This window comes from Falsiroseomonas sp. CW058, from assembly GCF_050563535.1.
GTDB lineage: Bacteria > Pseudomonadota > Alphaproteobacteria > Acetobacterales > Acetobacteraceae > Falsiroseomonas.
The window spans coordinates 110,401-166,489 of sequence record NZ_JBNXUO010000006.1; the positions used below are offsets into that span (position 1 = coordinate 110,401).

The window sequence follows — 56,089 nt, forward strand, 5'->3', positions numbered from 1 at the left end:
CAGCAGGCCGAGCGCGGCGAGGGCCAGCGCCGCGCGGCCCAGCGGGACGGCACCCAAGGCCTGCTACCGCGCGCCGGCGCGGACCTCGCGTTCCCAGCGCGTGATGATGCGCGTCCGCTCCTCCGCGCTGCCCCAGCGGGCGAAGTCGTAGTCGATCATGCGGATGTTCTCGAAGCGCGGGGCCTGGGGCGGGATCGGCGCGTTGCGGTTCGACGGCAGCTGATAGGCGGTGGCCTGCGCGCCGATCGCCTGCGCCTCGGCCCCCAGCGCCCAGTCGTAGAAGCGACGGGCGTTGTCGAGGTTGCGCGCGCCGCGGATGATCGACATGGAGCCGATCTCGTAGCCCGTGCCCTCGCAGGGGCCGACGATCTCGACCGGCGCGCCGGCCACCTTCTGCGCCACCGCGTCGTGCAGGAAGGTGATGCCCACCAGCGTCTCGCCCGTGGCGGCGGCGCGGGCCGGCGCGGCGCCGGAGCGGGTGTACTGGTTCACGTTGCGATGCAGCGCGCGGAGATAGGTGAAGGCCGGCTCCTCCCCCATCACCTGCACCAGCGTGGCCAGCATGGTGTAGGCGGTGCCGGAGGTGTTGGGATCCGCCACCTGCACCTCGCCCCGGAAGGCGGGTTGCGCCAGGTCGGCCCAGCAGCGCGGGGCGGCGATGCGGCGGCGGTTCAGCTCCGTCGCGTTGTAGGAGAAGCCGAGCGCGCCGGCATAGATGCCGACGGTGCGGAAGCCGGTCTGCTGCGCCTGGCGCACCGCCCAGTCATGCAGCTGGTCCAGCATGGGCGAGCGGTACTCGACCGTCAGATTCTCCTGCGCCGCCTGCATGTGCGGGTCGCCCGTGCCACCCCACCAGATGTCGCCGCGCGGGTTGGAGGATTCGGCGCGGATCTGCGTCATCGTCTCGCCGGAGGAGCGGCGGGTCATCGCCACGCGGATGCCGGTGGCGCGTTCGAAGGCCTGCATCATCGGCCGGCACCACTCCTCCTGCACGGAGCAGTAGACGGTCAGGTTGCCCTGGGCGCGCGCGGCCCCCGGCAGCAGCGCGGCGAGGGCCCCGGCGAACAGGGCGCCGAACAGGCGGCGGGTCTTCATTCTCGTGATCCTCCCAGGTCGATCCGCGGCAGTGAAGCCCGGTTGCGCGGCCGGGCTCAAGCCTCCATCAGCGCGGCGAGCCGCGGGCCGAGCGCGGGCGCCGCGAAGCAGATCGGGTTGCCCTCGGTCAGCCAGGCGCCGCCGTCGAAGTCGCTGGTCCAGCACCCGGCCTCCCGCGCGATGGCGAGCGCGGCCGCCGCGTCCCAGGCATTGATGTGCAGCTCGACATAGGCGTCGAGCCGGCCCATCGCCGTCTCCACCAGGCCGAGCGTGCCGGAGCCGGAGGAACGCACGCCCGCGCCCGCCTCCATCACGCGCCCGACCAGCGCGACGAATTCGGCCGCCGGCCGGCGGAGCGACCAGCCCACCTCGACGATCGCGCGGGTGAAGTCCGGGGTCGGCGCGGCGCGGATCGGGATGCCGTTCAGCGTGGCGCCGAGCCCGCGCGCGGCGGCGACAAGCTCCCCCGGCGCATGGCGCGCCACGGCGCCGACCGCCGCCCTGCCGTCCAGCGCCATGCCGATGGAGACGCACCAGCGGATGCCGCCGCGGGCGAAGTTCGCCGTGCCGTCGATCGGGTCCAGGATCCAGAGCGGGCCGGATTCGGGCAGCACGCCGCTGCCCTCCTCCTCGCCCAGGACCGGCTCGCCGGGGAAGGCCGCCTCCAGCCTCTCGCGGATGAAGCGTTCGGTCGCGCCGTCGGCTTCCGTCAGGAAGTCCTGCGCGCCCTTCATCTTCGTCTCCGACATGCCGCGCGCGCGCATCCCGGCGGCCAGCGCGGCCGCGTCCTGCGCGATCCCCGCCGCGATGTCGCGGCGGCGGGTGAGTTCGGCGGCGTTCATGCGTAGGCGCCCATCACGTTCTGGTCGAAGTCGATCAGCGACCCGGTCATCATTTCCGCCGCGTCCGACAGCAGGTAGACCGCAAGGCCCGCCACGTCGGACGGGCGCAGGATGCGGCCGAAGGGCTGCGCCGGCGCGGCGCGGTCGAGCCAGTCGGCCGGGTTGCCGTCCCGCTGCTGGATCGCGTGTTCGCCCGGCGTGTCGGCCCAGCCCATGTTGATGCCGTTGACGCGGATGCGCAGCGGCCGGAGGCCGAGCGCGGTGTTCTTCGTGAGCGTCGCGAGCGCGCCCTTGGAGGAGGAATACGCCGTCAGGAAGGGCTGCCCGCCATGGCTCGACATGGTGATGACGTTGACGATGGCGCCGGGCCGCCCGAGCGCCTGGAGCCGCCGCGCCATCGCCTGGGTCAGCAGGAAGGGCGCGCGCGCATTGACCGCGAACAGCCGGTCCCAGAGCGCGGCCGGCGTGTCGAGCACGGTGCCGCGGTCGGTCAGCCCCGCCGCGTTCACCAGGCCGTCCACCGGGCCGAGCGCGGCTTCGGCCTGCGCGACGACGCCCATGGTCGCCTCCGCATCGGCGAGGTCGGCCGCGACGAAGTGGGCCCGCGCGCCAAGCGCGCGCAGCTTCGCGGCCACCGCCGCCCCGCGCGCGGCGTCGCGCCCGGTGATGCAGACCGCCGCCGCCCCGGCCTCGGCCGCAGCCAGCGCGCAGCCCTCGCCGATGCCCTGCGTGCCGCCGGTGACCAGCACGACGCGGCCGGCGAGGGAGACCTTCGGCAGGCTGCTCATGCGGCGATCTTCACCGGCCGGCCTTCCCGCAGCGAAACCAGCGCCGCATCCGCCAGCACCAGCGCCTGCCGCCCGTCCGCCGCGCCGACGGGCATCGGCGCGCCGGACGCCACGGCATCGAGGAAGGCCCCCAGCTCGATCCGGTACGCCTTGGCGTAGCGTTCCAGGAAGAAGTGCAGCGGCTTGTCGGCCGAGACGGCGTTCGCATCCGCAAGCTCCACCGTGGTCGGGCTGCGGTTGCCGGCGATCAGCCGCCCGCCGCTGCCGAACACCTCGACCCGCTGGTCGTAGCCGTAGCTGGCGCGGCGGCTGTTGTTGATGTGCGCCATGCGGCCGGACGCCGTCTTCAGCAGCACCATCGCGCTGTCGATGTCGCCCGCCTCCCCGATCGCGGGATCGACCAGGGTCGCGCCATGGGCGAAGACCTCCACCGGCTCCTCCCCCAGCATCCAGCGCGCCATGTCGAAGTCGTGGATGGTCATGTCGCGGAACAGCCCGCCCGAGACCTTGATGTAGGAGACGGGCGGCGGGCCGGGGTCGCGGCTGGTGATGACCACCTGCTCCACCCGACCGATCGCGCCGGCGCCGATGCGGCGGTGCAGCTCGGCGAAGCTGGGGTCGAAGCGGCGGTTGAAGCCGACCAGCATCGGCACGCCGGCCTTCGCCACCTCCGCCAGGCATTCGTCGACGCGGGACAGCGACAGGTCGATCGGCTTCTCGCAGAAGATGGCCTTGCCCGCGCGCGCCGCGGCGATGACCAGGTCCGCATGCGTGTCGGTGGAGGAGGCGATGATGACGGCGCCGACCTCGGGGTCCGCCAGCGCGGCCTCCGTCGTGCTCACCGTCGCGCCATGCATCGCGGCCAGCGCCTGCGCGGCGGGCGGATGCACGTCGACGACGTGCTTCAGCCGGGCGCGGCCGCTGGCCGCCAGGTTGGCGGCATGGATGGCGCCGATGCGGCCGGCGCCGAATTGTGCGAAGTGGAGCATGGCATTTCCCGAGGGCGACCGCTTGCGGGCGCTGTCATCAAAACGTAACACAAGACCCGCCCCGGACAATCCCGGGCGCGACGGAAAGGACGGCGAGGCAGCATGGCCAGTCTACGCCTGACCGCGGCGGAAGCCACGGTGCGCTTCCTGGCGGCGCAGCAGACCGAGATCGAGGGCCGCGCCGTGCCCATCTTCGGCGGCGTCTGGGCGATCCTCGGCCATGGCAACGTCGCAGGGCTCGGCCCGGCGCTGCACGCATCCCGCAGGGCGCTGCCCACCTTCAGGGCGCACAACGAACAGGCCATGGCGCATGCCGCCATCGCCTATGCCAAGACCCATGCGCGCCGGCGCATGATGGCCTGCACCACCTCGGTCGGCCCGGGAGCCACCAACATGGTGACGGCCGCCGCGGTGGCGCATGTGAACCGCCTGCCGGTGCTGTTCCTGCCCGGCGACGTCTTCGCCAGCCGCCGCCCCGACCCCGTGCTCCAGCAGGTCGAGAGCTTCGCCGACGCCACCGTCTCGGCCAATGACTGCTTCCGCCCCGTCAGCCGCTTCTTCGACCGGATCATGCGGCCCGAGCAGCTTCTCGCCGCGCTGCCCGCCGCGATGCGCGTGCTGACCGACCCCGCCGAATGCGGCCCCGTCACGCTCGCCTTCCCGCAGGACGTCCAGACCGAGGCGATGGACTGGCCCTCCGACTTCTTCCGCAAGCGGGTCTGGCGCCCGCGCGCGCCGGAGCCCGATGCGCGCGAACTGCGGGAAGCCGCGGCCCTGCTGCGGGAGGCGAAGCGCCCGCTGGCAATCGCCGGCGGCGGCGTGAAGTATGCCGGGGCGGAAGCCGCGCTGGCGGAATTCGCGCGCCGCCACGGCATCCCGGTGGCCGAGACGCAGGCGGGCAAGGGCAGCCTCGCCTGGAACGACCCCGGCAATCTCGGCGCCATCGGCGTCACCGGCAGCGCGGCGGCGAATGCGCTGGCGGAACAGGCGGATGTGGTGCTGGCGGTCGGCACGCGGCTGCAGGACTTCACCACCGGGTCGCGTGCGCTGTTCGGCAAGGCGCGGCTGCTGGCGTTGAACGTCGCGGCTTTCGATGCCCACAAGCACGCGGCGCAGCCGCTGGTGGCCGATGCGGCGCGCGGGCTCGCGGCCCTCACCGCCGCGCTCGGCCGCTGGTCCGCGCCGCGTGTCTGGCAGGAGAAGGCGGTGACCGCCACCGCCCGCTGGCATCGCGCGGTGGACCGCGTGACCGCGCCGCCGAAGCCGAGATCCACCGCCCTGCCCACCGATGCGCAGGTGGTCGGCGCCGTGAACCGCGCCATGCCGGAACGCGGCATCGTGGTCTGCGCCGCCGGCGGCCTGCCGGGGGAGCTGCACAAGCTGTGGCGCGCCACGGATGCCGCCGGCTACCACCTGGAATACGGCTATTCCTGCATGGGCTACGAGATCGCCGGCGGGCTCGGCGCCAGGCTGGCCGCGCCCGACCGCGAGGTGGTGGTGATGGTCGGCGACGGCAGCTACCTGATGATGAACAGCGAGATCGCGACCTCCGTCGCGATGGGCGCGAAGCTGACCATCGTGGTGCTCGACAACCGCGGCTTCGGCTGCATCAGCCGCCTCCAGCGCGGCACGGGGGGCGAGCCCTTCAACAACCTGCTGCCCGCCGCCGCGCCGAGGGTGGACTTCGCCGCCCATGCCGCCTCCCTCGGCGCCGAGGCGCGCAAGGTGGACGGCATCGCCGCGCTGGAAGCCGCGCTTCCGGACGCGTTCCGCGCGAAGCGCACGCAGGTGCTGGTGATCGACACCGACCCCGGGACCGGCACCGCCGAGGGCGGCGCCTGGTGGGAGGTGCCGGTCCCCGCCGTCCCCCGCACGCCCGCCCAGGCCGAGGCCCGCGAGGCCTACGAGACCAACCGCCAGCGCCAGACCTCCGGAGCCTGACATGCCCATCCGCCTCGGCATCAACCCGCTGACCTGGACCAATGACGACATGCCGGAGCTGGGCGCGGAGACGCCGCTCGAGACCTGCCTTGCGGAAGCGAGGCAGGCCGGCTTCGCGGGGGTCGAGCTCGGCAACAAGTTCCCCCGCGTGGCATCGGAACTGAAGCCGGTCCTGGACCGCCACGGGCTCGCGCTCGCCTCCGGCTGGTACGGCTCGCGCCTGCTGGAGCGCGACGTGGATGCCGAGATGGCGGAAGCCGAGCCGCATGTCGCGCTGCTCGCGGCACTCGGCTGCACGGTGATGGTCCATGCCGAGGTGTCCCGCGCCATCCACGGCGAGCGCACCACGCCTCTGTCGCGCCGCCCGGTGCTGTCGGATGCGGACTGGGCGGTGCTTTCGCCGCGGCTGGCCGAGATGGGGCGCCGCCTGAAGGCGCGCGGCCTGCACCTCGCCTACCACCACCACATGGGCACGGTGATCGAGACCGAGGCGGAGGTGGACCGGCTGATGGCGACGACGGGGCCGGAGGTCGGGCTGCTGCTGGACACCGGCCACCTGACCTTCGCGGGCGGCGATCCGGCGGCGGCGGCGAAGCGCCACGCCGCGCGCGTGGTCCATGTGCACTGCAAGGACGTCCGGCGCGAGGTGATGCAGGACGCGAAGCGCCGCGACCTGCCCTTCCTGGAAGCCGTGCTGGCCGGCGTCTTCACCGTGCCGGGCGATGGCTGCGTGGACTACGCCGCCGTGCTGCCGCATGTCGCCGCCGCGGGCTATGCCGGCTGGCTGGTGGTGGAGGCCGAGCAGGACCCCGCCAAGGCGCATCCGCTGACCTATGCCCGGATGGGGCACGACAACCTGGCCCGGCTGGCGGCGGCCGCCTTCGGCGGCTAGCCTTCACGGCATGGACGCATCGCCGCACGGCGCGACGCGCGTCGTCCTCGCGCTCGGCACGGCGCAGACGCTGTCCTGGGCGTCGAGCTACTACCTGCCGGCGATCCTCGCCGCGCCGATGGCGCGCGAATTCGGGCTTTCGACGAGCTGGGTGTTCGGCGCCTTCTCGGCGGCGCTGGTCCTCTCGGCCCTGCTCGGCCCGGCGGTGGGGCGCGCGATCGACCGCCGCGGCGGGCGGGGCGTGCTGGCGCTGTCGAACCTGGTGCTGGCGGCGGGGCTCGGCCTGCTGGCGGCGGCGCCGGGGCCGCTGGTGCTGGGGCTGGGCTGGGCGGTGCTCGGCATCGGCATGGCGATGGGGCTGTACGACGCGGCCTTCGCCACGCTCGCGGGGCTCTATGGCCGGGCGGCGCGGGGGCCGATCACCGGCATCACGCTGATCGCGGGCTTCGCCAGCACGGTCGGCTGGCCGGCCTCCGCGCTGATGGAGGAGGCGGTGGGCTGGCGCGGCGCCTGCCTGGCCTGGGCGTCGCTGCAACTGCTGCTCGCCCTGCCGCTCAACCGCCTGCTGGTCCCGCCCGCGCCGCCGCCGGAGAGGAACCAGGCCGCGACGGAGGACGGGCCGCCGCCACCCCGCTTCGCCATGCCGCTGCTGGCCTTCGTCTTCGCCGCGACCTGGTTCGTCACCGGCGCGATGGCGGCGCACCTCCCGGCGATGCTGCAGCAGGCGGGCGCGACGCCGGCGCTGGCCATCGCGGCGGCGGCGCTGGTCGGCCCCGCGCAGGTGGCAGCGCGGCTGGCGGAATTCGGCCTGCTGCGGCGGTTCCACCCGTTGGTGGCCGCGCGGCTCGCGACGCTCGGCCATCCGCTCGGCGTCGCGGCGATGGCGGCCTTCGGCGCGCCGGCGGCGATGGCCTTCGCGGTGCTGCACGGCATGGGCAACGGGATGCTGACCATCGCCAAGGGCACGCTGCCGCTGGCCGTCTTCGGGCCGGCCGGCTACGGCGCGCGCCAGGGCTGGATCGGCGCGCCGGCGCGGCTGCTGCAATCCTTCGCGCCCTTCCTGTTCGGCCTGCTGCTGGAAGGCGCGGGCGTCGGCGCCGCGCTGGCGCTGACCACCGGCTGCACGCTGGCCGCCTTCGTGGCGCTGATGCTGCTGCGGCCCGCGCGGCGCGCCTCAGGCTGAACCCTTCCCCGCCGGCGCCACCCCCGCGATCTCCTGCCGCAGCCAGGCGGCGAAGGCCTGCACGGTGGACCGGCGCGACGCGCTGTCGGTCATCACCAGGTGGTATCCGGTCCCGTCCTCCAGCACCGGCGCGAAGGGGCGCAGCAGCCGCCCTTCGGCGATCGCATCGGCCACCAGCACGCCCCAGGCGATGGCGATGCCCTGTCCGGCCTCCGCCGCGGCCAGGGCCAGCGCCGTCTCCCCGAAGCGCGGCCCGGCGGCGGCGAGCGCGGGGTCGAGCCCCGCGACGGCCAGCCAGGCCTGCCAATGCGGCCGCTCGGCGTAGTGCAGCAGCAGGCTGCGGGAGAGCAGCTCGCCCGGCGGCGCCTCCCGCCCCCCGCCGTCGAGCAGGGCGGGCGCGCAGACCGGGAACATCACCTCCCGCGTCAGCGTCTGCACCACATGGCCGGGCCATTCGCCGTTGCCCGTGCGGATCGCGACGTCCACATCCGCGCCGTGCAGCTGCGCGAAGTAGCGATGCGTCTCCAGCCGCAGCTCGATCCAGGGGTGGGCGCGCACGAATCCCGCGATGCGCGGCGCCAGCACCCGCATGGCGAAGGTGCGCGCGGCGTTGACCACCAGCGTGGTGCGCGTGCGCGGCTGGCCGATGCGCAGCAGCCCCGCCTCCAGCTGGTCGATGCCGCGCCGGACATAGTCCGCCAGCAGGTCCCCCGCTTCCGTCAGGCGCAACCCGCGCGGCCCGCGGGTGAACAGCGGCTCGCGCAGGCGTTCCTCCAGCGCCTTGATCTGGCGGCTGATGGCGCCCTGGGTGACGCCCAACTCCTCCGCCGCGCGGCCCATGTTCAGGTGGCGCGCCGCCGCATCGAAGGCGCGCAGCGCCTGCAGGGGCAGCCCTGCGGTGCCTTGAGCTGAACTCATGGCTCGGCACACTAGAGCGTCGCTACCGGCGCGACCAGCCCGCCCCGATACTGCCCCGACCGCATGAGGCAGGACGCATGAAGCCGGGCAGGCGTTTCGACCCCGTCACCCTCCAGATCCTCTGGAGCCGCCTGATCTCCATCGCGGACGAGGCGGCGGCGGCGCTGCTGCGCACCTCCTTCTCCACCATCGTCCGCGAATCCAACGACTACGCGACGGTGCTGATGGACGCCAACGGCGACAGCCTGGCCGAGAATTCGACCGGCATCCCGAGCTTCGTCGGCCTGCTGCCGCGCACGCTGCGCCACATGCTGGCGGAGGTGCCGGTGGAGGACCTGCGGCCGGGCGACGTGCTCATCACCAACGACCCCTGGATGGGCACGGGCCACCTGCTGGACATCACCATGGCGTCGCCGATCTTCCGCGGCGGCCGCATCGTCGCCTTCGCGGGCGCCACCTCCCACATGCCCGACATCGGCGGCACGCTGTGGTCCGCCGACTGCACGGAGATGTACGAGGAAGGCATCCGCATCCACCCCACCCGCTTCCTGGTCGGCGGGCGGGAGAACCGGGACGTGGCGAACTTCATCCGCGGCAATGTCCGCGTCGCCGACCAGGTGATGGGCGACATCCAGGCGCAGATCACCGCGCAGGCGGTCTGCGCGCGCCGCGTGATGGAATTCCTCGACGACACCGGCCTCGACGACCTGACGGAGCTGTCCGCCGAATTGCAGGACCGCGCCGACCGCGCCATGCGCAAGGCCATCTCCGCCCTGCCGGACGGCACCTGGCGCGGCGTGGTCCATGCCGATGGCTACGAGGAGCAGGAGACGCGGATCGAATGCGCCGTCACGGTCGAGGGCGACCGCCTCACCGTCGACTACGCCGGCACCTCCCCGCAGATCGCGCGCGGGCTCAACAGCGTGATGAACTACACCTACGCCTACACGGTCTACCCGCTGAAATGCGCGCTGGACCCGCTGACCCCGCGGAACGAGGGCAGCTACCGCGCGGTGACGGTGACGGCGCCGGAAGGCAGCATCCTCAACCCGACGCCGCCCGCGCCGGTCAATGCGCGGCACCTCACCGGCCTGTTCCTCTCCGGCGCGGTCTATCAGTGCCTCGCGCAGGTCGTGCCGGGCAAGGTGGTGGCGGACAGCGCATCCCCCAGCCCGCGGCCTGTCTACACCGGCCGCGCGCCTGGGGGCGACCGCTTCAGCCAGGTGCTGTTCGGCAGCGGCGGCATGGGGGCCAGCGCCCATGCGGATGGCCTCAACACCACCGCCTTCCCGACCAATTCCGGCAGCGGCAGCATCGAGGCCTTCGAATCCTCCGCGCCCATCGTGGTGTGGAAGAAGGACCTGCTGCCCGACAGCGGCGGCCCCGGCCGCTTCCGCGGCGGCCTCGGGCAGGAGGTGGAGCTGGAGGTGATGACGGAGGAGCCGGTGCGCCTCTCCCTCATCTCCGACCGCATGAAGCACCCGCCGCTCGGCCTCGACGGCGGCGGGGCGGGCGCGCCGGCGCTGGTGCGGCTGCAGGACGGGCGGACGCCGCATCCGAAGTCCCGGTCCCAGCTGCGGCCGGGCGACCGCCTGCTGATGCATTACGGCGGCGGCGGCGGCTATGGTGACCCGCGCGAGAGGGACCCGGCCGCGATCGAGCGCGACCTCGAGGACGGCTACGTCACGCCCGAAGGCGCAATACGGGATTACGGGAGGAAGGGATGAGCCTGCGCCCTACGCGCCGCGGCCTTGCCGCCGCCGCCGCGCTGCTGCTGCCTGCCGCCGCCCGCGCGCAGCCGCGCTGGCCGGACCGCCCGCTCCGCATGGTGGTGCCCTGGGCGGCCGGCGGCGGGTCCGACACGCTGGCGCGCCTGCTGGCGGTGCCGATGGGCCAGGGCCTCGGCCAGCCGGTGGTGGTGGAGAACCGCGCCGGCGCCGGCGCGGTCATCGGCTCGGAAGCCGTGATGCGCGCCGCGCCGGACGGCACCACCCTGCTGCTGGGCGACACGCCGCTGGCCACCGTCCCCGCCGTGCAGGCCGCTGCCGGCCGCCCCGTTCCCTTCGAGGCCGCGCGGGACTTCACCGCCATCTGCGCCCTGGCCGAGGCGCCGGGCCTGCTGACCGTGCAGGGCGCGTCCCCCTTCCGCGGCATGGCCGACCTGCTGGCGGCCGCGCGCGCCAACCCCAGCGCCATCAACTTCGCCTCCGCCGGCACCGCGAGCAGCACGCACCTGATGCTGGAACTGCTGCAGATGCGCAGCGGCGTGCGGATGACGCATGTGCCCTATCGCGGCGCCGCGCCGGCGGTGCAGGACGTGCTGAACGGCACGGTGCAGGCCACCTTCATGGCGCTCGCCACCGCCGCGCCGCTCGTCGCCTCCGGCCAGGTGCGCGTGCTCGGCGTGGCCGGGGAGGCGCGGATGCCGGCGCTGCCGGACGTGCCGACGATGCGCGAACAGGGCATCGACCTGGTCGCCGGCTTCTGGTGGGGCCTGCTCGGCCCGGCCGGCATCCCGGAGCCGGTGGTCGCGCGGCTCGGCGCCGCCGCGAACGAGGCGATGGACGCCGAGGCGGTGGCGGCGCGGCTGCCCGCGCTCGGCCTGCAGCGCCTGCGCCTCGGCCCCGCCGCGTTCCGTGACCTGCTGGCGCGCGAGACGACGCGCTGGCGCGAGGTGGTGCAGGCGGCGGGGATCGTGCCGGAATGAAGGATGGAACCTTGCGGATCGGCGTCGATGTCGGCGGCACCTTCACCGACTTCGTTCTGGTGGACGAGGCGCGCGGCCGCATCCTGACCGGCAAGCGCCTGACCACGCCCGACGATCCGGGCCGCGCCATCCTCGATGGCCTGGAGCGCCTGCTGCGGGAGGCGGGGGCGGATATCGGGGCGGTGCGGCAGATCGTGCACGGCACGACGCTGGTCACCAACACGGTGATCGAGCGCAAGGGCGCGCGCATCGGCCTGATCACCACGCGCGGCTTCCGCGACAGCCTCGAGATGGGGCGGGAGATGCGCTACGACCTCTACGACCTGTTCCTCGAGAAGCCGGAGCCGCTGGTGCCGCGGCCGCGCCGCCATGCGGTGACCGAACGACTGGACGCGCGCGGCCGCGTGCTGCTGCCGCTCGCCGAGGCGGAGGTGCGCGACGCCGCGCGCGCGCTGGCCGCGCAGGGGGTGGAGGCGGTGGCCGTCTGCCTGCTGCACAGCTACCTCGACCCCGCGCATGAGCGCCGCGTGCGGGAGATCCTGGCCGAGGAACTGCCGGGCCTGCGCGTCACGCTGTCATCGGATGTCGCGCCGGAGATCCGGGAATACGAACGCGCCAACACCGCCTGCGTGAACGCCTATGTCCAGCCGCTGATGGACCGCTACCTGGCGGCGCTGGAGGCGGAGCTGGGCCGGCGCGGCCTGCGCGGCCCGCTGCACCTGATGCTGTCCGCCGGCGGCATCGCCACCGTGCGCCACGCCCGCGCCAACCCCGTCCAGCTGATCGAGAGCGGGCCCGCCGCCGGCGCGCTGGCGGCGATGCATTTCGGCCGGCTCTGCGGGGTCGAGGACATGATCTCCTTCGACATGGGCGGCACCACCGCGAAGATGTGCCTGATCGAGGGCGGCGAGGCCGAGCACGCCTCCACCTTCGAGGCCGCGCGCGTGCGGCGCTTCAGGAAGGGCTCCGGCCTGCCGCTGAAGGTGCCGGTGATCGACCTGATCGAGATCGGCGCCGGCGGCGGCTCCATCGCGCAGGCGAGCGAGATGGGGCTGCTGACGGTCGGGCCCGAAAGCGCCGGCAGCGTGCCCGGCCCGGTCTGCTACGCCCGCGGCGGCACGCGGCCGACGGTGACGGATGCGGACCTGCTGCTCGGCTACCTCTCGCCCGAATACTTCCTGGGCGGGGAGATGGCGCTCGACCGCGCGGCGGTGGAACGCGCGGTGGAGGAGAGGCTGGCGAAGCCGCTCGGCATGACGGTGCTGGAGGCGGCGGCCGGCATCCACGCCGTGGTGAACGAGAACATGGCCGCCGCGACGCGGATGTACGTTGCGGAGAAGGGCAGGGACCCGCGCCGCTACGCGCTGCTCGCCTTCGGCGGCGCGGGGCCGGTGCATGCCTACGGGCTCGCGAAGCTGCTGAAGCTGTCGCGCGTGATCGTGCCGGCGGGGGCGGGGGTCGCCTCCGCGCTCGGCTTCCTCGTCGCGGCGCCGGCGATCGACCTGGTGCGGAGCGGCGTGCAGCGCCTGTCCGCCGTGGACTGGGACGCGGTCGGCGCGAAATTCGCCGGGATGGAGGCCGAGGCGCGCGCCATGATCGAGGAGGCCGGCGCGGCGCCCGGCGACGTCGCCTTCGCCCGCAGCGCGGATATGCGCTTCCTCGGCCAGGGCTTCGACATCAATGTGCGGCTGCCTGCGACGGTGACCGGGGAGACGGTGCGGGAGGCCTTCCTCGACACCTACCAGCGCCTGTTCGACCGCCGCATCGAGGGGGTCGCGATCGAGGTGCTGAGCTGGCGCCTGCATGCCGGCGCCACCCGCCCGCGCGTGCCGGAGACGGTGGGCGAGGCCGCCCCCGCCGGCGCCGCGCGCAAGGGCACGCGCCCGGTCTGGTTCGCGGAGACGGGGATGGCGCCCTGCGCGGTCTATGACCGCTACCGCCTGCCGCCCGGCCAGCGCATCCCGGGCCCGGCGGTGGTGGAGGAGCGCGAATCGACCGTCGTCGTCGGCCCCGATGCCAGCATCACCGCCGATGCCCGCGGCAACCTGCTGATCGAGATCGCGGCCGAACCGGCCGCCATGCCTGCCGACGCCGCCGAGTAGAAGGAACGCCCGCATGCCGAAGATGACGGCCGACTGGGTCTGGATGGATGGCCGGCTGGTGCCCTGGAAGGACGCCACGCTGCATGTCGCCACCGAATGCGTGCTCCGCGGCGAGAACGTGTTCGAGGGCGAGCGCGCCTACTGGAGCGAGGAGGAGGGGGAGCTGTTCATGTTCCGCCACGCCGACCACATCCGGCGTCTGCGGGAAGGCGCGCGCATCATGCGCATGTCCATCCCCTATTCGGATGCCGAGATCGAGGCGGCCTGCATCTCCCTCATCCGCGCCTGCAACTACCGCAGCGGCATCCATTTCCGCCCCGTCGTCTATTTCGCCGACGGCGAGCTGACGCAGTACCGCCCGGACGAGATCCGCACGGGGATGTTCATCCTCGCGCTCTCCATGCCGTCGAAGGACACGCTGAGGACCGGGGTGAAGTCCTGCGTCAGCACCTGGCGGCGCAACGGCGACCTCAGCTCCCCCTCGCGCGTGAAGTCGGGGGCGAACTACCACAATTCCCGCCTCGCCTACATCGAGGCGCGGCTGAACGGCTTCGGCCCGCCGATCATGCTGAACAACGCGGGCAAGGTGGCGGAAGGCCCGGGCGCCTGCATCATGATGATGCGCCAGGGCCGGCTGGTGACGCCGCCGGTCACTGCCGACATCCTGGAAAGCATCACGCGCGAGACGCTGATGGAACTCGCCCGCGCGGAACTCGGGATCGAGGTGGTTGAGCGCGACATCGACCGGTCGGAACTGTATGTCTGCGACGAGGCCTTCTTCTGCGGCAGCGGCGCGGAGGTCCTGCCCATCTCCTCGATCGACCACTACGACCTCGGCGACGGCACGCCGGGGCAGGTCACGCGCGCGCTGCAGGACCTGTATTTCCGGGCGGCGCGCGGCGCGATCCCGAAATACCGGCACTGGCTGACGCCGGTCTGGGGCGGCGCGGCGCGCGCCGCGGCCGAATAGCAACGACAACACCGACAAGGAGGCGAGAATGACCACCCCGATCGCGCGGCGCGCCCTGCTCGCCGCCCTGCCGGCCGCGCTGGCCGCGCCGGCGCTGCCGCGCGCGCAGCAGCTGACCCGCGACGTGCGCTGGATCGTCGGCTTCGCCGCGGGCGGCAGCGTGGACGCCATGGCGCGCATCGTCGCCGCCGCGATCGGGCCGCAGATCGGCCGCAACGTGGTGGTGGAGAACCGCACCGGCGCGGGCGGCTTCATCGGATTGCAGGCGGTGGCGAATTCCCCGCCCGACGGCCATGTGCTGGCCATCGCCTCCGGCTTCAACCTCTCCGTCTCGCCTGTGCTGCCGGGGATGACGATGCCGATCGACCCGGATGCGGAGCTGGTGCCGATCGGCGGCATGGGCCGCGGCGCGATGGTGCTGGTCGCCCGCCCCGACGCGCCCTTCCGGACCATGGCGGACTTCATCGCGCATGCGAAGCGGCCGGGGGCGCGCATCACCTGCGGGCATGGCGGCGCCGGCTCCTCCCCGCACCTGATGGCCGCGCGGATGGCGCAACTCGCGGGGATCGAGCTGGACTTCATCGCCTATCGCGGCGGCGCGCCGGCACTGGTGGACCTGATGGCCGGCCGCATCGACGTCTATTTCGCCCTGCTGCCGGAGGCGCTGCAACATGTCCGCGGCGGCGCGATGCGGGGGCTGGCCGTCGCCACCGCCGCCCCGCACCCGACGCTGCCCGACGTGCCGGTGATGCAGGCGACGCTGCCCGGCATGGTGGGCGGCAGCTGGTGGGGCGTCGCGGGGCCGAAGGGCCTGTCGCCCGAATGGGTCGCCTGGTGGTCGAACCAGATCGGCCAGTGCGTGCGCCGGCCCGAGGTGCGGGCGCGCCTGACCGAAAGCCTGATCGACGAGTCCGACACCTCGACCGCCGCCTTCCGAGAGGAGATCGCGCGGGAGCGGCGGATCTGGGCCGAGGTGATCCGCACGGCCGGCATCCGTGTCAGCGAATAGGCCGGTCGGGCGCCTCGTCGCGGAGAGCCTGGTCGCGCATGGCGCGGACCTGGTGTTCTGCGTCCCGGGCGAGAGCTTCCTCGGCCTGACCGACGCCATCACCGACCTGCCGCGGCTGAAGCTGGTGGTCTGCCGGCACGAGGGCGGGGCGTCCTACATGGCCGTCGCCGATGGCCGGATGCGCGGCGGGCGCGCGGGGCTCTGCCTCGTCTCGCGCGGGCCGGGCGTGGCGAATGCCATGATCGGCCTGCACACCGCCTTCCACGACGCCGTGCCGATGATCCTGCTGATCGGGCAGGTGGACCGGCGCGAACGCGGCCGCGGCGCCTTGCAGGAACAGAACTACGCGAAGCTGCTGGCCGACACGACCAAGGCGGTGATCGAGGTGGACCTCGCGCTGCATGCTTCGGAAGCCATCGCGCGCGCCTACCACGTCGCCGAAAGCGGCACGCCCGGCCCCGTCGCGGTGGTGCTGCCCGAGGACCTGCTGGACGACGAGGCGGACGGCCTGCCGCTGGCCACGCCGCGCCCGCGCACCGTGCCGGGGCCTTCCGCCGCGCAGGTCGATGACCTGGCCGCCCGCCTCGCCCGCGCCGAACGCCCGCTCGTCCTGGCCGGCAGCCAGGTGGACGGAAATCCGCAGCAGCTCGCCGCGCTGACGCGGTTGGCCGAGGCCTGGTCGCTGCCCGTCGCGCCGACGCATCGCTGGCCGCACCTGTTCGACAGCCGCCATCCGAACTGCGCGGGCTATGTCGGCAACCGCGTGCAGCCGAGGCTGATGGGGGCGATGCGGGAAGCGGACCTTCTCGTCGCGCTCGGTGAGCGGATGGGCGACGTGGTCAGCCAGTCCTACAGCTTCCCCTCGCTGCCGGATGGCCAGGTGCCGCTGGTGCATGTCTGGCCGGACCCGGTGGAGATCAACCGCGTCTTCCGCGCGGAACTGCCGATCGCCGCCGATCCGCACCAGGTGGTGGCCGCGCTTCTCGCCCGCGCTGCGCCGCCCCCGCCGCCGGGGCGCGCGGCCTGGATCGCGCGGCTGCACGGCATCCATCGCGAACTGACGGCCCCGGTCGCGGAGCCGGCGCCGGATGGCGTGAACTTCGCCGCCGTCTGCATCGCCCTGGCCACGCGCATGGCCGGGGATGCGGTGCTGACGACGGATGCCGGCAACTTCACCAGCTTCGTCCACCGCCATGTGCCCTTCGGCCAGGGCAACGTCTTCCTCGGCTCCGCCGTCGGCGGCATGGGCGCGGGCGTGCCGATGGCGGTCGCCGCCGCCATCCGCCATCCGGGGCGGCAGGCGATCGCGGTGGTGGGGGACGGCGGCGCGCTGATGACGGGGAACGAGATCGCAACCGCCATGCGCCACGGTGCCGCGCCGGTCATCCTGGTGGCGGACAACCGCACCTACGGCTCGATCGGGATGCATCACGGCAACCGCTATCCCGGCCGTCCCGTGGCCGCGGCGGCGGACCTGGTGAACCCGGACTTCGCCGCCTGGGCCCGCGCCTTCGGCGCCGAGGGCTACACCATCCGCGACGAGGCCGGGATCGCCCCCGCGCTGGACGCCGCGCTCGCTCCCCGCCGGGTGCCGGCGGTGGTGCATGTGCATGCCTCGGCGCTGCAGGTCACGGCCTGGCGGCGCGCTACCACCTGACGCCGGCCTCCGACAGGTCGAAGCGGCTCACCTGGTCAAGCCGCGTGCCGAACCAGGCCTCGATGGCGATGTCGCGGGCCGCCTGCGGCACCGGTCGCCCCGACCCGTCCAGCACCAGGGGCAGGTCGTGGCCCGGCAGCAGCACCGTGCCGGACACCTCCCTCCACGCGGCGTCGAGCCGCGCGATGGACCGCGCATGCACCGCCGCATCCATCGTCATGTCCGCCTTGCCGGTCGCAAGCTCGCTGCGGTTCTTCGCGACATCGGCCGAGAAGATCACGCGCGGCGCGCCTTCCAGCACGAAGACGAGGTGGTGCGGCGAATGTCCAGGCGCCTCGAAGCAGGAGATCCCGGGAAGGCCGGTCGGCCCCTCCGCCAGTCGGTGCAGGCGTGGGTCCGCGGCCAGCGCCCGCAGCGAATGCTCGGGCCAGAGCGGCGTGCCGATTGGCTGCGCCAGCGCATAGTCGATTTCAGCCCCCGGCACATGCAGCGTGGCATTCGGGAAGCAGGGCCAGTTCTCGACATGGTCGTAGTGCAGATGCGTCACCAGCAGGTCCGTCACCTGCGCGGGCGCGACGCCCGCCTCGGCCAGCTTCGCGAGCAGGAGGCCCCGCGCGCCCATCCGGCCGGTGTCGAGCACCGCGATCCGCCCCGCCGGCCCGCGCGCGAGCGCGACCGTGCTCCAGCCCAGCCCGCCCTGCTGGCGCGACTTGCCCGGATACCCCTGGATGAGGGTGGTGACCTGCCAGGACATGCGGCGTTCCTTCCGTGACGGCGCGTCAGTTCACCTCGATCCGCGCGTCGCGCACCACGTCGCGCCAGCGGGCGAGGTCGGCGGCGATCAGGCGGGCGAGGTCGGCGCGCGGCGTCGCATCCACCGCGAAGCCGACCCGCGCCAGGCGTTCCGTCACCTCCGGGGTGCGGAGCGTGGCGACCATCACCTCGTTCAGCCGGTCCAGGATGGCGGCGGGGGTGGAGGCGGGCGCGACCACCGCGGTCCAGCTGCCGCTGACGATCTCCGGCAGGCCCTGCTCGGCCATGGTCGGCACATCCGGCGTCGCGGAATGGCGGCGCGGCCCCGCCACCGCGATGCCGCGGATCGCGCCGGACTGGATGTGGGGCGAGACGGTGGCGGCGTTCAGCACCGCGACGGGCACCGTGTTCTGGATCACCGCCTGCATCGCCGCGGGCCCGCCCGCGAAGGGCACCGCCGTCGCCTCGGTCCCCGTCCGCAGGCGGAACAGCTCCATCCCCAGCTGTTCCGAGGAGCCGACGCCGGAGGAGGCATAGTTCACCCCGCCCGGCCGCCCCTTCATCCAGGCCACCACCTCCGCCACCGTCGTCGCCGGCACCGAGGGATGCACCACCAGCATGTTCGGCGCCGTCATCACCAGCGTGACCGGCGCGAAGTCGCGCTCCACGTCGTAGCCGGGGCTGCGCATGACCACCGGGTTGATGGTCAGCGTCCCGCTGGCCGCCACCAGCAGCGTGTGCCCGTCCCCCGCCGACTGCGCGACGAGGCGCGAGCCGATGGCCCCCGTCGCGCCCGGCCGGTTGTCGATCACCACGGGCTGGCCGAGCGCCGCCTGCATCCCGCCCTGCATCACCCGCGCGGCCAGGTCCGTCGGACCGCCGGGGGGGAAGGGCACCACCAGCGTCACCGGACGGACCGGCATCCAGGCGGCCTGCGCCGCGCCTGCCCGCGGCAGCAGCAGCGGCGCGGCGAGCAGCGGCAGGAGGTCTCTGCGGCGCATCTTCGGTCTCTCCCCGTTCGGCATCCGTTGCGGCAGTGAAGCACAGCCGGGGTGACACCGCATCCACCCGCGGGCAGCATCCCGGCATGACAGAGACCCCGACGCCCGAGCAGGTGCGCGCACGCATCGAGGCGATCCGCGCCGCCCGCGGCTTCGTCCTGCCCCACCACGGCGCCATGGCCGCCGCCCTGCCCGAGCTGCACGACGCCTACGAGGCGATGTACCGCGCCCTCACGCTCGACCGCCGCCACCTGACCCCGTTCGAGAGGGAGGCCGTCTGGCTCGCGATCCTCGCCGCCTGCGAGGAGCCGGTGGGCACGCACCACCTCGCGAAGTTCAGCGCCGCGGGCGGCACGGCGGCGCAGGCGGCGGCGATATTCCGGCTTGCCGCCTGGGCAGCCGGGGCGGCGCGCTACGCCATGATCGCCGAGGCCTGGCAGGCGCACGTCCCCGCCATCCCCGCCGCGCGCGAATACCTGGACGGCGCCGAGGCCCTGCTGCGCGGCGCGCCCATCCCGCTGCCGCTGGCGCGGCTCTGCCTCGTCGGCGTGCAGACCGCGGCCGACCAGCCCTTCGGCCTCGGCGCCGAGATCGAGGCCGCCTATGCGGCAGGCGTGCCCGAGCCCTGCATCGCGGAGGCGATGAGCCTGGCGATCTGGCCGCGCGGCGTGAACCGCTTCGTCCGCGCCACCGCGCTCTGGCTCGCGTTGATCCGGGCCGGCCGCGTCACGCCGAGCGCCCCTTTCCGCGCCTGGGCCGAAACCGAGGGGCAGGGCGCCTTCGTCCTGCCCCCGGCGCCGGCGGGCTGATTTCTCAACCTGGGCGGGAATGCGCTACGCTGCCCCCGCCGGGCGGGCGCAGGCCGGCGCGGGGGGCACCATGTCGACCAATCTGCAATCCTTCTCGCTGCGCGACCTGGAATACCTGGTGGCGGTGGGGGAGCACCTGAATTTCGGCCGCGCGGCCCAGGCCTGCGCGGTCAGCCAGCCCACGCTCTCCGCCCAGGTCCGCAAGATCGAGGAGGCGATCGGCACCGAGGTGTTCGAGCGCAGCCCGCGCGGCGCCCTCGTCACCCCGCGCGGAGCCGAGGTGCTGGCCCAGGCGCGCATCGTGCTGGCCGAGGCGCGGCGCCTGTTCGAGGTGGCGGCGGCGGGCGGCGAGCCGCTGGCCGGCACCTTCCGCCTCGGCGTCGTCTCCACCCTCGGCCCCTATCTCGTGCCCTTCCTGATGAAGCCGCTGCGCGCGCGCTTCCCGCGGCTGCGCCTGCTGATCAGCGAGGGCCACACCCGCGCCCTGGCGCACCAGCTGGAGGAGGGGGAACTGGATGCCATGCTTGCCGCCGCGCCTCTGCCGGGCGCCGACCTCACCGCGCTGAAGCTGTTCCGGGAGGAGTTCGTGCTGGTCGTCCCGCGCGACCACCCGCTGGCGCGGGTCGAGCGCGTGACGCGGGCCGACATCCCGCCCGCCGACCTGATCCTGCTGAGCGAGGGCCACTGCATGCGCGACCAGGCGCTGGCCTTCTGCCCCGGGCGCCTGCGGGAGGACCGGCCGGAGATGCAGGCGGCAAGCCTGGAATCGCTGCGCCAGATGGTCGCGGCCGGCGTCGGCATCTCGTTCATGCCGCAACTGGCCGTGCAGAACGGCACGCTGCTCGACGACCTCGTCGCCTATCGCCGCATCGGGAAGGGCGACCTGGCGCGGGAGATCGCGCTGTTCCACCGCCCGGGCTTCGTCCGCATCCGCGAGGCGCGGCTGCTGCGCGGCGCCGTGCGGGAGATCCTGGCCGGGTCGAGCGGCGTGAAGGTGCTGGGCGGGGTGTAGGTCCCCGCGCTGCTTGACGCGCCCCCCCACGCCGCCCTTCATGCCGCCATGGCCGAGACCCTGCAGGTCCCAGATCACCTGACCGTCGCCAATGCCGATTTCAGCCGCGCCCTCGCCTGGATCGACGGCGGGGTCGTGCCGCTGGCCGAGGCGCGGATCCCGGTCCGCGACCTCGGCCTGATGTATGCCGACATGACCTATGACGTGGTGCACAGCTGGCGCGGCGGCTTCTTCCGGCTGGACGACCACCTCGACCGTTTCCTCGCTTCCTGCGCGGGCCTGCGGCTCGACCCAGGGATGACGCGGGACGCGCTGCGCCGGCGCCTGGCGGAGCTGCTGCGCCGCAGCGGCCTGCCGGACGCGCTGGTCTACTTCGCCTGCACGCGCGGGCTGGCTGTGCCGGGCACGCGCGACCCCGCGCGCAGCCGCAACGCCTTCTTCGCCACCGTCACCCCGCTGGTCCTGCGCGGCCAGCCGGAGGAGATGCGCCGCGGCCTGCATGCCACGCTGCCGCGCGATGTCGCACGCATCCCGGCGGAGTCGGTCAACCCGGTCTGGAAGAACAGCCACTGGGGCGACTTCATCCGCGCCACCTTCGCCGCCAAGGACAGCGGCCACGACGTGCCGGTCCTGCTGGCCGCCGACGGGGCGGTGGCGGAAGCGCCGGGCTTCAACGTCGTCGCGCTGGTCGATGGCGCGCTGGTCTCGCCCGACCGGGGCGTGCTGGAAGGAATCTCCTGCCGCACCATGTTCGAGATCGCGCGCGACCTCGGCATCCCCGCCCGCTACGGGCGGCTGATGCCGGAGGAGCTGGCGCGGGCGGAGGAGGCGTTCCTCACCGCCACATCCTGCGGGCTGTTCCCGGTGACGCGCATCGATGGGCGGCCGGTGGGTGCCGGCGTGCCCGGCCCGGTGACGACGCGCTTGCTCAACACCTACTACGCCAGGAAGAATGCCGGCTGGCACATCACCCCGGCCACCAGCATCCCGCCGCCCGAGGAGACACCATGATGAGGCGACCCCTGCTTCTCGCCGCCGCCGCGCTGGCGGCCGGGCTCGGCGCCGCGCCCGCGCTGGCGCAGCGGGACCTGACGGTGGTGGCGGGCGGCGGCGCGCTGCAGGACCACATGCGCCGCACGCTGTTCGAGAGCTTCACCCGCGCCACCGGCACCCGCGTGGCGGACACCGCCTATGACTACAATGTCGGCCCGATCCGCGCGATGGTGCAGGCGCGCAACGTCACCTGGGACGTGGTGCTGGTGGAGGCGCCGGACCTCATCCGCGGCTGCGAGGACGGCGTCTTCGAACGCATCGACTGGTCGGTGGTGCGCCGCGACAGGTTCCTGCCCGGCGGCACCACCACCTGCGGCGCGGGCGCCATCGGCTGGGGGGTCGCCGTCTTCTGGGACGGCGCGCGCCACGCCGCCGGCCCGCGCGACTTCCGCGAATTCTGGGACACGCAGCGCTTCCCCGGCCGCCGCACGCTGCGCCGCGGCGCGCGCATGACGCTCGAGATCGCGCTGATGGCCGATGGCGTGCCGGCGGCCGAGGTGTACCGCGTGCTCGCCACCCCCGCCGGCCAGCAGCGCGCCTTCGCGGCGCTGGACCGCATCCGGCCCAGCCTGCATTTCTGGACCGGCGGGCAGCAGCCGATCGAGCTGGTGAATGCTGGGGAGGTCGCCTACGCCGTCGGCTTCGTCGGCCGCACCGCCAACGCCATCCGCGGCGGCGCGCGCTACGACCTCGTCTGGGACACGCTGCTCTATTCCTTCGACTACTGGGCGGTGGTGCGCGGGTCGCCCAATGCCGCGGCCGGGATGCGCCTGATCGACCACATGACCAGCCCCGCGCCGCTGCTGGACCTCACGCGGGTCTGGCCCATCAACCCCGTCACCGCCGCCGTCGCCAACGATCCCGATGTGCGCGCCCGCAACCCGCTGATGATGAGCAACCACCAGGACCGGGGCCTGCAGATCGACACCGAGTTCTGGCTGGAATACGGCCCGGACCTGGAGCAGCGCTTCGCCTCCTGGCTGAACCGCTGAGGCCGCGCTGCGCCGCCGGAACCTCCTTGCCGCCGCGCTGGTCGCGCCGCTGCTGCTGCTGATCGCGGCATGCTTCCTGCTGCCCGTCGGCCTGACGCTGCTGACCGCCGTCACCGACCGGGAGGTGGCGGAGGCGCTGCCCCGCACGCGCGCCGAACTCTCCCGCTGGGACGGGCAGGGGCTGCCGCCGGAGCCCGCCTTCGCCGCCATCGCCGCCGAACTCGCCGCCGCGCTGGAGGAGCAGCGCATCGGCGAGGTGGCGCAGCGGCTGAACTTCGAACGCGTGGGCATGCGCGGCCTGCTGCTGCGCACGGCCCGCGCCGGCCCGCGCCTGTCCGCCCCCTTCGCCGAGAGCCTGCCGCGCCTCGACCCCCGCTGGGGGGAGGCCGGGACCTGGCTGATGCTGCGCCGCGCCGGCGGGCCGGCCACCACGCTCTACCTCCTGCGCGCGGTCGACATGACGCGCCTTCCGGGGGGCGAGGTGGTGGCGGTCGCGCCGGAGGAGGCGGTGTTCCGCACGCTGTTCTGGCGCACGCTGTCGGTCAGCCTGGTCGTCACGCTGGCCTGCGTCCTGCTGGGCTATCCGGTGGCGGCCGCCATCGCGCGCCTGCGGGCACCCTGGCGCGGCGTCGCGCTGGCCCTCGTGCTGATCCCCTTCTGGTCGTCGGTGCTGGTCCGCAGCGCCGCCTGGTTCGTGCTGCTGAGCAGGGAGGGGCCGGTGAATGCCGCGCTGCTCGCGCTCGGCCTCGTGGAGGCGCCGGTGCAGCTGGTGGGCACGCGCTTCGCCGTGCTGCTGGCCACCGTGCATGTCCTGCTGCCGGTCGCGATCCTGCCGATGCTGAGCGTGATGTCGCGGCTCGACCGGCGCTACCTGCACGCCGCCGCCTCGCTCGGCGCCGGGGGATGGGCGAGCTTCACGCGGGTCTGGCTGCCGCTGACCATGCCCGGCGTGCTGGCGGGCGCGGCGATGGTGTTCCTGCTGGCCGTCGGCTTCTACATCACGCCCGCGCTGGTGGGGGGGGAACGGGACCAGCTGGTCGCCTGGTTCATCGCGTCCTTCCTGAACCGCGACGTCAACTGGGGCATGGCGGCGGCGCTGTCGGTCTATCTGCTGGCGATGGCGGGCGCGGTGCTGGGCCTGGCGCGGCTGCTGACGGGCGGCGCCGGCCTGCCGGGGCTGCGGCCGTGAGGGTGGGGCGCGCCGCGCTGGCGGCGACGGCCGGGCTGGTGCTGCTGTTCCTGGTGGCGCCGATGCTCGCGGCCATGATCCTGAGCCTGTCTCCGACCGAGCTGATGGCCTTCCCCCCGCGCGGCCTGTCGCTGCGCTGGTACGAGGACTTCCTGACCAGCAGCCGCTGGGTGCTGGCCACGCGCAACAGCCTGGTGGTTGCGGCGGCGACCACGGTGGTGGCGACCCTGCTCGGCACCATGGCGGCGGTCGGGCTGCATCTCGGCCGCTTTCCGGGACGCGGCGCGATCGTGGCGCTGCTGACGCTGCCGATGGTGACGCCCTTCATCGTCACCGCCGCGTCGATGTTCTTCGCCTTCTCCGCCATTGGCATCGCCGGCACGCTGGCGGGGCTGGTGCTGGGGCACGCGGTCATCGCGGTGCCCTTCGTGGTGATCTCCGTCCTCGCCACGCTGCGCACCTTCGATGCCGGCCTGCTGCGCGCCGCCGCCTCGCTCGGCGCGTCGCCGATGCAGGGGTTCCTTCGCGTGCTGGTGCCGCTGGCCTGGCCGGGCATCGCGGCGGGCGCGATCTTCGCCTTCGCCACCTCGCTCGACGAATTCGTCATCACGCTGTTCCTGGCGGGGCCCGGCCAGTTCACCCTGCCGCGGCAGATGTACGCCAATGTCCGCGAATACACGACGCCCACCATCCTGGCGGCCGCGACGCTTCTGTTCCTCGCCTCCACCCTGTTCCTGCTGGCGACCGAGCTGCTGCGGGGACGGCGGCGGTGAACGCGCCGCTGGTCCGCTTCCGCGGCGTGTCGAAGACCTTCGACGGCCGCGTCTCCGCCGTCGCCTCGCTCGACCTCGACATCATGCGGGGCGAGTTCCTGACGCTTCTCGGCCCCTCGGGGTCGGGCAAGACGACCACGCTGATGATGCTGGCCGGCTTCGAGGACCCGAGTGCGGGCGCGATCGAGCTGGACGGGCGGCGCATCGAGAGCCTGCCGCCGCACCGGCGCGGCATCGGCGTGGTGTTCCAGAACTACGCGCTGTTCCCGCACATGACGGTGGCGCGGAACCTGGCCTTCCCGCTGTCCGTGCGCGGCGTGCCGCGGCGCGAGGTCGCGGAGCGCGTTGACGCCGCGCTCGCGCTCGTGCGCCTGCCCGGCTTCGGGGAACGGCGCCCGGCGGAGCTGTCTGGCGGGCAGCAGCAGCGCGTGGCGCTGGCGCGCGCGCTGATCTTCCGCCCCGAGCTGGTGCTGATGGACGAGCCGCTCGGCGCGCTCGACAAGCAGCTGCGGGAGGAGCTGCAGATGGAGATCCGGCATCTCCACCGCCAGCTCGGCGTCACGGTGGTCTATGTCACGCACGACCAGTCCGAGGCGCTGACCATGTCCGACCGCATCGCGGTGTTCGATGCCGGGCGCATCCGCCAGCTCGGCACCCCGGCCGAGGTGTACGAGGCGCCGGCGGACGCCTTCGTCGCCGGCTTCGTGGGGGAGAACAACCGCCTCCACGGCGTGGTGGAGGAGCCCGGCGCGGAGACGTCGCGGGTCCGCCTGCCGGACGGGACGCGCCTGCTGGCCGCGCCTTGCGGGCTGCCGGCGGGCCGCCCGGTGGTGCTCTCCCTCCGCCCCGAACGCATCGCCATCGGCCCGGCGGCGGCGGGGCTGGCCAACCAGGCGGAGGCGCGGCTGGAGGAGGTGGTCTATCTCGGCGACCACAGCCGCTTGCGCCTGGCCTTCGCCGGCCGCGACGACCTCCTCGCGAAGCTTCCGCGGCAGGAAGGGGCCCTGGTGCCGCAGCCGGGGCAGGCGCTGCGCATCGGCTTCCCCGCGGCGGCGCTGCGCGCCTTCCCGGACTGACCGCCGACCTGCGGAAATCGCATGGCAGCCCCTTGCGGGCGGGGCTTCCGCCCGTGAGAGTATCGCGTCGCCCGCGACCGGCGCGGCCACGACAACTCCGCAGGGGGAGCTTCACGCATGCGTCTTGCCAAACTCGGCGCCGCGCTCGGCGCGCTGATACTGGGCGCGGGCCTCGCCGCGCCGGCCCTGGCGCAGCCGACCGCCGACACCGTCGCGGCGATCCGCGCGCGTGGGCAGCTGGTCTGCACCACCGCGCCCTCCACCGTCGGCTTCTCGCTGCCCGACAGCCAGGGCGTCTGGCGCGGGATCGACGTGGACTACTGCCGCGCGGTGGCCACCGCCATCCTCGGCGATCCCAACCGCATCCGCATCGTCCCCTCCTCCACCGCGCAGCGCTTCACCATGCTGCAGTCGGGCGAGGTGGACATGATCGTCCGCTCCACCACCTGGACGCTCGCGCGCGAAGCCTCGCTCGGCCTCGTCTTCGCCGGCGTCAGTGTCTATGACGGGCAGGGCTTCATGGTGCACCGCGACAGCGGCGTCACCTCCGCCACGCAGCTCGACGGCGCGACGGTCTGCGTGCAGCCCGGCACCACGACCGAGCTGAACATGGCCGACTTCTTCCGCACGCATCGCCTGCGCTACACGCCGGTGGTCATCGAGAACATCGAGGAGATCCGCAGCTCCTTCATCAGCCGCCGCTGCGACGCCTACACCAACGACGCCTCCTCGCTCGCCTCCTTCGCCGCCGGGCAGGGCGCGAACGCCAACCGCTACCTGCTGCTGCCCGAGATCATCTCGAAGGAGCCGCTCGGCCCGGCCGTGCGCAAGGGCGACTGGCGCTTCTTCGACATCGTGCGCTGGGTCCACTTCGCGCTGGTGACGGCGGAGGAGCTCGGCATCAACTCGACCAACATCGAGAGCTTCGCGAACAGCACCAACCCCGACGTGCAGCGTTTTCTGGGCCGCAGCGGCGACCTCGGCCGGATGCTCGGGCTCGAGAACGACTGGGCGGTGCGGGTGGTGCGCGCGGTCGGCAACTACGGCGAGCTGTGGGAGCGCAACATGACGCCGATCGGCTTCCCGCGCGGGCCGAACAACCTGTGGAACCGCGGCGGGCTGCAATACGCGCCGCCGATGCGCTGACAGCACGCGCGGGCGGTGTAGTGTCGGGGGGTGGCGGGCGACCGCCACCCCCTTCGCATATCGAGGACCACCCATGAAAAGGATCATCGCCGCCGCCCTCGGCCTGCTCGGCCTGGCCGCGCCGGCCATGGCGCAGCCGCAGCCGCCAGCCGACACGGTGTCGGCCATCCGCGCCCGCGGCGCGGTCAATTGCGGTGTCACCCCCAACACCATCGGCTTCGCGACGCCCGACAGCCGCGGTGTCTGGCGCGGGCTCGATGCCGATTACTGCCGCGCCGTCGCCGCCGCACTGTTCGGCGACCCCGACCGCGTGCGCTTCGTGCCCACCACCACCCAGGCGCGTTTCACCGCCCTGCAATCGGGCGAGGTGGACCTGCTGGTCCGCGCCACGACCTGGACCCTCTCGCGCGAGGCGCAACTCGGCCTCGTCTTCGCCGGGGTCAACTACTACGACGGCAACGGCTTCATGGTGCACCGGCGGCTGAACCTCGCTTCCGCCCGGCAGCTCGACGGCGCCTCGGTCTGCCTCCAGCCGGGCTCGACGACGGAGCTGAACGTGGCGGACTACTTCCGCAGCAACTCCATGCGCCTCAACCCCGTGCTGTTCGAGAACATCGAGGAACTGCGCAGCGCCTTCGCCGCCGGCCGCTGCGACGCCTACGCCTCCGACACCTCGACGCTCGCCGCCTTCCGCGCCGGCATGGGCGACCGCGCGGCGGATTTCGTCCTGCTGCCCGAGATCTTCAGCAAGGAGCCTCTCGGCCCGCTGGTCCGCAAGGGCGACTGGCGCTGGTTCGACATCGTGCGCTGGACGCATTTCGCCCTGCTGACGGCGGAGGAACTGGGCATCGGCTCGACCAACATCGACAGCTTCGCGGGCAGCACCAACCCCGACGTGCTGCGCTTCCTGGGCCGGACCGGCGATCTCGGCCGCATGATGGGGCTGGAGAACGACTGGGCCGTGCGCGTCGTCCGCGCCGTCGGCAACTTCGCGGAGGTCTGGGACCGCAACGTCACGCCGCTCGGCACCCAGCGCGGCATCAACAACCTCTGGACCCGCGGCGGGCTGCAATACGCGCCCCCGATGCGCTGAATGCGCGCCGGCGGGCCACCCGCCCGCCGGTCAATCCGCCCGCGCGCCGCTGGCCCGCACCAGCGGCACCCACAGGTCTATCTCGCTCCGCAGGAAGTCGGCGAAGCGCTGCGGTGTCCATCCGCGCATCGCGGGCGTTCCCATCTCGTCGAAGCGGGCGCCGATGGCGGGGTCCGCCAGCGCCTGCTCGATCGCGGCCGCCATGCGGTTCACCACCGGCGCGGGCGTGCCGCTCGGCGCGTAGATCCCGTACCAGGAATAGGCCTTGAAGTCGCCGAGCCCGACTTCCCGCGCGGTGGGTACATCCGGCGCATGCGGGCTGCGCTCCTCGGTCGCCACGAACATCATCCGGGCGGTGCCTTCGCGGTGGAAGGGCGCGAGCAGGCTCGGGATGTCCGTGGTGAAGGCGATCTCGCCCTGCTGGAGCGCGAGGAAGGTCTGGCCCGGGTTGCGATAGGTCACATGCTCCGCCGTGGCGCCGATGCGCGACAGGAAGGTGGCCGAGCAGATATGGCCCGAGGTGCCCGCCCCCGCGCTGCCGTAGCTGAACCGGCCGGGGCTGGCGCGCAGCAGGGCGATGAACTCCTCCGCGTTGCGGGCGCCGAGCCTGGCGGAGGCGGCAATGGCGAGGGGGACGAAGACGGTCGGCGCCACGCTCGCCAGGTCCCGCAGCGGGTCGTAGGGCAGGCGCTGGTAGAGGCCGAGCGCGAGCGCGGTGTTGGAGACGGTGGCGAGCAGGAAGGTCTCGCCGTTCGGCGGCTGCTTCGCCACGTAGTCCGCCCCCACCGTGCCGCCCGCGCCCACCCGGTTCTCCACCACCACGGGCTGGCCGAGGATCTCGGACAGCTTCGGCGCCAGGAGGCGGGTGGTGATGTCGGTGCCGCCGCCGGTGCCGAAGGCGACCACGATGCGGATCGGCCGCGTCGGCCAGGCCTGGCCGAGCGCAGGGCGGGCGAGCGTGGCGGCCGGCAGGACCAGCGCGGCGCGGCGTGGAAGTCTGATCATCGGGGAAGCCCTCCACCCTGCATCAAAGCGCGGAAGCCGGCCCCGCGCCACTCCGCGGGCGGGCTTCGCGCGGCCCGCGCCTATTCGCGGATGTTCAGGCTGCGCACCAGCGGCACCCAGGTCGCGTTCTCCTCGCGCACGAAGGCGGCGAAGCGGTCCGGCGTCCAGCCGCGCATGGCGGGGGTGCCCATCTCCTCGAAGCGGCGGGCGATCGTGGCATCGGACAGCACCGTCTCCAGCGCCTGCGCCATGCGGTCCACGATCGGGCGGGCCATGCCGGCGGGGCCGAAGATGCCGTACCAGGAATAGGACTTGAAGTCGGGGATCCCGGCTTCCCGCGCCGTCGGGATGTCGGGGATGATGGAGGAGCGTTCGTCGGTCGCGGTGAACAGGATCCGCGCCGTCCCGCCATCGTGGAACGGCTTGAGGAGGGAGGGGATGTCCATGCAGTAGTGGATCTCCCCCGATTGCAGCGCCGCGAAGACCTGCCCGCCGCCGCGATAGGGAACGTGCACGGCTTCCGCCCCCACCTTGATGGCGAAGGTCGCGGCCGAGATGTGGCCCGAGGCGCCGACGCCGGAGGAGCCGTACTGGTAGAAGCCCGGGCGCGCCCGCATCAGCCGCACGAAGTCCTGCGCCGTGCGCGCATCCACGCCGCGCGTGGTGATGGCCATGCAGATCGGCACGAAGACGGTCGGCGCCACCGGCGTCAGGTCGCGGATCGGGTCGAAGGGCATCGGGGCCGGCAGCCCGGGCGCGAGCCCGATGGGCGACAGCGTCGCCAGCACGAAGACATCGCCGTTCGGCGGCTGCTTGGCCACGTAGTCCGTGCCCACCACGCCGCCCGCGCCGCCGCGGTTCTCGATCACCACCGGCTGGCCCAGCACCTCCTGCAGGCGGGGGGCGATGATGCGCGTCGTCACGTCGGACCCGCCGCCCGCGCCGAAGGGCACCACGATCCGCACCGGGCGCGTCGGCCAGGCGCCCTGGCCGAGGGCGGGCGCCGCCAGCATCGCGCCGGTGCCGGCGAGCAGGGCGCGGCGGCGCAGGGGGGTGGTCAGGATCTGGTCGGTCATCGAGGCTCTCCCGTCGGTCACGCGATGATGCGGCGCGGGGCCGTCGCTGCGAAGGGGCTTCGGGGCCTGTGGATCACGGGGACATCGGGGATGGACGGAAATCACCCCTTCCGGGCCGGCGGCACGGCGTGGTCCAAGGGTTGCGGGGCGGCCGTTCTTCATCATCTTCAACGAACGAAACGGCAACATTCCGCCCTGGAGCGGCCTCGAAAAAAAACGCAAGTGGCGAACCGGAGCGTGCATGTGGTGTTTCGAAGACTGTGGCAACACTACATCTTGTTGCCGGCCAGGGCTGGGGGCATCCTCCGCGCCACGGGGGAGTCGCTCCTGCAGGGAGCAGCATGAGGGGGTTGGTCGTGTTTGATGCCGTACAGCTTGAAGGCCATGGCCAGGTCCGCATCGATCGCGGCCGCGATGCCCTGCTGACCGATTTCGGCAAGGCGACGCTGGACGACAGGTACCTGCTGCCGGGCGAGTCCTACCAGGACCTGTTCGCGCGCGTCGCCTCTGCCTATGGCGACGATGCGGCGCATGCGCAGCGCATCTACGACTACATCTCGAAGCTGTGGTTCATGCCGGCCACCCCCGTGCTGTCCAACGGCGGCACCACGCGCGGCCTGCCCATCTCCTGCTTCCTGAACGAGGCGTCGGACAGCCTTGACGGCATCGTCGGGCTCTGGAACGAGAATGTGTGGCTTGCCGCCAAGGGGGGCGGCATCGGCAGCTACTGGGGCAACCTGCGCGGCATCGGCGAGAAGGTCGGCCGCAACGGCAAGACCTCGGGCGTGATCCCCTTCATCCGCGTGATGGACAGCCTGACGCTGGCGATCAGCCAGGGTTCGCTCCGCCGTGGGTCCGCCGCCTGCTACCTGCCGGTGAACCACCCGGAGATCGAGGAATTCCTCGAGATGCGGCGCCCGACGGGCGGCGACCCGAACCGCAAGGCGCTGAACCTGCACCACGGTGTGCTGATCCCCGATGCCTTCATGCGCGCGGTGGAGGCCGACGAGGAATGGGCGCTGGTGTCGCCGAAGGACGGGGCGCTGATGCGCAAGGTCTCGGCGCGCAGCATCTGGATCCGAATCCTGACGGCGCGGATCGAGACGGGCGAGCCCTACATCATCTATTCCGACCACGTGAACCGGAACCGGCCGGAGCACCACAAGCTGGCCGGGCTGGAGGTCAAGACCTCCAACCTCTGCTCCGAGATCACGCTGCCGACCGGCCTCGACCAGCACGGCAACGAGCGGACGGCGGTGTGCTGCCTGTCCTCGCTGAACTGCGAGACCTGGTTCGAGTGGTCGAAGGAACCGCGCTTCATCCCCGATGTGATGCGCTTCCTCGACAACGTGCTGCAGAGCTTCATCGACACCGCGCCCGATTCGATGGCCCGCGCCCGCTACAGCGCGATGCGCGAGCGCAGCGTCGGGCTCGGCGTGATGGGGTTCCACAGCTTCCTCCAGGCGCTGAACGTCCCGTTCGAGAGCGCGATCGCGAAGGTGTGGAACCGCAGGATGTTCCGCCACATCCGCGAAGGCGCCGACCTTGCCAGCCGGCAGCTGGCCGAGGAACGCGGCGCCTGCCCGGATGCGGCCGAATACGGCTTCATGGAGCGCTTCTCGAACAAGATCGCGATCGCGCCGACGGCGTCCATCTCGATCATCTGCGGCGGCGCGAGCCCGGGGATCGAGCCGATCGCGGCCAATGTCTACAACCACAAGACGCTGTCGGGCAGCTACATCGTCCGCAACCCGCACCTGAAGAAGGTGCTGGCGAAGCACGGGCGCGACGACGACGAGACCTGGACCTCGATCACCGTCACCAAGGGCAGCGTCCAGCACCTCGACTTCCTGACCCAGCAGGAAAGGGACACCTTCAAGACCGCCTTCGAGCTGGACCAGCGCTGGGTCGTGGAACATGCGGCCGACCGCACGCCGTATATCTGCCAGTCGCAGTCGGTGAACCTTTTCCTGCCCGCCAACGTCCACAAGCGCGACCTGCACCAGATCCACATGATGGCGTGGAAGAAGGGGGTGAAGTCGCTCTACTACTGCCGCAGCCTGTCCATCCAGCGCGCCGACACGATCAGCGCGAAGGTGGTCGGGCAGGGCGACGTGATGGCCGCCCACAACGACGGCACGGGGCGGGACGACCAGCAGCCCACCCTGCCGCTGGTGGCCGCGGCGCAGCCACGCGCCAACGGCAACGACTACGAAGAATGCCTCGCCTGCCAATGAGCACGGGCCGCCTGACGCCGGAGGTCGCGCCCATCGCGGCCCGTCGCGCCCAGGTGGCGCGGCAACTCGACCTCATGCTGGAGGACCGCGCCCCGGTGGAGCAGGTCCGCCGGCTGCTGAGCGACCTCGACCGCATCTCGCTCGACCTCGCGCGCACGCTCGACGGCGTGCGCGCGCCCGACCAGACCGCAAGCCGCTAGTCCCCACACAGATCGCACGAGAAGACCCATGCCGGACGACGCGATTCCGAACGCCCCGCGCCCCGCGCAGGACGAGCTGCCCATCCGCTTCGACCTGCTGACCGCCAACCCGGTCTACAAGCCCTTCCGCTATCCCTGGGCCTACGAGGCCTGGCTGCAGCAGCAGCGCATCCACTGGCTGCCGGAGGAAGTGCCGCTGGCCGACGACGTGAAGGACTGGCAGAAGAACCTGACGCCAGCCGAGCGCAACCTCCTCACCCAGATCTTCCGCTTCTTCACCCAGGCGGATGTCGAGGTGAACAACTGCTACATGAAGCAGTACAGCCAGGTCTTCAAACCGACCGAAGTGCTGATGATGATGTCGGCCTTCTCCAACACGGAGACGATCCACATCGCCGCCTACAGCCATCTCCTCGACACCATCGGGATGCCGGAGATCGAGTACACGGCCTTCCTGAAATACAAGGAGATGAAGGACAAGTACGACTACATGCAGGCCTTCACGGTCGATTCGAAGACCGAGATCGCCAAGACGCTCGCCGCCTTCGGCGCCTTCACCGAAGGCCTGCAGCTCTTCGCCTCCTTCGCCATCCTCATGAACTTCCCGCGCTTCAACAAGATGAAAGGCATGGGCCAGATCGTGAGCTGGTCGGTGCGCGACGAGACGCTGCACTGCCTGTCCGTCATCCGCCTGTTCCGCACCTTCGTGCAGGAGAACCCGGAGATCTGGACCGAGGAGCTGAAGCGCGACCTCTACCTCATCTGCTCGACCATCGTGGACCATGAGGACGCCTTCATCGACCTCGCCTTCGAACTCGGCGGCGTGCAGGGCCTCGATGCCGCGCAGACCAAGCAGTACATCCGCTTCATCGCCGACCGCCGCCTCCAGCAGCTCGGCCTCGAACCGCTCTACCGGATCGAGAAGAACCCGCTTCCCTGGCTCGACGAGATGCTGAACGCGGTGGAGCACACCAACTTCTTCGAGAACCGCGCGACCGAGTATTCCAAGGCCTCCACCACCGGCTCGTGGGAGGACGCCTTCGCCGACACCACCTTCACCACCGCCCAGCCCGAGGGCGAGATCGCGCTCGGCCGCCACTGACGCCGCGTCCCTCCCCCGTGCCGCGGCGGGGGAGGGACGGGATGGCGGCGGCGCATGGACGTCCGCCGCCGGCGGGCCTATCTCCGGCCCATCATGCTCAATGCCGTCCGGATCCTCGCCCTCCTCCTGATCCTCGCCCTCGGTGGCCTCTGGGCCTCCGCCTGGTTCGGCCGCGCGCCGGGGGAGGGGGTGGCGGAGTCCTTCGCCCGCCGCTTCGCCGGGCTGACGGGGGGCGAGATGCCCGCCCCCTCCGCCGGCGGCGTGCAGCTGCCGCAGGGCATGGCGCTCGGCGGGCCGTTCCGCATGACCGACCACACCGGCCGCGCGGTGACGGAGGCCGATTTCGCGGGCCGCTTCCTGCTGGTCTATTTCGGCTTCACCTTCTGCCCCGATGTCTGCCCGACCGAACTCGGCACCATCGCCGCCGCGCTCGACACCCTGGGTGAGGCGGGGGGGCGCGTGACGCCGGTGCTGGTCACCATCGACCCGGAGCGCGACACGCCGGAGGCGCTGGCCGACTACGTGTCGCGCTTCCACCCCCGGATGGTCGGGCTGACCGGCACGCCGGACCAGGTCTCGGCCATCGCGCGGGCCTATCGCGTCTTCTACGCCAGGGTGCAGCGGCCGGAGATGACGCAGTACGTGATGGACCATTCGTCCTTCATCTACCTGGTCGGCCCCGATGCGCGGGTCAGGACGCTGTTCCGCCCGGAAACCACGCCCGAGCAGATCGCCCAGGCGGTGCGCGGGCAGATGCGGGGCGGCTGAGAGACCGCGCGGGCGCGGGGAAGCGGGCGCCCGGGGCGGGCCCGCCCGCTCTCATATCCGTGCATCGAAGGGTTTCGGCATTGCCGAAGCCCCGCTATGTTGTTGGGGAGACGGCCGGTCCGTATCCCGGTGCCGGCATGAGGGAGTTGTGGTCTAGATGGCCGAAGAGGAACGCGATCAGTCCGGGCGCGACGCGGCCCGTTCGCCGTCGAGCCCCCCGCGCCACACCCGCCGGCTGTCCGACAAGATCCTCATTGCCTTCCACCACGCCTGCGACCAGGGCGACTACGAGGTGGCGGAGGAACTGCTCCGCATCCTCGAGATGATGCTGACGCGCCGCCCCGTCGCGCCCGACGTGAACCGGCGGAAGAACATGGAAAGCCTGGTCGCGGCGCATGAGCGCCTTTGGCTGCTGCGGCACCCGGACGCGAACGACTCGTAAGGTTGGCAGCCGGCGCGGGGCCGCTCACACCGGCAGCGGCGCGGCGTCGCGCAGAATGGCGGTGGCGGCGGGCGAGGCGCCGGGCCCTTCATGCAGCGCAAGACCCGGCAGCACCCGCCCGGGCCCGCGCCCGCCCCGCCGCGCACCGAGCAGCACGCGCTTCGCCGCCACGCCCGCCCGCGGCCAGAGCGGCAGCAGCGCCGGGCTGCCGAACCCCGCCGCACCCAGCGCCGCCAGGCCATCCGCGAAGCGCGCCGCCGGCAGCACCAGCGTGGCGCCGCCCCGGTGCCCGACCGCCGCGGCCAGCGTCGCCGCCCAGTCGCCGAGCGTCGCCCCCGCCTCATGCGTCGCCGCGCGGCGCAGCGCAGCGGGCGGCGCGCTGCCGCCTTCCCAGTAGGGCGGGTTGGCGAAACCCTGGGCGCAGCGCGGCAGGGCGCGGCGCAGGGCCGGGTCGGCGACATCCCCGGTGATCACCGTGACCCGCCCCCCCAGCCCGTTGAGCGCCGCATTCTCGCGCGCGAGGTCGGCCAGCGCCGCGTCGCGTTCCACCGCGACCACCTCGATCCCCGGCACCCGGGCCGCGAGGCACAGGAACGCCGCGCCGCTGCCGCAGCCGAGTTCCAGCACGCGGTCCCCCGCCCGCGCCGGCACCGCGGCCGCCAGCAGCACCGCGTCATGGCCTGCCCGCAGGCCCGCGGCGAACTGCCGTAGCCGGACGCGGCCGCCGAGCAGCGCGTCCTCCCTCATCGCAGGCCGTCCGCCTCCCCCGCGTCGCGCAGCACGCGGCGGGCCTGGGCGGCCTCGTCGGACGGCACCGCGAGACGGCGCGGGAAGGCGCCGATCCCGCCCTCCAGCGCGCTGATGTGCCCGTCCAGCACCACCGGCGACAGGCCGGCATCGCGCAGCAGTGCGGCCAGGAAGGACAGCCGCACCGGGTCGCTCGTCGCCAGCAGCACCTGCATGTCCTCTCCGCCAGGTTCCGTCCGCTTGCCCGCCTTCCGGCCGGGGTCTAGGTTGCCGGCCCCCTGACCGAGGTCAAGATCGCGTGGATGTGTCCGTGGCCCCGAGCGCCGCTCCAGCCGACAAGGCCGCCCCCGGGACCGCCCGCGGCGAGGATGCGCTCGCCGCGCTGACCGCTCTCGTCCGGGACGACCTGGAGGCCTGCAACCGCCTGATCGTGGAGCGGATGCAGAGCCGCGTGGCGCTGATCCCGGAACTCGCCGCGCATATCGTGGCGGCGGGCGGCAAGCGGCTGCGCCCACTGCTGACGCTCGCCGCCGCGCGGCTGGTGGGCTATCGCGGCGACCGGCATGTCGGGCTCGCCGCCTGCGTGGAGTTCATCCACACCGCGACGCTGCTGCATGACGACGTGGTGGACGAAAGCGCGCTGCGCCGCGGCCAGGCCAGCGCCAACGCGCTGTTCGGCAACAAGCCATCCGTGCTGGTCGGCGACTTCCTGTTCGCGCGCGCCTTCGAGCTGATGGTGGCGGACGGCTCGCTCGAGGTGCTGCGCATCCTGTCCTCCGCCTCCGCCGTGCTGGTCGAGGGGGAGGTGCTGCAGCTTGTCATCCAGAACGACATGTCCGCGACCGAGGCGCAGTACCTCGAGGTGATCGAGGGGAAGACCGCCGCGCTCTTCGCCGCCGCGACCGAGGTGGGCGCCGTCGTCGCGGGCCGCCCCGCGGCGGAGCAGGCGGCGCTGCGCGCCTATGGCCACAACCTCGGCGTCGCCTTCCAGCTGATCGACGACGCGCTGGACTACAGCGCCGAGCAGGAGCGGCTGGGCAAGACCGTCGGCGACGACTTCCGCGAGGGCAAGATCACGCTGCCCGTGCTGCTCGCCTTCGCCCGTGGCGACGAGGAGGAGCGCGCCTTCTGGCGCCGCACGGTGGAGGAACGCGAGCAGGCCGGCCCCGACCTGCCTCGCGCCATCGCGCTGATGCAGAAGCACCACGCCTTCGCCGACACGGTGGCGCGGGCGCGCCACTACGGCGATGCGGCGCTGGCCGCGCTGATGACCTTCCCCGACGGCGCGGAACGCCGCGCACTGGCGGATGTGGTGGAGTTCTGCATCAGCCGCGCGCGCTGACGCGCCGGGCGGCCACGCGCCGCGGCCAAGCCAGGCCCGTGGGCGGGGGCATGGATGCACCGGCATCCATGCCGCCCGCCGTCAAACGACCGCCAGGCTTTCCCGCCGCAGGGCGACGGTCAGCGCATCCAGCGCCTTCGAGGTGCGCTCGATCATCTGGTCGATCTCCTCCGCCGTCATGATCAGCGGGGGCGAGAAGGCGATGGTGTCGTTCGCCAGGGTGCGCAGGATGACGCCGGCATTCTCGCCTTCCTTCGCCATCCGCCCGCCGACCTTCAGCGCGGGGTCGAAGTTCTTCGCCGCCTTCTTGTCCGCCACCAGCTCGATCGCGCCCACCATGCCGACGCCGCGCACCTCGCCCACCAGCGGGTGGTCGGCGAAGGCCTCGCGCAGCTTCGCCTGCATGTGCGGGCCGGTCCTGCGGACATGGCCGACGATGTCGATCTCGTCGTAGATCCGCAGCGTCTCCACCGCGACGGCCGCCGGCACGGGGTGGCCGGAATAGGTGAAGCCGTGGCCCCAGGTGCCGATGGTCTGCGACCCGTCGGCCAGGCCCTGGAAGACGCGGTCGTTGATGATGATGGCGGAGATCGGCAGGAAGCTCGCCGACAGCGCCTTGGCGCAGGTGATGATGTCCGGCGTGATCGAATAGGTCTGGCTGCCCCAGTAGTTGCCGGTGCGCCCGAAGCCGCAGATCACCTCGTCCGCCACGAACAGCACGTCGTATTTCCGCAGCACCGCCTGGATCTTCTCGAAGTAGCCGGCTGGCGGCACCATCACGCCGCCCGCGCCCATCACCGGCTCGGCGAAGAAGGCGGCCACCGTCTCCGGGTCCTCGCGCAGGATCGTCTCCTCCAGCTCGGCGGCGAGGCGGGTGGAATACGCCTCCTCCGTCTCGCCGGGCTGCGCGCCGTGGTAGTGGTGCGGCGTCGAGACATGCAGGAAGCGGTCGGAGACCGGCAGGTCGAACATCCGGTGGTTTGCCGGCAGGCCGGTGAGCGAGCCCGCGGCGATGGTGATGCCGTGATACGCCTTGAGGCGGGAGATGATCTTCTTCTTCCGCGGCCGGCCGATGGCGTTGTTGAAGTACCAGACCATCTTGATGGCCGTGTCGTTCGCCTCGGACCCGCTGTTCGCGTAGAACACCTTGCTCATCGGGCAGGGCGACCGCTCGATCAGCATCTCGCTGAGGTCGATCATCGGCTCGTGCGACTTGGCGGTGAAGGCGTGGTAGAAGGGCAGCTTCTTCATCTGCGCATGCGCCGCCTCGACCAGGCGCTTGTTGTCGAAGCCGAGGGACGCGCACCACAGCCCGGCCACCGCCTCGATGTATTCCTTGCCCTGCTCGTCGAAGACGCGCACGCCCTCGCCGCGGGCGATCACCAGCGGGCCGTTCGCCGCATGCGCCCGGTGGTCGGTGTAGGGGTGCAGCACATGGGCGATGTCGCGCGCGGCGTTCGAATTGCGGGGCGGGGTCATGGCGGCCTGCGTCCTCGGCGGTGTCGAGGGGAGGGAGCCTAGACCAGTTTCCGCCCGCTGTAAGCCGCCGCCGCGCAACCGCGGCGCGGTCCATAGGGCAGCCACGTTTCCGCGAGCGGCCCGGCGCGGCGTCCCCCCGCCACCTACCCCGGCGCTAGGCTGCCCCCCTTTTCCGCGTGGGGGGATCGATCCATGAAGCGCGTGTCCGTTGCCCTGCTGCCGGTCCTGGCCGCCGCCGCCCTGCCGCCGCCCGCCGCCGCGCGCGACGCCTTCGAGGGCACCTTCACGGTCGACGGCCAGACCACCACGGCCTCTCGCCGCGATGCGGAGGATTTCGTCGACATCTTCAGCGATGCGGGGCTGCGGTCGCTCTTCTCGAACTACGGCCCGACCTCGGCGACCAATGCGGAGGTGAGCCTGCGCGGCGTTCCGGCCACCCTCTCCTACGACGCCGGCTCCACCACGCTGCGGCTGCGCGTGCCGGGGGCGGGGATCGACGAGAGCTTCACCGGCGCCACGCGCGACGCCAGCCAGGACCTGGCGCTGGAATGGCTGCGCGGCCGCGGCGGGGCGGCGCTGACGCGGCTGCTGCAGCAGGCGGTGGCCACGACGCCGATCGACCCAGTCGCCGGCAACCCGAACAGCCTGATGTCGCAGATGGGCGCGTCGGACTTCAACCTGGCCACCGGCGGGGCGCCCGGCGGCGGCTTCTCGCTCGGCGCACGGTTCGGCAGCTATTCGGCGGAAGGCTTCGACACCCGCGTCTGGACCCTGCCGCTCGGCTATTCCTTCGGCATGTCGAACGGCGCGACGCTGCTGGTGGATGCGCCGCTGACGCTGCTGAGCGCGGCCGGGACGCAGTCCTATTCCGGCTCGCTCGGGCTCGGCCTGCGCGTGCCGCTGCGCATCGGACTGCCGGACGGCGTGGCGTGGAGCCTCACGCCGATGCTGCGCGCGGGGGGCGTCGGCTCCGTCTCGCTCGGCGCGGTGGGCGGGATGTGGTCCGCCTCGCTGACCAGCACGATCGACTGGCAGGTCCGCCCCGGCACCAGCGTGACGATCGGCAACATGGTCTCCCGCCTGCAGACGCTGCCGATCAAGATCGGGGACTACGATGTCAGCTACGAGCTGACCAACCTCATGTACCGCAACGGCGTCATCGCCACCCAGGCGGTGGGGGAATGGCTCGGCCGCCCGGTCCAGGCCTCCGCCTTCCTGATCGACACGCGCTTCACGGGCGATGCCCTCTATGTGCGGTCCTACCAGGAATTCGGCGGCTATCTCAGCTTCGACATGCAGGCGGGCGGGCAGCGGCTGCCGCTCTCCCTCGGGGTGACGGTGCTGAGCGGGGACCGGGGATACCGGGGCTACTCCCTCAACCTCGGCGTCACCTTCTGACGGTGGTTGCCCCGGCCGGCGCGGGGCGCCAGATTGCCCGGCCGGAGGGGTTGCCACATGACCGAGATCAAGCCGCATGCCGCCCATTGGGGCGCCTTCGACGCGGTGGTGGAACGCGGCCGCCTGGTGGGCGTGCGCCCCTTCGGGCGCGACCCCTTCCCGGGCAGCCTGATCGACGCCATGCCCGAGGCGGTGCATTCCGCGGCGCGGATCGACCGCCCCCATGTCCGGCAGGGCTGGCTGCGGGGCGAACGGCGCGGGTCGTCCCGCGGCGGCGATGCCTTCGTGCCCGTCCCCTGGGACCAGGCGATCCGCCTGGTCGCGGAGGAGACGGCGCGGGTCCGGGCGGAACACGGCGCGGCCTCCATCCTCGGCGGGTCCTATGGCTGGTCCTCGGCGGGGCGGTACCACCACGCGCGCACGCAGCTGCACCGCTTCCTCGGACTCGGCGGCGGCTTCACGGCGCAGGTCACCAACTATTCCTACGGCGCGGGCATGACGCTGATGCCCCACATTCTCGGCACCAACGAGGTCATCCAGGGCCCGGTGACGGACTGGGCCAGCATCGCGGCCCACGCGAAGCTGATGCTGTGCTTCGGCGGGCTGCCGCGCAAGAACGGGCTCGTCACCTCGGGCGGCGGCGGCGGGCATGAATACATCCCGCTGATGCGCCGGGCTGCGGAAGCCGGGGTGCGCTTCGTCAACATCTCCCCCTTCCGCGGCGACACGGAGGCGTTCCTCGGCGCCGAATGGGTGCCGATCCGCCCGAACACCGACGCGGCGATGATGTTCGCGATGGCGCATGTCATCCTGGAGGCGGGGCGGGAGGACCGGGACTTCCTGGCGCGCTGCACGGTGGGCTTCGACCGCTTCCGCGACTATGTGATGGGCGCCGCCGACGGCACGCCGAAGACGCCGGATTGGGCCGAGCGCATCACGGATGTCCCGGCCGCCACCATCCGGCGCCTCGCGCTCGAAGCCGTGGGCGCGCCCACCATGTGCACCGCCACCTGGTCGCTCCAGCGGGCGGAAGGCGGCGAACAGCCCTGGTGGGCGCTGGTGGCGCTCGCCTCCATGCTGGGCGGCATCGGCCGGCCGGGGCAGGGGATCGCCTTCGGCTACGGCAGCATGAACGGTATCGGCACGCCGCGGCAGGAACTGCCCTCGGTCGGCGGCGTGCCGGTGAGGAACCCCTGCGGCGCCTACATCCCGGTGGCCCGCATCACCGAATTGCTGGAACGCCCGGGCGGGATCCTGCAGTACAACGGCCGCGACCTGACCCTGCCCGACATCCGGATGATCTGGTGGGCCGGCGGCAACCCCTTCCACCACCACCAGGACCTGGGTCGCCTGCTGCGCGGCTGGAACCGCGCCGACACGGTGGTGGTGCAGGAACCATGGTGGACCGCCGTCGCCCGCCATGCCGACATCGTCCTGCCGGCGACGACGACGCTGGAGAGGAACGACATCATGTCCTCCTCCCGCGACCGCTTCGTGCGCGCCATGCACCAGGCGATCGCGCCGGTGGGGCAGGCGCGCAACGACGTGGACATGCTGGCCGACATCGCCGATGCGCTGGGCTACCGCGCGTCCTACACCGAACAGCGCGACGAATCCGCCTGGCTCCAGCACCTCTACGGCCTGTGGCGCCGCGCCTGCGCGGAGCAGGGGATCGAGGTGCCGGATTTCGACCGCTTCTGGGCCGACGGCTTCGTCGAGATCGCGCCGCCCGGGCGCGAATACGTCCAGTTCGCCGAATTCCGCGCCGACCCGGCCGCCAACCCGCTGAACACGCCGTCCGGCAAGGTCGAGATCTATTCCGAGACCATCGCGAGCTTCGGCTACGAGGAGACGCCCGGCCACCCGGTCTGGCGGGAACCGACGGAGTATCTCGGCGCGGCGCTTGCGGCGCGCTACCCGCTGCACCTGCTCTCCTTCCAGCCCGCGACGCGGCTGCACGGCCAGCTCGACACCGGCCGCGTCGCGGCGGCCGACAAGATCGGCGGGCGGGAGAGGCTGCGGATGAACCCGGCCGATGCCGCCGCGCGCGGCCTGCGGGACGGCGACCTGCTGCGCGTCTTCAACGACCGCGGCGCGGTCTGCGCGGGCCTCGAGGTGACGGAGGAGATCCGCCCCGGCGTCGTCGCCATGGCGACCGGCGCCTGGTGGAACCCGGCGGTGCCCGGCGCGACCGATTCCGCCTGCCTGCACGGCAACCCCAACGTGCTGACACCGGATTGCGGCACCTCCCGCCTCGGCCAGGGATCGGCCGCGCAGTCCTGCCTGGTCGAGATCGAGCGCTGGCCGGGCGAGCCGCCGCCCGTCACCGTCCATGCGCCGCCGCCGGTGGCCGTGGCGTGACCACGCGGCGTGCCGCCCTCGCCGCCGGCGCGGCGGCGCTGGCGCTGCCGGCGGCGGCGCAGATCACCACGCTCGACCTGGCCGGGGCGGCGCTGCCGCCGCGGCCCGACGACTGGACCGCCGCCGGCCACCGGCGCGAGGTGCTGATCCGCTGGGGCGACCGCGTCACCTTCGACGCCCCGCCCTGGGACCCGCGCAACCCCGCGCCCGAAGCCGCCGCCGCGCAGTTCGGCTGGGACGCCCGCATCGCCGGCGCGGTGGTGCCGCCGGTGGCCGCAGACGGCGTGCCGCGCCTGGTGCTGGCCGTCGCCCATCCCGAACTCGATCCCGCCATGGCCTGGCCGGGCGGACATGAACGGCCGGCCCTCGCCGCGGCGATGTCGGGCGTGTCGCTGCTGAACCTGGAAAGGCAGGGCGGGCGCTGGGTCCTGGTGGATGGCGGCTTCCAGAGCCGCCATCTCGGCATCGGCACGCTGTGCCGCTTCGGCGGCGCCGCCGCGCCGGCGCGCGGCGTGCAGGGGCTGGTCGGCGTCGGCGGCGGCTGCGCCACGCCCTGGGGGACGCTGCTGCTGGCGGAATCCGGGGCCACCGCCTGGCTGCCGCGCCTCGCCGCGCTCGACCCCCGCTTCGCCGAGGCGCCGCGCTTCGGCTGGGTGGCGGAGATCGACGCGCTGGATCCGCAGGCCGTGCCCACCAAGCGTGCCGCCCTTGGCCGCATCGGCGCGGCGGCGGTGGCGGCGGGCGTCGCCGCGGATGGCCGCGCGGTGGTGTTCCTGGCCGATGGCCGGCCGCAGGGCTTCCTCTACCGCTTCGTCTCCGCCGGCCCGGCGGCGGAGCCCGATGCGCTCGATGCCGGCACGCTCCAGGTGGCGCGGGCGGAGGGCGAGGCGATCCGCTGGCTGGCCCTGCCCGACGCCGCCGCACCCGGCCCGGCCGCCATGGCCGACCAGGCCGGGGGTTCGGCCTTCGACACGCCGGCGGCGCTGGCGCTCGACCCGCGCCGGCCACGCTTGCTGCTGGCCTGCCGCGCCGGCGGCGGCCGCGCGGAGACGCGGACGGACCACCTGAACCCCCGCGCGGGCGCGCATCCGGGCCATGTGGTGGAGATCACCGGCGACCTCGCGGCGGAACGCCAGGCGGCGCGGGTGCTGTTCCTGGCGGGCGATGCGGCCGAAGGCGGCAGCTATGGCCGCGGACAGCCCGCGGGCGCCGTGCCGCGCCATCCCGCGACGCTGGCCGTCGATGCGCGCGGGCGGCTCTGGATCGGCACGGATGGTGCGGGGCGGCCGGGCGCCGCGCCCGATGCGGTCTTCGGCTGCGACCTCGACGGGCCGGGGCGGGGGGTGGTGCTGCCCCTCTACGCCGCGCCGCGCGCGGCAGGCATCGGCGGCGCGCTGCCGACCCCGGATGGCGAGGCGCTGCTGGTCGCCGTGCGCCGGCCCGGGGCGGAGCCGGGCGCGACCTTCGACCGGCCGGCGACCCGCTGGCCCGCCTTCGACCCGCGCACACCACCCCGCAGCGCCGTGCTGACGGTCGCGCGCAATGCCGGCGGTGCAGTGGGGGGCTGACGCCGCGGCGCCGGTGGAAGACCCCGGCTGCCCCCTGGCAGCGCGGCCATGCCCTTGCGAATGTGACATTTTTGTTGCAAAGCTGGGGACCTGACGAGGCTTGCGGCGTTGCGGCCAGGGGCGCACCCCTGGCCGCCCGCGAAGGGAGGACAGCATGTCGAACGGCGCCGAGACCACGCGCAGGTCCGTCCTCGCCGCGGCGGTCGCCGTCGCCGGCGCGGCGAAGCCGGTGCTGGCGCAAGGCGCGGCGGAGCAGCGGGTGGTCGTCATCACCAGCTTCTCCCGCGACGTGACCACCCCCTTCGTCCAGGCCTTCGAACGCCGCCACCCCGGCACCCGGGTCGAGGTGCAGAACCGCAGCACCACCGCCGCCGTCGCCTTCGTGCGGGAGACCCGCGCCGCCCCGCCCGACCTGTTCTGGGCCAGCGCCCCCGACGCGTTCGAGGTGCTGAAGGCCGGCAACCTGCTCGCGAAGCCGCAGATCGACACGGCGGGCATCCCGCCCCGCATCGGCGGCCAGCCGACCCATGACCCCGAGGGCCACTATTTCGGCTTCGCGGTGTCCGGCTACGGCATCATGTACAACACGCGCTACATCCGCGCGAACCGCCTGCCGGTGCCGCGCGAATGGGCAGACCTGAAGAACCCGGTCTACCAGAACCACATCGGCATCTCCTCGCCGAGCCGCTCCGGCACCACCCACCTGACGATCGAGACGATCCTCCAGGGCGAGGGGTGGGAGCCCGGCTGGGCGCAGCTGCTGGAGATCGCGGGGAACTTCGCGCAGGTCTCCGACCGGTCCTTCGGCGTGCCGGATGCGGTGAACAGCGGGCAGTACGGCATCGGCATCGTCATCGACTTCTTCGGGCTTGCCGCGAAGGCGTCGGGCTTCCCGGTGGAATTCGTCTATCCCACCGTCACCACCCTGGTGCCCGCCAACATCGCGATGATCGAGGGCGCGCGCAGCCCCAATGCGGCGCGCGCCTTCATCCAGTTCCTGCTCTCGCCCGAGGGGCAGGAAGTCCTGCTCGACCCCAAGGTCATGCGCCTGCCCGTCCGGCCGGAGACCTATGCGCGCGCGCCGCAGGGCTTCCCCAATCCCTTCACGGACGCCTCGCTCGGCTCCCGCGTGCGCTTCGACAACGACCTGTCGGAGAAGCGGTACGAGCTGCTGAACAGCCTGTTCGACCGCCTCATCACTTTCCGCCTGCGCGAGCTGACGGAGGCGTGGAAGGCGGTCCATGCCGCGGAAGCCGCGCTGGCGCGGCGGGAGAATGCGGAAGGCCGGCGCCTGGTGGCGGAAGCCCGCGCGCGGCTCGCCCGCCTTCCGGTCACCGAGCAGCAGGCGGCGGACCCCGCCATTGCCGGCGCCTTCCAGCCGACCCGCCCCGACCGCCCGGCGGGCCCCCGCCAGGCGCAGCTCGAGGAGGAGTGGGACCGCTTCGCGCTCGCGAACTACGCCGAGGCGCGGCAGCTCGCCGAACGCGCGCAGCGCGCGCGCTGACAGCGGGCGTGTCCACCACCGCCCTGCCGGCCGCGGCCGCCCGCCCCTGGGGTGCCCGGCTGCGCGCCGAGACGTCGCCCGTGCAGCTGCTGGCGGCCCTGCTGGTCGCCTCCTTCCTCCTCGCCTTCCTCGTCATACCCGTGGGACGTGTCGTGCTTGCGGCCTTCGAGGCGCCGGGCGGCGGCTTCACGCTGATCCATTTCGGCGACTTCTTCCGCACCGGCCTGTTCATCGAGAGCTTCTGGAACAGCACCTATGTCGCGGCGATGAGCGTCGTCGTCGCCTCGCTCATCGCCGTGCCGCTGGCGGTCATCCTCGCCCGCCACCGCTTTCCGGGCGCCGCGCTCATCACCACGCTCGGCGTGCTGCCGCTGGTGATGCCGCCCTTCGTGGGTGCGGTGGCGATGCAGCTGATCTTCGGGCGGAACGGCACGGTCAACCTGCTGCTGATGGACTGGTTCGACCTGCGCCTGCCGCTGATGGAAGGGCTGAACGGCGTCGTCTTCGTGCAGGCGCTGCACTACTTCCCCTTCATCCTGATGAACCTCACCGCGTCGCTGTCCAACATCGATGTCGCGATGGAGGAGGCGGGCCAGAACCTCGGCGCGAAGGGCCCGGTGCTGCTGCGGACCATCGTGCTGCCGCTGGCGCTGCCGGGCTACCTCGCCGGCGCGTCGCTGGTCTTCGTGAAGGTGTTCGACGACCTCGCCACCCCGCTGCTGCTGAACGTGACGAACATGCTGGCGCCGCAGGCCTATCTGCGCGTCACCTCGGTCGGACTCGGCGACCCGATGGGCTATGTCATCAGCGTGATCCTGATGGTCGTCTCGGTCGCCGCCATGGCGGGCGCGGCGCTGCTGCTGCGCGGGCGGGACTACGCGACGCAGCAGCGCGGCGGCGGCGGGCTCGGCCGCAGGCCGCTGACGCCGGCCGGCCGCGCGCTGGCCTGGGGCTTCGTCGTGCCGGTGCTGGCGCTGGTGCTGGCGCCGCATCTCGGCATCCTGCTGCTCAGCCTCGCGACCATCTGGTCATTCAGCCCGCTGCCGGACGCCTTCACCCTGGCGCATTACGGCACCGTCCTGCGGGAGACGCCGCAGTTCCTGACCAACACGCTGCTCTACTGCGGCGCGGCCGGGCTGATCGACGTGGTGATCGGCGTGACCATCGCCTGGCTCGTGCTGCGAACGCGCCTGCCCGGGCGCGGGCTGCTCGACCTCGTCGCGATGTCGGCGCTGGCGGTTCCCGGCCTCGTCCTCGGCATCGGCATCCTGCGGACCTATTTCGGCGTGGAACTGCCGGACGGCACCTCCCTCGCCACATCGGGCGTCATGCTCGCCATCGTCTATGCCGTGCGGCGGCTGCCCTATGCGCTGCGCGCCGCGACGGCCGCGTTGCAGCAGGTGCATCGCAGCCTGGAGGAGGCGGCGGAGAATCTCGGCGCCGGCAAGGTCACCACGCTGGCGCGCATCGTCGTGCCCCTGATGGCCGGCGGGCTGGCCGCCGCCTTCGTGACCAGCTTCGCCACCGCGGCGGTCGAGCTTTCGGCCACGCTGGTGCTGGCCGCGCGGGACAGTTCCGCCCCGCTCTCCTACGGCATCTACGTCTACATGCAGAGCCCGGCGGGGCGCGGGCCAGGCGCCGCGCTCGGCGTCATCGCGGTGCTGACGGTCGCGCTCTGCACCTTCGCCGCCCACCGCATCGCGGAACGGGAACGCGGCCGCCGCTCGCGCGGGGGAGGAGAGGCATGACCGCGGCGGGCGTCGAGATCGAGCGCGTCTCCTTCGGCTACGGCGCGACGCGCGTGCTGGAGGATGTCTCGCTCACCGTCCGGCGAGGCGAGTTCTTCGCCTTCCTCGGCCCGTCCGGCAGCGGCAAGACCACGCTGCTGCGGCTGGTCGCGGGCTTCGGCACGCCGGATTCCGGGCGCATCCGCATCGGCGGCCGCGACGCGACGAGGGAGCCGCCCTGGGCGCGCAATGTCGGGCTGGTGTTCCAGAGCTACGCGCTGTGGCCGCACATGACGGTCGCGCAGAACGTCGCCTTCGGGCTGGAACGCCGCCGCGTGCCGCGCGCCGAGCGCGACAGGCGCGTGCGCGCCGCGCTCGACCTCGTCGGCCTCTCGCAGATGATGGACCGGCGCCCGGCGCAGCTTTCGGGCGGGCAGCAGCAGCGGGTGGCCATCGCGCGGACGCTGGCGATCGAGCCGGAGGTGCTGCTGCTGGACGAGCCGCTGTCGAACCTCGATGCCGGGCTGCGCGCGGGCGTCCGGGCGGAGCTGGTGGAGCTTCAGCGCCGGCTCGGCCTCACCACCATCCTCGTCACCCATGACCAGGAGGAGGCGAACGCGGCCGCCGACCGCATGGCGGTGCTGAACGAGGGACGCGTCCTGCAGGTCGGCGCGCCGGCCGAGCTGTACGACCGCCCGGCCAGCCGCTTCGTCGCCGGCTTCCTCGGCACCGCCAACCTGATCGAGGGGGAGGTGGCGGCCGGCGGCTTCCGCGCCGGCGGCCTCGCGCTCCGCATCGGCGACGCGGCGCCGGGCCGCGCCACGCTGGCGCTGCGCCCGCAGGCCGTCACGCTGCTGCGCGGCGGCGATGGCGGCATCCCCGCGCGGGTGCTGCGGGCCGAGTTCCTCGGCGGCCATGTGCGCTACACGCTGGAAGCGGGGGAGGGACTGCGCCTGACGGCGGAGGAGCCGCATCTGCGCGGCCTCGTCCCGCTCGCGCCCGGCGCCGCCATCCGGCTCGACTTCGACCCCGCGCAGGCGACCCTGCTGCGGCAGTGACCACGAAAGGACATCACGGGATGCATCGCCGGCTGCTGTTCACCGCCCTCGCGCTCGGCGCGCCGCTCGCCCTTTCCGCGCCCGCGCAGGCGCAGGGGCAGCTCAACCTCTACTGCTCGGTGCAGATCGAGTGGTGCCAGGCGGTCGCGACGAACTTCCAGCGCGACACCGGCATCCGCGTGAACATGACTCAGCGCGGATCGGGCGAATCCCTCGCCGCGATCCGGGCGGAAGCGCAGAACCCGCGCGGCGACGTGTGGTTCGGCGGCACCGGCGACCCGCACCTCGCCGCCGCCGAGGAGAACCTGACCCAGGCCTATGAGAGCCCGAACAACGCCGCGTTGCATCCCTGGGCGCTGACGCAGTGGACGCAGTCCGGGCGCCGCGCCATCGGCGTCTATGCGGGCGCGGTGGGCTTCGGCTTCAACACCGAATTGCTGGCGCGCAAGAACATCGCCCCGCCGACCTGCTGGGCTGACCTCGCCGATCCGCGCTTCCGCGGCGAGATCCAGGTGGCCAACCCCAATTCCTCCGGCACCGCCTATGTCATCATCGCGACGCTGGTGCAGCTGATGGGGGAGGACGAGGCCTTCGCCTACATGCGCCGCCTGCACCCCAACGTGAACAGCTACGCCCGCAGCGGCACCGGCCCCATCAAGGCGGTGGCGCGGGGCGAGACGGGGGTGTCGCTCTCCTTCGTGCATGACGCGGTGACGGAGCGGAACGCGGGCTTCCCCGTGGCCTACAACACCCCCTGCGAGGGGACGGGCTACGAGATCGGCTCCATGTCCATCCTGCGCGGCGCGCGCAACCTGGCACAGGCGCGCCGCTTCTATGACTGGGCGCTGACCGAGCCGGCGCAGCGGCTCGGCTTCGAGGCCGGCGGGCAGTTGCAGCAGCCTTCCAACCGCAGCGCGCCGCTGCCGCCCAACGCGCCCGACCTCAGCCGCATTCGCCTGATCGAGTACGACTTCGCGAAATACGGCCGCGCCGCGGAGCGCCGCCGCCTGATCGAGCGCTGGGACCGCGAGGTGGGCTCCCTGCCGCGCTGAACGAGCCGACCGGGCCGGCGCCCTGCGTGCCGGCCGCCTTCCCCCTTCCGATCGGATCACCGCCATGCCGCTTCGAACGCTTGCCGCCGCCGCCGGCCTGACCTTCGCGCTCTCGGCCCCCGTCCAGGCGCAGGGCAGCCTCAACATGCTCTGCGCCCCCGCCGCCGACTGGTGCGAGGCGATCGCCGCCGCCTTCCAGCGCGACAGCGGCATCCGCGTCGCCATGGCGCGCAAGTCCGCCGGCGAGATCCTGGCGCAGGTGAGGGCGGAGGCGCAGAACCCGCGCACCGACATCTGGTTCGGCGCCTCGGCCGAGACGCACATCGCCGCGGCCGAGCAGAACCTGCTGCAGCCCTACACCTCGCCCAACATGGCGGGGCTGCATGACTGGTCGCGCAACGTCCACCGCATCACCGGCGAACGCTGCGTCGGCGTCTCCTCCGGCGCCATCGCGCTGGCCTGGAACCGGGAACTGATGGCGCGCAAGAACCTGCCGGTCCCGACCAGCTGGGCGGACCTGCTGAACCCCGCCTATCGCGGGGAGATCCAGCTGCCGAACCCGAATTCCTCCGGCACCGCCTACACCATCATCGCAGGGCTGGTGCAGCTCTGGGACGAGGACCGCGCCTTCGACTACCTGAAGCGCCTGCATGCCAACGTGAACGCCTACACCCGCAGCGGCGCGGCGCCGATGCAGGCGGTGTCGCGCGGCGAGACGGCGATGGCCGTCAGCTTCAACATGGAAGTCACCTCCATGGCGCAGGCCGGCTTCCCGATCGAGCTCGGCTACCCGACCGAGGGCACGAGCTACGAGGTCGCCTGCATGTCCATCATCCGCGGCGCGCGCAACCTGGCGCAGGCCCGGCGCTTCTACGACTGGTACCTGACGCCGGCCGCGATGGACATCGGCCCGCGCGTGAACCAGTGGCACGTCCCCGCCCACCGCGACGCGACGCCCGACCCGCGCATCCCGAACCTCGCCAACATCCGCCTGGTGAACTACGACTTCGCGACGTACGGGGAGGCGGGGATGCGCCGGCGCATCCTGGAACGCTGGGACCGTGAGATCGGGGCGCTGCCGCGATGAGGGCCCTTCTCCTTCCCGCCGCGCTCGCGGCGCTGCCGCTGCCGGCCCTCGCGCAGGGGCAGCTCAACCTCTACTGCTCCGCCACCATCGAGTGGTGCACGCCGATCGCGCGCGGGTTCGAGCGCGAGAGCGGCATCCGCGTGAACCTCAACCAGCGTTCCACCGGGGAGATGCTGGCCGCGATCCGCGCCGAGGCGCGGAACCCGCGCGGCGATGTCTGGTGGGGCGGCACCGGCGACCCGCATGTGGCGGCCGGCGAGGAGAACCTGACCCAGCCGCATGAAAGTCCCCGCATCGCGGAACTGCACGACTGGGCGCAGGCGCAGTGGCGCCAGACGGGGGGCCGCACCGTCGGCGTCTATGCCAGCGTGCTGGGCTTCGGCTTCAACACGGAACTGGTCGCGCGGAGGAACCTGCCGCAGCCGCGTTGCTGGGCGGACCTGCTGAACCCCGTCTACCGGGGCGAGATCCAGATGGCCAACCCCAACTCCTCCGGCACCGCCTACATCGTCATCGCGACGCTGGTGCAGATGATGGGGGAGGACCCGGCCTTCGAGTACCTGGCGCGGCTGCACGGCAGCATCAACGCCTATCCCCGCAGCGGCACCGCACCCATCACCGCGGTTGCGCGCGGCGAGACGGCGGTTTCAATCTCCTTCGTCCACAACGCGGCGGAGGAGGCGGCGGCGGGCTTCCCGGTGGGCCACGCCGTCCCCTGCGAGGGCACGGGCTACGAGATCGGGTCGATGTCCATCATCCGCGGCGCCCGCAACCTGCCGGCCGCGCAGCGCTTCTACCACTGGGCGCTGTCGGTCGAGGCGCAGCTGGAGGCGAGCCGCGAGGCGCGCAAGCTGCAGACCATGGCGAACCGCGGCGTGCCGCTGACCGACGGCGCGCCCAACATGGCCACCGCCCGCATCATCGACTACGACAACGCCCGCTTCGGCGCGAGCGCCGAGCGCCGCCGCCTGCTGGCCCGCTGGGACAGGGAGGTCGGCGCCCTGCCGCGCTGAGGCCCGCACGATGTTCTTCGGATCCTCCTTCTTCTTCTGGCTGGTCGCCGCCGCAGGCGCGGCGCTGGCGCCGTGGCACATGCAGCAGGACGGGCTGGCGCTGTCCAACCTGCTGGCGCTCGGCGCGGAGGACCCGGAAGCCGCCTCCGCGCTGGCGCAGGCGGCCTGGCACGGGCGGTGGTGGTTCTGGCCGGCGCTGGCCGGCATCGCGCTGGCGCTGCCCGGCGCGCTGCCGGCCGGCCGTGCGGCGACGCGCGCGCGCTTCCTGCTGCTGGGCGGCGGGCTCGGGCTGCTCGGCATCGTCGCGCAGGGGCTCGCCATCGGCGTGCAGGGCTGGAACCTTCCCTGGCTCGAGGTCCGCTTCGGCGAGCTGGGGGACCGGCAGTTCGGAATCGGGCTCGGCGGCAGCATGGCCTTCCTCGGCTGCCTCGTGATGGTGACGGACGGGCTCGCGCTGCGCGGCTACTTCAAGGGGGACCGCTTCGTCTCCGGCGCGGTCGGGCTGCTGGTCGCCTCCATCGCGGTCTTCACTGCCTGGCCGGTGCTGACGATGATGGGCCAGATGTTCACGCCGCGGCCCGATATGGGGGTCGCGGCCTCGGTGGTGGACCGGCTGGCGGACCGCAAGATCTGGGGCCTCGCCTGCCTCGGCTCCAATGTCGGCTGCGGGGTGTTCTGGAACACGCTGCTGCTGGCGACCAGCACCGCGACGGCGGCGACGGTCCTCGGGCTCTGCTTCGCGCTGATCGTCACCCGCACCGGCTTCCCGGCGAAGCGCGCGATGCGGCTGCTGACGGTGCTGCCCATCATCACCCCGCCCTTCGTCATCGGCCTCGGCCTCATCCTCATCTTCGGCCGCTCGGGCGTCGTGAACCAGATCGTGGAGGCGATGACGGGCGTGCAGCTCGGCCGCTGGATCTACGGCTTCGACGGCGTCTTCCTCGCCCAGGTCTTCTCCTTCACCCCCACCGCCTTCCTCGTGCTGATCGGCGTGGTGGAGGGCATATCGCCCACGATGGAGGAGGCGTCGCAGACGCTCCGCGCATCGAGGATGCGGACCTTCCGCGCGGTGACGCTGCCGCTGATGGTACCGGGGCTGGCCAATGCCTGGCTGGTGGTCTTCGTGGAATCGCTGGCCGACTTCGGCAACCCGATCGTGCTCGGCGGGTCCTACGGCGTGCTGTCGACCGAGATCTTCTTCGCGGTCGTCGGCGCGCAGCAGGATTTCGGGCGCGCGGCGGTGCTGGCCGCCATCATGCTGGTCGTCGGCCTCGCGGCCTTCCTGTTGCAGCGCGCGGTGGTCGGGCGGCGGTCCTATGTCTCGGTCACCGGCAAGGGCGATGCGGGGCTGCCGCCCGGCCTGCCGCGGCCGGTGAGGATCGTGGCCTTCGCCATCGCGATCCCCTGGGCGATCCTGACGATCACCGTCTACACCATGGCGATGGCCGGCGCCTTCGTGCGCGTCTGGGGTCGCGACTGGACGCCGACGCTCAGCCACTTCCAGCGCGCCTTCGCCGTGGAATGGGCCGCGGATGGGCGCATCCTGTTCTCGGGCGGGGCGTGGCATTCGCTGTTCACCACGATCGAGCTCGCCGCCACCGCGGCGCCCATCACAGCCGGGCTCGGCCTGCTGGCCGCCTGGGTGCTGACGCGGCAGAAATTCGCCGGCCGCACGGCGCTGGAATTCGCGCTGATGCTGACCTTCGCCGTCCCCGGCACGGTGATCGGCGTCGCCTACATCCTGACCTACAACATCCCCCCGCTCGAGATCACCGGGACGGCGATGATCCTCATCGCCTGCTTCGTCTTCCGCAACCTGCCGGTCGGCGTGCGGTCCGGCGTCGCGGCGATGAGCCAGCTCGACAAGTCGCTCGACGAGGCCGCGATCACGCTCCGCGCTTCGACCTTCCGCGCGCTCACCACCGTCGTGCTGCCGCTGCTGAAGCCGGCCATCGTCACCGCGCTGGTCTATTCCTTCGTCCGCGCGATGACGACCGTCTCCGCCGTCATCTTCCTCGTCTCGGCCGAGTACGAGATGGCGACGGTCTTCATCATCAACCGTGTCATCAACGGCGACTACGGCCTCGCCATCGCCTATTGCGCCGTGCTGATCGTGCTGATGATGGCGGCGATCGGGCTGATCAACCTGGCGGTCGGCCGCCGGCGGCTCGGCCGCCGCGCCGCCGCCGCCCGCAACGCCGTCCCCGCCGGAGGCCCCGCGTGACCCTTCCCATCCAGCCCCGCGCCGCGGAAGTGCGGCTCCAGGGCGTCGGCAAGCGCTACGGCCAGGTGCAGGCGGTCAAGCCGCTCGACCTGGTGATCGAGGGGGGCACGCTGGTCACGCTGCTCGGCCCCTCGGGCTGCGGCAAGACCACGCTGCTGCGGATGATCGCCGGGCTGGAACAGGCGACCGAGGGGCGCCTGCTGATCGGCGGGCGCGACGTCACGCTGCTGCCGGCGGGCGAGCGCAACGTGTCCATGGTGTTCCAGTCCTACGCGCTGTTCCCGCACATGTCGGTGCTGGACAACGTCGCCTACGGCCTCGTCTCCTCGGGCCTGCGCCGGCGGGACGCCCATGCGAAGGCCGAGGTCGCGCTGGAGACGGTGGGCCTGAAGGGCTTCGGCACCCGCCTGCCGTCCGAGATGTCGGGCGGGCAGCAGCAGCGCGTCGCCGTCGCCCGCGCCCTGGTGCTGGAGCCGGAGGTGCTGCTGTTCGACGAACCGCTGTCGAACCTCGACGCCCGCCTCCGGCGCAGCATGAGGGAGGAGATCCGCGCGCTGCAGCAGCGGCTCCGCCTCACCGTCGTCTACGTCACCCACGACCAGTCCGAGGCGCTGGCCGTTTCCGACCGCATCGTGGTGATGCGCAACGCCGAGATCGCGCAGGCCGGCACGCCGGACGAGCTCTACACCCAGCCCGCCTCGGTGTTCGTCGCGACCTTCATGGGGGAGGCGAACCACATCCGCGGCCGGATCGACGCGGTGGAGGGCGACACCGCCGCCGTCGCGCTCGACACGCTGCGCATCGCGCTGCCGCATCGCGGCCTGGCCCCCGGGGCGGTGGACCTGGTGGTGCGGCCGGAGGCGATCCGCATCGTCGCGCCGGGGGAGGGGGATGCGCTGCCCGCCACCGTCTCCCGCGCGACCTACATGGGCTCCCACACCGAATACTACCTCTCGACGCCGGTGGGCGAGTTGTTCGCCCTCGGCCCCGACCGCCTGCGCCGCCGCGCGGCCGGCGAGGCGGTGGGCGTGCGCTTCGACCCGGAAGGGGTGGTGCTGGTCCGTCCCTGACGCCGCACCCCCGCGCTGCCCTTCGCGCGCCCGGCAATGAACCCGCCGCCCCCTCGGCGCGTCTCCGCCGCGTCCACCGGTGGAGCGCGCGATGTCCGACACCCCAACCACCCTTCCGGCCGCTGGGCGGGATGCGGCGATGTCCGCGGCGCTCGCCCGCAACTGGTGGGCCATCGCCCTGCGCGGGGCGCTGGCCATCCTGTTCGGCATCGCGGCCATCGTCATGCCGGGCGCGGTGCTGCTCTCCCTCGCGCTGCTGTTCGGCGCCTACCTGCTGGCCGACGGGGTGCTCGGCATCGTCGCCGCCATCCGCGCGGCGCGGGCCGATGAACGCTGGGGGCTGCTGCTCGGCGAGGGGGTGCTCAACATCCTGATGGGGCTGCTCGCGCTGCTGTTCCCGGTGGGGGCGGTGTTCGGCTTCGTGCTGGCGACCGCCGCCTGGGCGATCGTCTCCGGCGGGATGATGGTGGGCGCCGCCTTCCGGCTGGAGAAGGACCGCGGGCGCTGGTGGCTCGGCCTCGGCGGGGTCGTCTCCGTCCTGTTCGGCATCGCGCTCGTGCTGTCGCCGCTGCTGGGGGCGGTGGTGCTGACCTGGTGGCTCGGCGCCTATGCCCTCGCCTTCGGCTTCGTCCTGCTGGTGCTGGGCTTCAGGCTGCGGGCCAGGGGGGGTGCGGGGGGTGGTCAAGTGGGCAGCCAGGGGGGCGGGGCGGTGCAGCAGCCGGCCTGATGCCGGCCCCGCCGGCTTCCGCCCTGCGGCCGGCCGCGGGGCGGGCATGATCCTCCCGCGAAGCGTGATCGGCCGCGCCCCTACCGCGCTGCCGCCCCGTCCCAACCTGCCCCGGATGCCCGACGTCTTCATCAACCGCATCGGCACCGCCGTGCCCCGGCACGAGGTGCATGGCGCCTTCCGCGCCTTCGCCGCCGCCCGCACCGCGACCCCCCGCGACCGCGCCACCTTCGCGCGCATGGCGGAACGCGCGGGGATAGGCCGCCGCTGGTCCGTGCTGGAGGCGTCGGAGCCCGAGGGTTCCGGCACCGCCTGCGGCTTCTACCGCCAGGACGGCACCTTCCCCACGACCCGCGCCCGCATGGCGCGTTACGAGGCCGAGGCGCCGCGCCTTGCCGATGCCGCGATGGAGCGGCTCGGCCTCGGCGCGGAGGCGGGGCGGATCACCCACCTGGTGATCGCCACCTGCACCGGCTTCGTCGCCCCCGGCCTCGACCGGCACCTGATGGAGCGCCACGGCGTGCCGCGCCATGCCGAACGCACGCTGGTCGGCTTCATGGGCTGCCAGGCGGCGATCAACGCGTTGAAGGTCGCCTGGCACACCGTGCGCAGCGAGCCGGGGGCGCGCGTCCTCGTCCTCTGCCTCGAACTCTGCACGCTGCACCTGCAGGCGACGAGCGCGCTGGACCAGCTGCTCTGCTTCCTGCTGTTCGCTGACGGCGCCGCCGCCGCGGTGGTGTCGGCGGAGCCGACCGGGCTGCATGTCGAGGGCTTCCGCAGCGCCGTGCTGCCGGATTCGGGCGGGATGATCACCTGGCGCATCGGCGATGACGGCTTCGACATGACGCTGTCGGGCATGGTGCCCTTCACCCTCGCCCATGCCCTGCCCGAGTGGCAGGCGGAGATGCTCGG

Annotated in this window: 50 protein-coding genes (2 of these 50 running past the window's edge); 37 read left to right on the forward strand and 13 right to left on the reverse strand. The window is 72.9% G+C overall.

Annotated features, from left to right (window positions below; genetic code table 11):
- The 5 genes in view from ACK8OX_RS07375 to iolG are tightly spaced (at most 56 nt apart) and all read right to left on the reverse strand, a layout consistent with a single transcriptional unit that may run on beyond the window.
- Positions 1-57: the start of an ABC transporter permease gene (locus ACK8OX_RS07375; RefSeq protein ID WP_430663314.1), read on the reverse strand. The gene continues 2,115 nt to the left of window position 1, outside the view; the window shows 57 of its 2,172 coding nt (coding positions 1-57); its start codon is at positions 55-57; its stop codon lies off the left edge, out of view.
- A gap of 6 nt (positions 58-63) precedes the next feature.
- On the reverse strand, positions 64-1,095 hold the full coding sequence (locus ACK8OX_RS07380; protein ID WP_430663315.1) for an ABC transporter substrate-binding protein: 1,032 nt from the start codon (positions 1,093-1,095) through the stop codon (positions 64-66).
- A 56-nt stretch (positions 1,096-1,151) separates the two neighbouring features.
- Positions 1,152-1,937, reverse strand: coding sequence for an inositol monophosphatase family protein (locus tag ACK8OX_RS07385; protein ID WP_430663316.1), 786 nt, complete (start codon positions 1,935-1,937; stop codon positions 1,152-1,154).
- Positions 1,934-2,725, reverse strand: coding sequence for an SDR family oxidoreductase (locus ACK8OX_RS07390; protein WP_430663317.1), 792 nt, complete (start codon positions 2,723-2,725; stop codon positions 1,934-1,936). Before ACK8OX_RS07390 ends, ACK8OX_RS07385 begins: the two co-directional genes overlap by 4 nt.
- The gene (gene iolG / locus ACK8OX_RS07395) at positions 2,722-3,714 is read right to left on the reverse strand and encodes an inositol 2-dehydrogenase (protein ID WP_430663318.1); all 993 of its coding nucleotides are present in this window, start codon (positions 3,712-3,714) and stop codon (positions 2,722-2,724) included. The genes ACK8OX_RS07390 and iolG overlap by 4 nt, the downstream gene beginning before the upstream one ends.
- 102 nt (positions 3,715-3,816) lie before the next feature.
- Here iolG and iolD point away from each other — a divergent pair, with 102 nt between their 5' ends.
- Genes iolD through ACK8OX_RS07410 form a run of 3 tightly spaced genes read left to right on the forward strand, consistent with a single transcriptional unit; the run spans position 3,817 to position 7,730 of the window.
- Positions 3,817-5,655, forward strand: a complete 1,839-nt coding sequence (gene iolD, locus ACK8OX_RS07400) for a 3D-(3,5/4)-trihydroxycyclohexane-1,2-dione acylhydrolase (decyclizing) (protein WP_430663319.1) — start codon at positions 3,817-3,819, stop codon at positions 5,653-5,655.
- A 1-nt stretch (position 5,656) separates the two neighbouring features.
- Positions 5,657-6,547 carry a myo-inosose-2 dehydratase gene (iolE, locus tag ACK8OX_RS07405; RefSeq protein WP_430663320.1) on the forward strand — a complete coding sequence of 297 codons (891 nt, stop codon included), beginning with the start codon at positions 5,657-5,659 and terminating at the stop codon, positions 6,545-6,547.
- Positions 6,548-6,557: 10 nt separating this feature from the next.
- Positions 6,558-7,730, forward strand: coding sequence for an MFS transporter (locus ACK8OX_RS07410; RefSeq protein WP_430663321.1), 1,173 nt, complete (start codon positions 6,558-6,560; stop codon positions 7,728-7,730).
- Here ACK8OX_RS07410 and ACK8OX_RS07415 read toward each other — a convergent pair.
- Positions 7,722-8,648 carry a LysR substrate-binding domain-containing protein gene (locus tag ACK8OX_RS07415; protein ID WP_430663323.1) on the reverse strand — a complete coding sequence of 309 codons (927 nt, stop codon included), beginning with the start codon at positions 8,646-8,648 and terminating at the stop codon, positions 7,722-7,724. The two genes, ACK8OX_RS07410 and ACK8OX_RS07415, sit on opposite strands and share 9 nt — an antisense overlap.
- A 77-nt stretch (positions 8,649-8,725) precedes the next feature.
- Here ACK8OX_RS07415 and ACK8OX_RS07420 point away from each other — a divergent pair, with 77 nt between their 5' ends.
- From ACK8OX_RS07420 to ACK8OX_RS07445, 6 genes are read left to right on the forward strand one after another with little or no spacing between them, the layout of a single operon-like run.
- Positions 8,726-10,375, forward strand: coding sequence for a hydantoinase B/oxoprolinase family protein (locus tag ACK8OX_RS07420; RefSeq protein ID WP_430663324.1), 1,650 nt, complete (start codon positions 8,726-8,728; stop codon positions 10,373-10,375).
- Positions 10,372-11,355 carry a tripartite tricarboxylate transporter substrate binding protein gene (locus ACK8OX_RS07425; protein ID WP_430663325.1) on the forward strand — a complete coding sequence of 328 codons (984 nt, stop codon included), beginning with the start codon at positions 10,372-10,374 and terminating at the stop codon, positions 11,353-11,355. The genes ACK8OX_RS07420 and ACK8OX_RS07425 overlap by 4 nt, the downstream gene beginning before the upstream one ends.
- Complete coding sequence (locus tag ACK8OX_RS07430; RefSeq protein ID WP_430663326.1) at positions 11,352-13,457, forward strand: hydantoinase/oxoprolinase family protein; 2,106 nt, start codon at positions 11,352-11,354, stop codon at positions 13,455-13,457. Before ACK8OX_RS07425 ends, ACK8OX_RS07430 begins: the two co-directional genes overlap by 4 nt.
- Positions 13,458-13,470: 13 nt before the next feature.
- Entirely contained in the window at positions 13,471-14,427 is a 957-nt protein-coding gene (locus tag ACK8OX_RS07435; protein WP_430663327.1) for a branched-chain amino acid transaminase, read from the forward strand.
- A gap of 28 nt (positions 14,428-14,455) precedes the next feature.
- Entirely contained in the window at positions 14,456-15,436 is a 981-nt protein-coding gene (locus ACK8OX_RS07440) for a Bug family tripartite tricarboxylate transporter substrate binding protein (RefSeq protein WP_430663328.1), read from the forward strand.
- On the forward strand, positions 15,423-17,093 hold the full coding sequence (locus ACK8OX_RS07445; RefSeq protein ID WP_430663329.1) for a thiamine pyrophosphate-dependent enzyme: 1,671 nt from the start codon (positions 15,423-15,425) through the stop codon (positions 17,091-17,093). Before ACK8OX_RS07440 ends, ACK8OX_RS07445 begins: the two co-directional genes overlap by 14 nt.
- Here ACK8OX_RS07445 and ACK8OX_RS07450 read toward each other — a convergent pair.
- Both ACK8OX_RS07450 and ACK8OX_RS07455 read right to left on the reverse strand, forming a co-directional pair.
- Positions 17,083-17,847, reverse strand: coding sequence for an MBL fold metallo-hydrolase (locus ACK8OX_RS07450; protein ID WP_430663330.1), 765 nt, complete (start codon positions 17,845-17,847; stop codon positions 17,083-17,085). The two genes, ACK8OX_RS07445 and ACK8OX_RS07450, sit on opposite strands and share 11 nt — an antisense overlap.
- 25 nt (positions 17,848-17,872) lie before the next feature.
- The gene (locus ACK8OX_RS07455) at positions 17,873-18,847 is read right to left on the reverse strand and encodes a Bug family tripartite tricarboxylate transporter substrate binding protein (RefSeq protein ID WP_430663331.1); all 975 of its coding nucleotides are present in this window, start codon (positions 18,845-18,847) and stop codon (positions 17,873-17,875) included.
- An 86-nt stretch (positions 18,848-18,933) separates the two neighbouring features.
- Between ACK8OX_RS07455 and ACK8OX_RS07460 the strand changes: the two genes are divergently transcribed.
- The 9 genes from ACK8OX_RS07460 to ACK8OX_RS07500 all read left to right on the forward strand — a co-directional run bounded on the left by ACK8OX_RS07460 (position 18,934) and on the right by ACK8OX_RS07500 (position 27,990).
- Positions 18,934-19,656 carry a hypothetical protein gene (locus ACK8OX_RS07460; protein WP_430663332.1) on the forward strand — a complete coding sequence of 241 codons (723 nt, stop codon included), beginning with the start codon at positions 18,934-18,936 and terminating at the stop codon, positions 19,654-19,656.
- A gap of 19 nt (positions 19,657-19,675) precedes the next feature.
- Positions 19,676-20,668 carry a LysR substrate-binding domain-containing protein gene (locus ACK8OX_RS07465; RefSeq protein ID WP_430663334.1) on the forward strand — a complete coding sequence of 331 codons (993 nt, stop codon included), beginning with the start codon at positions 19,676-19,678 and terminating at the stop codon, positions 20,666-20,668.
- A 48-nt stretch (positions 20,669-20,716) separates the two neighbouring features.
- Positions 20,717-21,679 (forward strand): aminotransferase class IV, encoded by a 963-nt coding sequence (locus ACK8OX_RS07470; RefSeq protein ID WP_430663335.1) that lies wholly within the window; start codon positions 20,717-20,719, stop codon positions 21,677-21,679.
- Positions 21,676-22,713 carry an extracellular solute-binding protein gene (locus ACK8OX_RS07475; RefSeq protein ID WP_430663336.1) on the forward strand — a complete coding sequence of 346 codons (1,038 nt, stop codon included), beginning with the start codon at positions 21,676-21,678 and terminating at the stop codon, positions 22,711-22,713. The genes ACK8OX_RS07470 and ACK8OX_RS07475 overlap by 4 nt, the downstream gene beginning before the upstream one ends.
- Positions 22,714-22,837: 124 nt before the next feature.
- The gene (locus tag ACK8OX_RS07480) at positions 22,838-23,902 is read left to right on the forward strand and encodes an ABC transporter permease (protein ID WP_430663337.1); all 1,065 of its coding nucleotides are present in this window, start codon (positions 22,838-22,840) and stop codon (positions 23,900-23,902) included.
- Entirely contained in the window at positions 23,899-24,675 is a 777-nt protein-coding gene (locus ACK8OX_RS07485; RefSeq protein ID WP_430663338.1) for an ABC transporter permease, read from the forward strand. The genes ACK8OX_RS07480 and ACK8OX_RS07485 overlap by 4 nt, the downstream gene beginning before the upstream one ends.
- A complete protein-coding gene (locus ACK8OX_RS07490; protein WP_430663339.1) occupies positions 24,672-25,751 on the forward strand; it encodes an ABC transporter ATP-binding protein in 1,080 nt (359 codons plus the stop codon). Before ACK8OX_RS07485 ends, ACK8OX_RS07490 begins: the two co-directional genes overlap by 4 nt.
- A gap of 117 nt (positions 25,752-25,868) precedes the next feature.
- Positions 25,869-26,897 carry an amino acid ABC transporter substrate-binding protein gene (locus ACK8OX_RS07495; protein WP_430663340.1) on the forward strand — a complete coding sequence of 343 codons (1,029 nt, stop codon included), beginning with the start codon at positions 25,869-25,871 and terminating at the stop codon, positions 26,895-26,897.
- A 73-nt stretch (positions 26,898-26,970) separates the two neighbouring features.
- A complete protein-coding gene (locus ACK8OX_RS07500; protein ID WP_430663341.1) occupies positions 26,971-27,990 on the forward strand; it encodes an amino acid ABC transporter substrate-binding protein in 1,020 nt (339 codons plus the stop codon).
- A 30-nt stretch (positions 27,991-28,020) separates the two neighbouring features.
- Here ACK8OX_RS07500 and ACK8OX_RS07505 read toward each other — a convergent pair whose 3' ends face one another.
- Both ACK8OX_RS07505 and ACK8OX_RS07510 read right to left on the reverse strand, forming a co-directional pair.
- Complete coding sequence (locus tag ACK8OX_RS07505) at positions 28,021-28,995, reverse strand: Bug family tripartite tricarboxylate transporter substrate binding protein (protein WP_430663342.1); 975 nt, start codon at positions 28,993-28,995, stop codon at positions 28,021-28,023.
- A gap of 80 nt (positions 28,996-29,075) precedes the next feature.
- Positions 29,076-30,071 (reverse strand): Bug family tripartite tricarboxylate transporter substrate binding protein, encoded by a 996-nt coding sequence (locus ACK8OX_RS07510; RefSeq protein WP_430663343.1) that lies wholly within the window; start codon positions 30,069-30,071, stop codon positions 29,076-29,078.
- A 341-nt stretch (positions 30,072-30,412) separates the two neighbouring features.
- Here ACK8OX_RS07510 and ACK8OX_RS07515 point away from each other — a divergent pair, with 341 nt between their 5' ends.
- From ACK8OX_RS07515 to ACK8OX_RS07535, 5 genes are all read left to right on the forward strand, one after another.
- The gene (locus ACK8OX_RS07515; protein ID WP_430663344.1) at positions 30,413-32,308 is read left to right on the forward strand and encodes a ribonucleoside-diphosphate reductase subunit alpha; all 1,896 of its coding nucleotides are present in this window, start codon (positions 30,413-30,415) and stop codon (positions 32,306-32,308) included.
- Positions 32,305-32,508, forward strand: coding sequence for a hypothetical protein (locus ACK8OX_RS07520; protein WP_430663346.1), 204 nt, complete (start codon positions 32,305-32,307; stop codon positions 32,506-32,508). Before ACK8OX_RS07515 ends, ACK8OX_RS07520 begins: the two co-directional genes overlap by 4 nt.
- A gap of 28 nt (positions 32,509-32,536) precedes the next feature.
- On the forward strand, positions 32,537-33,610 hold the full coding sequence (locus ACK8OX_RS07525) for a ribonucleotide-diphosphate reductase subunit beta (RefSeq protein ID WP_430663347.1): 1,074 nt from the start codon (positions 32,537-32,539) through the stop codon (positions 33,608-33,610).
- Between the two features lie 54 nt (positions 33,611-33,664).
- Positions 33,665-34,378: an SCO family protein gene (locus ACK8OX_RS07530; protein WP_430663348.1), complete on the forward strand. Its 714-nt coding sequence runs from the start codon at positions 33,665-33,667 to the stop codon at positions 34,376-34,378.
- A gap of 157 nt (positions 34,379-34,535) precedes the next feature.
- Positions 34,536-34,820, forward strand: coding sequence for a hypothetical protein (locus ACK8OX_RS07535; protein ID WP_430663349.1), 285 nt, complete (start codon positions 34,536-34,538; stop codon positions 34,818-34,820).
- Between the two features lie 24 nt (positions 34,821-34,844).
- On the opposite strand, the gene ACK8OX_RS07540 is transcribed toward ACK8OX_RS07535, so the two are convergent.
- Complete coding sequence (locus ACK8OX_RS07540) at positions 34,845-35,567, reverse strand: tRNA1(Val) (adenine(37)-N6)-methyltransferase (protein WP_430663350.1); 723 nt, start codon at positions 35,565-35,567, stop codon at positions 34,845-34,847.
- Positions 35,564-35,782, reverse strand: a complete 219-nt coding sequence (locus ACK8OX_RS07545) for a DUF2007 domain-containing protein (RefSeq protein ID WP_430663351.1) — start codon at positions 35,780-35,782, stop codon at positions 35,564-35,566. Before ACK8OX_RS07545 ends, ACK8OX_RS07540 begins: the two co-directional genes overlap by 4 nt.
- Positions 35,783-35,877: 95 nt before the next feature.
- On the opposite strand from ACK8OX_RS07545, the gene ACK8OX_RS07550 reads away from it, so the two are divergent.
- Positions 35,878-36,909, forward strand: a complete 1,032-nt coding sequence (locus ACK8OX_RS07550) for a polyprenyl synthetase family protein (RefSeq protein ID WP_430663352.1) — start codon at positions 35,878-35,880, stop codon at positions 36,907-36,909.
- A gap of 81 nt (positions 36,910-36,990) precedes the next feature.
- Here ACK8OX_RS07550 and ACK8OX_RS07555 read toward each other — a convergent pair whose 3' ends face one another.
- On the reverse strand, positions 36,991-38,388 hold the full coding sequence (locus tag ACK8OX_RS07555; RefSeq protein WP_430663353.1) for an aspartate aminotransferase family protein: 1,398 nt from the start codon (positions 38,386-38,388) through the stop codon (positions 36,991-36,993).
- Positions 38,389-38,580: 192 nt separating this feature from the next.
- Here ACK8OX_RS07555 and ACK8OX_RS07560 point away from each other — a divergent pair, with 192 nt between their 5' ends.
- From ACK8OX_RS07560 to ACK8OX_RS07620, 13 genes are all read left to right on the forward strand, one after another.
- A complete protein-coding gene (locus ACK8OX_RS07560; protein ID WP_430663354.1) occupies positions 38,581-39,786 on the forward strand; it encodes a hypothetical protein in 1,206 nt (401 codons plus the stop codon).
- 57 nt (positions 39,787-39,843) lie between these two features.
- A complete protein-coding gene (locus ACK8OX_RS07565; RefSeq protein ID WP_430663355.1) occupies positions 39,844-42,147 on the forward strand; it encodes a molybdopterin-dependent oxidoreductase in 2,304 nt (767 codons plus the stop codon).
- Positions 42,144-43,715, forward strand: a complete 1,572-nt coding sequence (locus ACK8OX_RS07570) for a PhoX family protein (RefSeq protein WP_430663356.1) — start codon at positions 42,144-42,146, stop codon at positions 43,713-43,715. Before ACK8OX_RS07565 ends, ACK8OX_RS07570 begins: the two co-directional genes overlap by 4 nt.
- Positions 43,716-43,869: 154 nt before the next feature.
- A complete protein-coding gene (locus tag ACK8OX_RS07575) occupies positions 43,870-45,219 on the forward strand; it encodes an ABC transporter substrate-binding protein (RefSeq protein WP_430663357.1) in 1,350 nt (449 codons plus the stop codon).
- A gap of 8 nt (positions 45,220-45,227) precedes the next feature.
- Positions 45,228-46,967: an ABC transporter permease gene (locus ACK8OX_RS07580; RefSeq protein WP_430663359.1), complete on the forward strand. Its 1,740-nt coding sequence runs from the start codon at positions 45,228-45,230 to the stop codon at positions 46,965-46,967.
- A complete protein-coding gene (locus ACK8OX_RS07585; RefSeq protein ID WP_430663360.1) occupies positions 46,964-48,004 on the forward strand; it encodes an ABC transporter ATP-binding protein in 1,041 nt (346 codons plus the stop codon). Before ACK8OX_RS07580 ends, ACK8OX_RS07585 begins: the two co-directional genes overlap by 4 nt.
- A 20-nt stretch (positions 48,005-48,024) precedes the next feature.
- Positions 48,025-49,056 carry an ABC transporter substrate-binding protein gene (locus ACK8OX_RS07590; RefSeq protein ID WP_430663361.1) on the forward strand — a complete coding sequence of 344 codons (1,032 nt, stop codon included), beginning with the start codon at positions 48,025-48,027 and terminating at the stop codon, positions 49,054-49,056.
- 64 nt (positions 49,057-49,120) lie between these two features.
- Positions 49,121-50,143: an ABC transporter substrate-binding protein gene (locus tag ACK8OX_RS07595; protein ID WP_430663362.1), complete on the forward strand. Its 1,023-nt coding sequence runs from the start codon at positions 49,121-49,123 to the stop codon at positions 50,141-50,143.
- A complete protein-coding gene (locus tag ACK8OX_RS07600) occupies positions 50,140-51,156 on the forward strand; it encodes an ABC transporter substrate-binding protein (protein ID WP_430663363.1) in 1,017 nt (338 codons plus the stop codon). Before ACK8OX_RS07595 ends, ACK8OX_RS07600 begins: the two co-directional genes overlap by 4 nt.
- A gap of 10 nt (positions 51,157-51,166) precedes the next feature.
- Positions 51,167-53,380: an ABC transporter permease gene (locus ACK8OX_RS07605; RefSeq protein ID WP_430663364.1), complete on the forward strand. Its 2,214-nt coding sequence runs from the start codon at positions 51,167-51,169 to the stop codon at positions 53,378-53,380.
- Positions 53,377-54,450, forward strand: a complete 1,074-nt coding sequence (locus ACK8OX_RS07610) for an ABC transporter ATP-binding protein (RefSeq protein WP_430663365.1) — start codon at positions 53,377-53,379, stop codon at positions 54,448-54,450. Before ACK8OX_RS07605 ends, ACK8OX_RS07610 begins: the two co-directional genes overlap by 4 nt.
- Positions 54,451-54,541: 91 nt before the next feature.
- The gene (locus ACK8OX_RS07615; RefSeq protein WP_430663366.1) at positions 54,542-55,177 is read left to right on the forward strand and encodes an HdeD family acid-resistance protein; all 636 of its coding nucleotides are present in this window, start codon (positions 54,542-54,544) and stop codon (positions 55,175-55,177) included.
- 115 nt (positions 55,178-55,292) lie between these two features.
- Positions 55,293-56,089 carry the 5' portion of a type III polyketide synthase gene (locus ACK8OX_RS07620; RefSeq protein WP_430663367.1) on the forward strand. 268 nt of this gene lie beyond the right edge of the window, so 797 of the gene's 1,065 nt are visible here — the first part of the coding sequence; its start codon is at positions 55,293-55,295; the stop codon falls past the right edge of the window.

Bases quoted from the DNA above. Each gene is read 5' to 3' on its own strand.
- ACK8OX_RS07380 (WP_430663315.1), bottom strand. From the start codon at position 1,095: ATGAAGACCCGCCGCCTGTTCGGCGCCCTGTTCGCCGGGGCCCTCGCC.
- ACK8OX_RS07385 (WP_430663316.1), bottom strand. From the start codon at position 1,937: ATGAACGCCGCCGAACTCACCCGCCGCCGCGACATCGCGGCGGGGATC.
- ACK8OX_RS07390 (WP_430663317.1), bottom strand. From the start codon at position 2,725: ATGAGCAGCCTGCCGAAGGTCTCCCTCGCCGGCCGCGTCGTGCTGGTC.
- iolG (WP_430663318.1), bottom strand. From the start codon at position 3,714: ATGCTCCACTTCGCACAATTCGGCGCCGGCCGCATCGGCGCCATCCAT.
- iolD (WP_430663319.1), top strand. From the start codon at position 3,817: ATGGCCAGTCTACGCCTGACCGCGGCGGAAGCCACGGTGCGCTTCCTG.
- iolE (WP_430663320.1), top strand. From the start codon at position 5,657: ATGCCCATCCGCCTCGGCATCAACCCGCTGACCTGGACCAATGACGAC.
- ACK8OX_RS07410 (WP_430663321.1), top strand. From the start codon at position 6,558: ATGGACGCATCGCCGCACGGCGCGACGCGCGTCGTCCTCGCGCTCGGC.
- ACK8OX_RS07415 (WP_430663323.1), bottom strand. From the start codon at position 8,648: ATGAGTTCAGCTCAAGGCACCGCAGGGCTGCCCCTGCAGGCGCTGCGC.
- ACK8OX_RS07420 (WP_430663324.1), top strand. From the start codon at position 8,726: ATGAAGCCGGGCAGGCGTTTCGACCCCGTCACCCTCCAGATCCTCTGG.
- ACK8OX_RS07425 (WP_430663325.1), top strand. From the start codon at position 10,372: ATGAGCCTGCGCCCTACGCGCCGCGGCCTTGCCGCCGCCGCCGCGCTG.
- ACK8OX_RS07430 (WP_430663326.1), top strand. From the start codon at position 11,352: ATGAAGGATGGAACCTTGCGGATCGGCGTCGATGTCGGCGGCACCTTC.
- ACK8OX_RS07435 (WP_430663327.1), top strand. From the start codon at position 13,471: ATGCCGAAGATGACGGCCGACTGGGTCTGGATGGATGGCCGGCTGGTG.
- ACK8OX_RS07440 (WP_430663328.1), top strand. From the start codon at position 14,456: ATGACCACCCCGATCGCGCGGCGCGCCCTGCTCGCCGCCCTGCCGGCC.
- ACK8OX_RS07450 (WP_430663330.1), bottom strand. From the start codon at position 17,847: ATGTCCTGGCAGGTCACCACCCTCATCCAGGGGTATCCGGGCAAGTCG.
- ACK8OX_RS07455 (WP_430663331.1), bottom strand. From the start codon at position 18,847: ATGCGCCGCAGAGACCTCCTGCCGCTGCTCGCCGCGCCGCTGCTGCTG.
- ACK8OX_RS07460 (WP_430663332.1), top strand. From the start codon at position 18,934: ATGACAGAGACCCCGACGCCCGAGCAGGTGCGCGCACGCATCGAGGCG.
- ACK8OX_RS07465 (WP_430663334.1), top strand. From the start codon at position 19,676: ATGCGCTACGCTGCCCCCGCCGGGCGGGCGCAGGCCGGCGCGGGGGGC.
- ACK8OX_RS07470 (WP_430663335.1), top strand. From the start codon at position 20,717: ATGGCCGAGACCCTGCAGGTCCCAGATCACCTGACCGTCGCCAATGCC.
- ACK8OX_RS07475 (WP_430663336.1), top strand. From the start codon at position 21,676: ATGATGAGGCGACCCCTGCTTCTCGCCGCCGCCGCGCTGGCGGCCGGG.
- ACK8OX_RS07495 (WP_430663340.1), top strand. From the start codon at position 25,869: ATGCGTCTTGCCAAACTCGGCGCCGCGCTCGGCGCGCTGATACTGGGC.
- ACK8OX_RS07500 (WP_430663341.1), top strand. From the start codon at position 26,971: ATGAAAAGGATCATCGCCGCCGCCCTCGGCCTGCTCGGCCTGGCCGCG.
- ACK8OX_RS07505 (WP_430663342.1), bottom strand. From the start codon at position 28,995: ATGATCAGACTTCCACGCCGCGCCGCGCTGGTCCTGCCGGCCGCCACG.
- ACK8OX_RS07510 (WP_430663343.1), bottom strand. From the start codon at position 30,071: ATGACCGACCAGATCCTGACCACCCCCCTGCGCCGCCGCGCCCTGCTC.
- ACK8OX_RS07515 (WP_430663344.1), top strand. From the start codon at position 30,413: ATGAGGGGGTTGGTCGTGTTTGATGCCGTACAGCTTGAAGGCCATGGC.
- ACK8OX_RS07520 (WP_430663346.1), top strand. From the start codon at position 32,305: ATGAGCACGGGCCGCCTGACGCCGGAGGTCGCGCCCATCGCGGCCCGT.
- ACK8OX_RS07525 (WP_430663347.1), top strand. From the start codon at position 32,537: ATGCCGGACGACGCGATTCCGAACGCCCCGCGCCCCGCGCAGGACGAG.
- ACK8OX_RS07530 (WP_430663348.1), top strand. From the start codon at position 33,665: ATGGACGTCCGCCGCCGGCGGGCCTATCTCCGGCCCATCATGCTCAAT.
- ACK8OX_RS07535 (WP_430663349.1), top strand. From the start codon at position 34,536: ATGGCCGAAGAGGAACGCGATCAGTCCGGGCGCGACGCGGCCCGTTCG.
- ACK8OX_RS07540 (WP_430663350.1), bottom strand. From the start codon at position 35,567: ATGAGGGAGGACGCGCTGCTCGGCGGCCGCGTCCGGCTACGGCAGTTC.
- ACK8OX_RS07545 (WP_430663351.1), bottom strand. From the start codon at position 35,782: ATGCAGGTGCTGCTGGCGACGAGCGACCCGGTGCGGCTGTCCTTCCTG.
- ACK8OX_RS07555 (WP_430663353.1), bottom strand. From the start codon at position 38,388: ATGACCCCGCCCCGCAATTCGAACGCCGCGCGCGACATCGCCCATGTG.
- ACK8OX_RS07560 (WP_430663354.1), top strand. From the start codon at position 38,581: ATGAAGCGCGTGTCCGTTGCCCTGCTGCCGGTCCTGGCCGCCGCCGCC.
- ACK8OX_RS07565 (WP_430663355.1), top strand. From the start codon at position 39,844: ATGACCGAGATCAAGCCGCATGCCGCCCATTGGGGCGCCTTCGACGCG.
- ACK8OX_RS07575 (WP_430663357.1), top strand. From the start codon at position 43,870: ATGTCGAACGGCGCCGAGACCACGCGCAGGTCCGTCCTCGCCGCGGCG.
- ACK8OX_RS07585 (WP_430663360.1), top strand. From the start codon at position 46,964: ATGACCGCGGCGGGCGTCGAGATCGAGCGCGTCTCCTTCGGCTACGGC.
- ACK8OX_RS07590 (WP_430663361.1), top strand. From the start codon at position 48,025: ATGCATCGCCGGCTGCTGTTCACCGCCCTCGCGCTCGGCGCGCCGCTC.
- ACK8OX_RS07595 (WP_430663362.1), top strand. From the start codon at position 49,121: ATGCCGCTTCGAACGCTTGCCGCCGCCGCCGGCCTGACCTTCGCGCTC.
- ACK8OX_RS07600 (WP_430663363.1), top strand. From the start codon at position 50,140: ATGAGGGCCCTTCTCCTTCCCGCCGCGCTCGCGGCGCTGCCGCTGCCG.
- ACK8OX_RS07605 (WP_430663364.1), top strand. From the start codon at position 51,167: ATGTTCTTCGGATCCTCCTTCTTCTTCTGGCTGGTCGCCGCCGCAGGC.
- ACK8OX_RS07615 (WP_430663366.1), top strand. From the start codon at position 54,542: ATGTCCGACACCCCAACCACCCTTCCGGCCGCTGGGCGGGATGCGGCG.